Annotated in this window: 31 protein-coding genes (1 of these 31 running past the window's edge); 12 read left to right on the top strand and 19 right to left on the bottom strand. The window is 68.5% G+C overall.

The genetic code is table 11. The annotated features are described in order from the left end of the window. The 11 genes from QHF85_RS36450 to QHF85_RS36400 form a co-directional block, all read right to left on the bottom strand. A protein-coding gene (locus QHF85_RS36450) for a sigma 54-interacting transcriptional regulator (RefSeq protein WP_281332017.1) crosses the window boundary here: on the bottom strand, positions 1-4,021 show its 5' portion. The gene continues 191 nt to the left of window position 1, outside the view; 4,021 of the gene's 4,212 nt are visible here — the first part of the coding sequence; the start codon lies at positions 4,019-4,021; its stop codon lies beyond the left edge, outside the window. Between the two features lie 118 nt (positions 4,022-4,139). After that, complete coding sequence (locus QHF85_RS36445; protein ID WP_281332016.1) at positions 4,140-4,808, bottom strand: DUF3105 domain-containing protein; 669 nt, start codon at positions 4,806-4,808, stop codon at positions 4,140-4,142. A gap of 32 nt (positions 4,809-4,840) precedes the next feature. Then, entirely contained in the window at positions 4,841-5,695 is an 855-nt protein-coding gene (locus QHF85_RS36440) for a hypothetical protein (protein ID WP_281332015.1), read from the bottom strand. A gap of 269 nt (positions 5,696-5,964) precedes the next feature. After that, positions 5,965-6,219, bottom strand: coding sequence for a hypothetical protein (locus tag QHF85_RS36435; protein ID WP_281332014.1), 255 nt, complete (start codon positions 6,217-6,219; stop codon positions 5,965-5,967). Positions 6,220-6,393: 174 nt separating this feature from the next. Then, on the bottom strand, positions 6,394-7,806 hold the full coding sequence (locus QHF85_RS36430; protein WP_281332013.1) for a cytochrome c3 family protein: 1,413 nt from the start codon (positions 7,804-7,806) through the stop codon (positions 6,394-6,396). Beyond that, the gene (locus tag QHF85_RS36425; protein WP_281332012.1) at positions 7,803-9,449 is read right to left on the bottom strand and encodes a hypothetical protein; all 1,647 of its coding nucleotides are present in this window, start codon (positions 9,447-9,449) and stop codon (positions 7,803-7,805) included. The genes QHF85_RS36430 and QHF85_RS36425 overlap by 4 nt, the downstream gene beginning before the upstream one ends. Positions 9,450-9,652: 203 nt before the next feature. After that, complete coding sequence (locus QHF85_RS36420) at positions 9,653-10,432, bottom strand: HEAT repeat domain-containing protein (RefSeq protein ID WP_281332011.1); 780 nt, start codon at positions 10,430-10,432, stop codon at positions 9,653-9,655. A gap of 235 nt (positions 10,433-10,667) precedes the next feature. Further along, positions 10,668-11,600, bottom strand: coding sequence for a hypothetical protein (locus QHF85_RS36415; RefSeq protein ID WP_281332010.1), 933 nt, complete (start codon positions 11,598-11,600; stop codon positions 10,668-10,670). 63 nt (positions 11,601-11,663) lie between these two features. Further along, positions 11,664-12,632 (bottom strand): outer membrane beta-barrel domain-containing protein, encoded by a 969-nt coding sequence (locus tag QHF85_RS36410; RefSeq protein WP_281332009.1) that lies wholly within the window; start codon positions 12,630-12,632, stop codon positions 11,664-11,666. A 369-nt stretch (positions 12,633-13,001) separates the two neighbouring features. Then, positions 13,002-14,411: a signal recognition particle-docking protein FtsY gene (ftsY, locus tag QHF85_RS36405; protein ID WP_281332008.1), complete on the bottom strand. Its 1,410-nt coding sequence runs from the start codon at positions 14,409-14,411 to the stop codon at positions 13,002-13,004. Between the two features lie 128 nt (positions 14,412-14,539). Further along, positions 14,540-16,333 carry a carboxypeptidase regulatory-like domain-containing protein gene (locus tag QHF85_RS36400; RefSeq protein WP_281332007.1) on the bottom strand — a complete coding sequence of 598 codons (1,794 nt, stop codon included), beginning with the start codon at positions 16,331-16,333 and terminating at the stop codon, positions 14,540-14,542. Between the two features lie 224 nt (positions 16,334-16,557). On the opposite strand from QHF85_RS36400, the gene QHF85_RS36395 reads away from it, so the two are divergent. After that, a complete protein-coding gene (locus QHF85_RS36395) occupies positions 16,558-17,466 on the top strand; it encodes a HEAT repeat domain-containing protein (RefSeq protein ID WP_281332006.1) in 909 nt (302 codons plus the stop codon). Positions 17,467-17,556: 90 nt separating this feature from the next. Beyond that, positions 17,557-18,387 carry a HAMP domain-containing protein gene (locus QHF85_RS36390; protein WP_281332005.1) on the top strand — a complete coding sequence of 277 codons (831 nt, stop codon included), beginning with the start codon at positions 17,557-17,559 and terminating at the stop codon, positions 18,385-18,387. Positions 18,388-18,454: 67 nt separating this feature from the next. On the opposite strand, the gene QHF85_RS36385 is transcribed toward QHF85_RS36390, so the two are convergent. Both QHF85_RS36385 and QHF85_RS36380 read right to left on the bottom strand, forming a co-directional pair. After that, positions 18,455-18,895 (bottom strand): YraN family protein, encoded by a 441-nt coding sequence (locus QHF85_RS36385; RefSeq protein ID WP_281332004.1) that lies wholly within the window; start codon positions 18,893-18,895, stop codon positions 18,455-18,457. Between the two features lie 23 nt (positions 18,896-18,918). Beyond that, entirely contained in the window at positions 18,919-19,575 is a 657-nt protein-coding gene (locus tag QHF85_RS36380) for a hypothetical protein (RefSeq protein WP_281332003.1), read from the bottom strand. A 573-nt stretch (positions 19,576-20,148) separates the two neighbouring features. Between QHF85_RS36380 and QHF85_RS36375 the strand changes: the two genes are divergently transcribed. The 7 genes from QHF85_RS36375 (at position 20,149) to QHF85_RS36345 (ending at position 42,603) form a co-directional block, all read left to right on the top strand. Then, positions 20,149-21,819 (top strand): hypothetical protein, encoded by a 1,671-nt coding sequence (locus tag QHF85_RS36375; protein WP_281332002.1) that lies wholly within the window; start codon positions 20,149-20,151, stop codon positions 21,817-21,819. 99 nt (positions 21,820-21,918) lie between these two features. Continuing rightward, complete coding sequence (locus tag QHF85_RS36370; protein WP_281332001.1) at positions 21,919-25,761, top strand: tetratricopeptide repeat protein; 3,843 nt, start codon at positions 21,919-21,921, stop codon at positions 25,759-25,761. A gap of 11 nt (positions 25,762-25,772) precedes the next feature. Continuing rightward, positions 25,773-27,251: a hypothetical protein gene (locus QHF85_RS36365; RefSeq protein ID WP_281332000.1), complete on the top strand. Its 1,479-nt coding sequence runs from the start codon at positions 25,773-25,775 to the stop codon at positions 27,249-27,251. Positions 27,252-27,451: 200 nt separating this feature from the next. After that, positions 27,452-27,724 (top strand): hypothetical protein, encoded by a 273-nt coding sequence (locus QHF85_RS36360; RefSeq protein WP_272425043.1) that lies wholly within the window; start codon positions 27,452-27,454, stop codon positions 27,722-27,724. A 213-nt stretch (positions 27,725-27,937) separates the two neighbouring features. After that, positions 27,938-29,992 (top strand): AgmX/PglI C-terminal domain-containing protein, encoded by a 2,055-nt coding sequence (locus QHF85_RS36355; RefSeq protein WP_281331999.1) that lies wholly within the window; start codon positions 27,938-27,940, stop codon positions 29,990-29,992. 345 nt (positions 29,993-30,337) lie between these two features. Next, the gene (locus tag QHF85_RS36350) at positions 30,338-31,249 is read left to right on the top strand and encodes a tetratricopeptide repeat protein (RefSeq protein WP_281331998.1); all 912 of its coding nucleotides are present in this window, start codon (positions 30,338-30,340) and stop codon (positions 31,247-31,249) included. A gap of 68 nt (positions 31,250-31,317) precedes the next feature. Then, entirely contained in the window at positions 31,318-42,603 is an 11,286-nt protein-coding gene (locus QHF85_RS36345; protein WP_281331997.1) for a tetratricopeptide repeat protein, read from the top strand. Positions 42,604-42,825: 222 nt separating this feature from the next. Here the strand turns inward: QHF85_RS36345 and QHF85_RS36340 are convergent, their stop codons facing one another. Beyond that, positions 42,826-46,764, bottom strand: coding sequence for a serine/threonine-protein kinase (locus QHF85_RS36340; RefSeq protein ID WP_281331996.1), 3,939 nt, complete (start codon positions 46,762-46,764; stop codon positions 42,826-42,828). 226 nt (positions 46,765-46,990) lie between these two features. Between QHF85_RS36340 and QHF85_RS36335 the strand changes: the two genes are divergently transcribed. Together QHF85_RS36335 and QHF85_RS36330 are read left to right on the top strand one after the other, a co-directional pair. After that, the gene (locus tag QHF85_RS36335) at positions 46,991-48,517 is read left to right on the top strand and encodes a hypothetical protein (RefSeq protein WP_281331995.1); all 1,527 of its coding nucleotides are present in this window, start codon (positions 46,991-46,993) and stop codon (positions 48,515-48,517) included. A 1-nt stretch (position 48,518) separates the two neighbouring features. Further along, a complete protein-coding gene (locus QHF85_RS36330; protein ID WP_281331994.1) occupies positions 48,519-49,442 on the top strand; it encodes a hypothetical protein in 924 nt (307 codons plus the stop codon). Between the two features lie 30 nt (positions 49,443-49,472). Here QHF85_RS36330 and lpxB read toward each other — a convergent pair whose 3' ends face one another. The 5 genes from lpxB to QHF85_RS36305 all read right to left on the bottom strand — a co-directional run bounded on the left by lpxB (position 49,473) and on the right by QHF85_RS36305 (position 57,102). Then, positions 49,473-50,615 (bottom strand): lipid-A-disaccharide synthase, encoded by a 1,143-nt coding sequence (gene lpxB, locus QHF85_RS36325; protein WP_281331993.1) that lies wholly within the window; start codon positions 50,613-50,615, stop codon positions 49,473-49,475. After that, the gene (locus QHF85_RS36320; RefSeq protein ID WP_281331992.1) at positions 50,612-51,856 is read right to left on the bottom strand and encodes an HRDC domain-containing protein; all 1,245 of its coding nucleotides are present in this window, start codon (positions 51,854-51,856) and stop codon (positions 50,612-50,614) included. The genes lpxB and QHF85_RS36320 overlap by 4 nt, the downstream gene beginning before the upstream one ends. Next, the gene (locus QHF85_RS36315; protein ID WP_281331991.1) at positions 51,853-52,785 is read right to left on the bottom strand and encodes a matrixin family metalloprotease; all 933 of its coding nucleotides are present in this window, start codon (positions 52,783-52,785) and stop codon (positions 51,853-51,855) included. Before QHF85_RS36315 ends, QHF85_RS36320 begins: the two co-directional genes overlap by 4 nt. After that, positions 52,763-53,260, bottom strand: coding sequence for a hypothetical protein (locus QHF85_RS36310; RefSeq protein ID WP_281331990.1), 498 nt, complete (start codon positions 53,258-53,260; stop codon positions 52,763-52,765). Before QHF85_RS36310 ends, QHF85_RS36315 begins: the two co-directional genes overlap by 23 nt. Positions 53,261-53,559: 299 nt before the next feature. Then, the gene (locus QHF85_RS36305) at positions 53,560-57,102 is read right to left on the bottom strand and encodes a DUF3344 domain-containing protein (protein ID WP_281331989.1); all 3,543 of its coding nucleotides are present in this window, start codon (positions 57,100-57,102) and stop codon (positions 53,560-53,562) included. Between the two features lie 238 nt (positions 57,103-57,340). Between QHF85_RS36305 and QHF85_RS36300 the strand changes: the two genes are divergently transcribed. Beyond that, positions 57,341-57,671 (top strand): hypothetical protein (locus QHF85_RS36300; RefSeq protein ID WP_281331988.1); only part of this gene is annotated, 331 nt, incomplete at its 3' end.

The following is a 57,671-nucleotide window of genomic DNA, read 5'->3' as shown; positions in this document are numbered from 1 at the left end:
CGATGTCGGGCGAGAGGTGCTCGCGCTCGATGACGCCGTCGCAGAGCAAGAGCGCGCGGCGGACCTCGTTCTCGAGCTGGCGGATGTTGCCGGGCCAGGGGAACGCCATGAGCCGATCCATCGCCGCGCGCGTGACGCGCACCTCGGAGCGGTCGTACTTGGCGAGCAGGTGTTTCACGAGCAGCGGGACGTCGCTCGCGCGCTCGCGGAGCGGCGGGATGCGGATCGTGATGATGTTGAGGCGGTAGTAGAGATCCTCGCGGAACGTGCGCGCGCGGACCATGGCGTCGAGGTCGCGGTGGGTCGCCGCGACGATCCGCACGTCGACCTTGCGCGCGCGCTCGGTGCCGAGCGGTCGCACCATGCCGTCCTGGAGGACGCGCAGGAGCTTCGCCTGCATGCCGAGGCTCATCTCGCCGATCTCGTCGAGGAACAACGTGCCGCGATCGGCCGCTTCGAAGAGCCCGGAGCGTGGCCTGTCGGCGCCCGTGAACGCGCCGCGGACGTGGCCGAAGAGCGTCGACTCGAGCAGGCCCTCCGGGATCGCGCCGCAGTTCTCGCCCACGAACGGGCGGCCCGCGCGCGGGCCGTTGTCGTGGATCGCGCGCGCGACGAGCTCCTTGCCGCTGCCCGATTCGCCGTGGATGAGGACCGGGACGTCGGCGATCGTGACGCGATCCACGAGCCGCAGCATCGCGCGGACGGGCTCGCTGTCGCCGATGATGGAGTCGTACTCGAAGCGCGTCTCGCGCGTGCCGCGGGTCCGGTTGAGCTCGCGCTCGGCCACGTCGAGCGCAGCCTCCCGCTTCGCCAGCGTCTCCTCGAGCGCCGCGCTCGCCCGTCTCGCCTTGCGCGCGGCTCGCCGGAGGAGCGCCTGATCCCGCGCGTCCGCGATCGCCAGCGCCGCGAGCGTCGCCACCGTGCGTGTCCACGCGAGCTCGCGTGGGCCGAACGCGCCACGCCGCACGCGATCATCGAGGTAGACCACGCCGAGCGCCTCGCCGCGCGCGACGAGCGGCACGACGAGCACGCTCCGCAGCTTGAGCGCATGCACGCTGACGTGCACCGCGGGCAGCTCGCCCGCCGCGTCCACGGCGACGACGGGCTCGAGCGCCGCGAGCGCGCGCCGCGCGAGCGTCTGTGAGAGCGAGAGCTGCTCGTCGCGCAGATCGGCCCGCGCGAGGTTCCGCGCCGCGCGCGCGACGAGCCGACCGTCCGGCGCGCGTAGGAGGAGCAAGCCTCGCTCGACGCCCGTCCACAGCACGAGCGCGTCGACCACGCGATCGAGCAGCGAGCGCAGACGCTCGCGATCACTCAGGGAGACGATGAGCTGCTCGAGCTCCCGCGCCTGCTCCGCGCGCATGCCTTCCTGCGGGGCAGCCGCGGCCTGCGCGACCCACGGCAGCGCGCGGATCGACGGCGCGAGCTCCGGCGAGGCGCGCGAGAGCAGGTCCCGCGCGGCATCGCCGAGGGACGAGAGGAGCCGGACGGCGACGTCGCCCCGGCCGAGCCGCGCCGCGAGCGCGTACCCCGCTGCGATCGAGGGGCCTCGCGCCCAGACGGGCGCGCGTGCATCCGAGAGCGCCACGATCGCGCCGAGCACGTGCTCGGCGGTGCGCGCTTCGAGCTCGCCCGAAGCTGCGAGCAGCACCTCGGCGCGCGCGCGCCACCAGTCGAGCCGCGCGCCCGCGGTGAGGCTCGGCGTGTCCGCGAGCCGATCGATCTCGAAGCACGTCTCCAGATCGATCGCCGCTTCCGCGTGCCGCAAGAGCCGCGCGGAGGCGCGGAGCTTGTCGTCCCCGCCCGCGTCCGCGAGCAGCGCGCGGGCTTGCTCGGCGGCGCGCCGCCCTTCGGCTGCGCCGCGCGGCGACACGTCCGCGATGGCCCAGAGCGCGTACGCCTCCGCCCGCGTGTCGCGACCTTCCCGCGCGCGCGCGATCGCCTCCCGCGCGACACGTTCCGCCTCGTGCGCCACGCCCGCCGTCGCGTGTGCCGCCGCGCGCGCGAGGAGCGCGCGGGCCGCGAGCGCCGGCCTGCCGAGGTGCTCCCAGAGCAAGGCCGCGCGCCTCGCCGTCTTGATCGCGCCGCCGAGATCCCCGAGATCCACCGCGGCCGCCGCCTCGCCCGTCCGGTACGTCGCCTCCTCGACGACGGCTCCGGCCCGTGTCGCATGCTCGACCGCCGCGGCGAACGCGCTCCGCGTGCGCGCCGGATCACCCCCGTGCTCCACGTATCCGCGCAGCGCCGCGATCCGCGCGTGCTCCTCGGCGCGACGTGCGATCGCCTCGCCGCGCGTGATCGCGGCGAGCGCGCGCTCCGTATCGCCCCTCGTCGCCGCGACGAGCGCAGCGACCTCGTACGCGGGCACGATCGTCGCGCCTTGCACGAGCGCCTCGGCCTCCTCGTAGCGCCTTTCGTCGAACGCGATCCGCGCCTGGATCGCGCGTGCTTTCCCGTCGGGGTCCTCGCCCCGTCGATCCGCCTCCGCCGCGATCTCGCGCGCCGCGCCGAGCTCCCCTGCGCGTCGCAAGATCTCCGCTGCCAGCGCGTCCGCCCCTTTCGCGCGACGCTCCCGCGCTCGCAGCGCGAGGCTCCTGGCGCGCCCGAGCTCGCCCGACAACCGCAACGCGTCCGCGGCCGCCACGAGCAGCGACGCTGGCGCGTTCTCCCCACGCTCCACGCGCTCGATCGCCATGGGATCCGGCGGCACCGCGGCGATCGCGATCGACAGCCGCGCCACCTCCTCGATGTCGAACGGCGCCGACGTCGGACGCTCGAGCGTCGTCGTCGTGGGCGTTCGTCCGAGCGCGGCGCCTTCCACGTCCGCGAACGTCCAGGCCGCGGGCGGCAGCTTCCGCGCGAGATCCACGAGCGCCGCGGCGATCGACGCTTCTCCGATCTTCCCGAGCGGACCCGTCGGCCACGCCGTCGCCGGGCTCCCGACGAGCGACGTCATCCACCGCGCGATCCCCTCCGGGCCGAGAGGACCGATCTCGCCCGCGCCCGTGTCCTCGGTCGACGACGTCTCCGCGTCGGCGAGGGATCGCGCGCGGCGCGCCCAGGCCAGCGCGTCACCGAGCCACGGCGCCGTGCCCGCGCCTGCGGATGCGCGCGTCGCGAGCTCGTCGCGCCGCGCTGACAGATAGGCCGCACGCACGCGCCGCGCGTCGCGCTCTCCGCGCTCTTCGCGCTCGCGACCCGATCCTGCATCGCGCGCGGCGAGCGCGGCCCGCGCCGTCTCGGCGACCCACGACGCAGGCGGACGCGCGCCCGGGCTCGGCGAGAGCAGCGCCGCGCAGAGCAGCGCGATCGGCTCGGGGAGGCGCGCTGCGCGTGCGGCCTCGATCGGATGCTCGGACGCCGCCACCGCATCGTCCACGAGCTCCGCGAGCAGCGCTCCGAGCGCCACGAGATCCCGCGCGCGCGCGTCTCCGAGATCGGAATCTCCACGCGCCAGATAACGCGGCGTTCCTCCTTCGATCCGCGCCGTGTAGACCGGGCACGCGAGCCCGAGATCGATCACGTGCGCGCGTCCGCCCCAGCCGAGCAGCACGTTTTCCGGCTTGATGTCGCCGTGCGCGAGACCGACCTCGTGCAGATCCGACAGCGCCTCGCCTGCGTCGCGCGCCACCGCGAGCGCGAGCGTCGTTCGATCCACGCCCGCCTCGCGCGCCCGCTCCCGCAGCGTCGCGCCCTCGACCCAGCGCAGCGCCACGAACGCGAAGCGCTCGCCGCCTCGATCGTCGCCCGCCTCGATCGCGCGCGCGATGTCGCCATCGCGCACGAACCACCCGACGTCCACGAGCTCGGGCAGGCGTGGCGAGAGCGCGAGGATCGCGTGCCTCGCTTCTCGCGCGATCGCCTCGCGCGCCGCCGTGTCGCGCGCGATCTTCAGCGCCACGAGGGTCCCGTCGTGCCGCGCGCGCGCCCTCCACACCTCGCCGGCGCCGCCGCTGCCGGCCGGGGCGAGGAACTCGAAGCTTCGCTCCGTCAACTCCGATGACGATCCGTGCTCGTTCATCGGGAATCGAGTGTTCGACCTCTGCCTCGAAGTGTCAACGCTGGTGGCGTGCCCCCGAGCATCCGCCTCGAAGCGCCGCGGGGGCAGGGGAGGGCAGGGCGGGGCCGCGAACGGGCGCTCAGCTCCCGGAGCAAGTCACCGGGGACATCTCGATGTCGACGCCGTCGTAGCAGATCGCCTCGGGCCCCTTGCCGTACGCCTCTGCCACGAACGCCGCGAGCGACGCCGTGTCGATGCACGTCGCCGTGTACGTCGCGCCCCACGCGGCCGCGGCGATCGGCGTATCGAGATCCGCGTCCGGCGTCAGCACGAGCCGCGCCTTTGGCGTGGCTCCCACCGACAGGCACAGCGGATCCGCCGCGGCCTCGTCGAACACTTTTTCCAGCGCCGCCACGACCTCTGGGCACGCATCCTCGCAGCGATACGAGAGCACCACCGCGCCGTGCTCCATGTCGTGCACGTACATCTCGCGCGGCACGGGCGTCGTGTACTTCTTGAACGCCGCCCACTGGCCCCAGTGATCACCTCCGCTCGGTGGGTTCGTCTCGTACGAGACGTCCGTGCAGACCGCCAGGTGGCTCGCCGACGCGATGGGGATGTTCGTCGTCTTCACCACGCGGCACTCCGTCTCCCCGGGCAACGGAGGTGCGTCGGGCGTCAGCACCTCGGTTCGCTGCGGACCCGTTGGCCCTGGCGGCGGCGCTTCTTCGCCGCACCCCGCGATCCCGAGCGAGAGAAAGACAAGCGCGCAAGCGAGCGCGTCACGCGAAAGCATCTCGTGAGGCATGGCGTGAACCTACCACGCCGACTGCGGACGCTTCAGGGGCAGGCCGGCGTCTCGGCGCCCGTCACGATCCACGCGCTGAGCGCTTCCAGGCTCGACTGCGGGGCTGCGTAGAGGTCGTACGGGGGCATCGGCAAGCCCACCACGACCGACGCGCGCAGCCTGTCGATCTCGCCCGGAGCGAGCCCCTTTGCGGCGTCCATCCGCGCGTAGATCGGGCTCGCCAGCATCTTGTAGAGCAGGTAGCTGTTCCCCGCGTTGCCCGGGTCGACGTGCGGCATCGCCCGTCCGAAGCGGCGCGGCTTGAGCTCTGGCTCGTCGGCCTGCTCGCCTGTCTGCGTCTGGTTCGCGACGCGCCCGATCATCGCCGGGATCCGCTCCACGCCCGACAGATCGAGCCCCATCGCAGCCGCGCCGATCTCGAGCGGCCCGTGGCAGCCGCCGCAGCCGATCACGAGGCTCTTCGAGACGGGGCATTTGTCGATGCAGAGCTGATCGTCCACCGCGCACGACGCCACGCACGCGCTCGCCGTGCAGAAGAGCTCCTCGGACGCCGCGCGCCGCGCCGCATCGTCGAGCGACGGATCCACGGGCCCGCCCGCGGGATCCATCGCGGCCGTCGTGAACTGCAGGACCACGTTCGCCGCGAGCGGCGCGCCGTCGAACGCGCGCACGCCGAACGGCGACGCCTCCGTCGGCGCGAGCACCGTCAGCCAGTACTTGGTGTCTGGCACGAGCGCCGCCATCGCCGGCAGCCGGAACGTGATGCGCCGATGCACCGGGTCGTAGCTCGGCTCCAGGAACACCGGCAGCTTGCACTCCTGCAACGTCGGCACCGGATCGGAGCTCGGCTGCAGGCAGATCGCTTGCCGGATCGCCTCTCCCGGCATGAGGAACCGATCGAACGTGACGCGCACGCTCGTCGTCGAGAGCGCGACGCTTCCATCGACCGGCGCGGGCGCGCTCGGCGTCAGCGTCAGCGTCGTCGGCTGACCGCCGGCGTCGAGGCCGGACAGCTCGACTTCGACCAGGTGGACGGGGGGGGTATCGATGGCCTCGCGCTCGGGGCTGCCGACGTCACAACCGACGAGGGGCAGGGATGCGGCGAGAAAGGCGGCGCAGAGGGCGCGCGGGGCGAAGGAGTGGCCTGTCGGAAGGATCAGCTCTCGGCGTAGGTCGAGAGCTGCTCGCGGACCACCCTTTCGTTGATGCCGCTCTGAATGTGCTCCTTCAAACAGTCGGCCAGGGTGATCAGCAGGTCCTCGACCCCCTTCTCCTCGATGAGCTTCGCGAGCAACTGCCGCGCTTCCCGGCCGTCGTCCTCCCGGAGGAAGCCCCGCACCGTCTCCAGCGTGATTTCGCCCTGGAAGTCGAGGTAAAGATTGTCGAGCAGGTACTTGATCAGCTCCTTCACACCCGTTCTCCTTGAGGACGCGCGCGCCCGCCGCGGGGGAGGAAGCGCACCGTCGCTCTTCGCTATACCCGTCGCCAGAAGGGGTGTGCAAGGAATATGTCGGATGTTTCGGGAGCGCGGCTCCGTCCGCCTGCGCCCTGGCCTCCGGCGTCGTCCGCGACCGATGTTGGGCGCTCATTGGCACGCCCTCACGAACGGGTCGTTCGACTGGTGACACACGAGGCACGGACGCGGGTTTCTCGCGAAGGCCGCGCTGCACTTGTCACGGAAGCCGAGCGGGTGCGGGTTCACGCCGTGCCCGCCGGAGAGGCCCTTCGTCGCGTGGCACGTCGCGCAGTCACGCTCCGTGTGACAAGACACGCAGGCGTTCAGGTTCCGCATCGCCTCCCACGCGTGATGGTTCGGCCCGCGCGGCGCCGTCGTGAACTCTGCGGCGGGCGGATGGAAGCGGCGGCCCGTGAGGCGGTTGCCGCTGCCGGTGTCGCGCGCCACGCCGACGCGGCGGTGGCAGTCCGCGCAGAACGTCTGGGCCTGATGGCAGCTCGCGCAGCGCGGGTTGTCCTGACGAGCGGACTGCGCGTGGATCGAGAGCCAGTCGTTCGGGTGGACCTTGCGGGGACGGACGCGGCCGTCGTGGCAGTCCGTGCACTCGTTCGTCGTGTGGCAGCTCCCGCAGAAGGCGCTGTCGTTCGCCGCGACGCTCTTGTGCCGCTCGATGAAGTCGGGCGTGTGCGCGGCGTTGTGCATCCACTGCGGCGGCACGAGGTTGCCCGTCGTGAAGCTCGTGATCATGCGGCCGTCGTTGCGGGCCGTGTGGCACGTCGTGCACGCGCCCTTCGCCTGACCCTGCGCCGCGCCGCTCATGTTGTGGCACGTGAAGCAGCCGGCCATGCGCGGTAGCTGATCACGCGTCGCGAGCTCGAGCTCGCCCACCTGCCCGTGGCACTGGCCGCACTGGATGTTCCGGTCGAGGTGCTTCTTGTGCGTGAACACGAGGTTCGCGTTCGGCAGCACCATCGGCGCGACGGCGCCCTTGTCGCCTGCCTTGTCGCCGATGTGGCAGAAGACGCACTGCCCGTTCGCGTCCGTGCCCGCCTTGACGGCGTTCAGGTCCGAGTGATCGACGTCGTGACAGGCGTCGCACTGCTCGGCCTTCGGCATGAGCCGATCGGCGACCTTGTCGCTCGTGAACGCGGCCGCGTGGCACGACTTGCAGGTCTGCTTGAGATCCTTCGTGTGCTTCTTGTGGTTGAAGCGGATCGTGATCGTCTGCGGCGGGTAGATCTCTTCGCTCGGCACGGGGCTCGCCGCGCTGCCCGGAGGCATGAACGCGAGCGGCGTCTCCGCGTCGTTCGGCATCGGATAGAGCCCGCTCTTGTAGCCACCCGGGGGCGGCGCGGGCGGCGCGGCGGACTCCGCGGGGGGCGCGTCGTCGGCCGCCTGCGCGGAGGCGTCGGGGCCCACGAGTCCGAGCACGAGGGCCGACAAGCACGCCACGAAGGCGAGCCATCCCGGCAGCGGTCCGCCGCTCGACCTGCGCGTCTTGTGCGCGCTCTCTGCGCTTCGCTTGGAGGCGTTCATCATCATCCGCCGAGCCTCAAGTTGACGAGCGCCACGATGCGGAAGCGCTGCCCGACGAGCCGGTTCATGTCGTGCTCCCACTCGATCCGAAAGTCGGCTTGTTGCACGGGCCGCACGCCTGCGCCGAGCACATACCCAAACGACGTCGCGCCGCGATCGGGCCGCAGCGGGTCGTTCCAGTCGTAGACGGAGACGCGCCCACCCAGGCGATAACGCCCGCCGTCGAAGCGCTTCTCGCCCGAGAGATCGGCGCCTCCGGTGTGCCCGCGCGCGCCGGCTTGCACCATGCCGCGCAGCCCCACCTCGGCCGTGCTGAAGCGGTACCGACCCGACACGTTCGCGAGCGCGTCGATCGTCGTCGAGATCTCGCGGTTGTCGGGATCGCGCGTGAACGTCTTCGAGTTCGCCGGATCGATCTCTTGATCGCCACTGCAGAGCCCCGAGGCCTTGCACTGCTCGGTGCCGAACGTCTCGGGATCACCGTCGGCCATCCAGATCCGCACGCCGCCGTAGGCCGAGAAATCGAGCCGCTGCGTGGGTGCGACCCAGACACGCGCGGTTGCCGTCGTGATGGGGCTCTTCGTGAACCAGTTGAAGATCGAGTCCGCGTCGAACGTCGGCACGAAGTAGTCGATGTCCGCGCCGACGGTCGCGCGTTTGCCCAGGTACGCCTCGACGCCGCCGTAATACGAGCCGACGATCTGGTTGTAGAAGTCGTACGTGACGCCGCCCTTGATCGCGCCGAGGTCGCTCTTGTTGAGATCGATCGCGTACCCGAGCCGATCCTGCGACACGCGCAGACCCTTCGCCGTGCGATAGCCGCCCGTCGGATCGGGGAACTGCTGCGTCACCGACGTGCCCGTGTTGTAGACGCGTCGATACGAGAGCCGCCCGTGGATCCAGCTCGGCCCGTTGCTCTCGAGCGCGACGCCGAACGCGGGCGCTGGCTGCGTGTACTGGTACGAAGGGTAGTCCGTCACGCTCGGCTGATCGCCCGCGGTGCCGAAGCCCGCGTGGTTGCCACGCCAAACGCCTGGTCGCTCGTAGCGCGATGTCGACAGCGGTAGCCCGCCGCGCTGCTCGAGCCCGCCGTAGAGCTCGGCTTGCACGAAGTACGGCGTCGTCACGCGCGCGAGCGCGCCGTCGAACGACCACCAACCGAGCGAGTCGACGACGTACTGCCGGCCCGCGCGGAAGCCGATCCAGCCGTTCGCGAGGTTCCGGCCCTCGACGTACGCGTACATGAGATCGACCGGCGCCTGCTGCAGGCCCGGCACGAAGCGCACGCCGGGCCCCGCCTCGGTCTGATAGCTCGTCTCGCCGCCGCGATCGGCGTCGCCGAGGTGGCCGTTGATGCCGAAGTCGGCGTCGAGGCGAACCCGCAAGACGACCGAGAAGTCGGCTTTCCCGGGTCGGTGATCGCCCTGCAGGTTGTACACGCCGAGTGACAACGACTGCATGAGGCGACGCCGATCGAGGATCGTGTCGCCCCACGGGCTCGCGACCTGGTACGCCTGCGCGGCCGTGTCGCTCTGCACCTCGAAGTCGAGGGCGGATGCATCACGCGGATGCGCGGTCGTCGCCGTGGCAAGAGCGGCGAGCCCGGATGCAATCACGCGCAAAAGGCGCGTCGATCGATGTCCCCTCACGCCTGGGATGCTCGCTTTCCGTCGAGTGGTGCCGGGGAGCGTGCGCGTATCACGCGCGGCTGCCGCGAGGCGGTCGACACACCCCGAACGAGTCGGGGCAGCCGGGATCCTCTTTCAGCGTGGCCCGCGCTGTCAACACGGACGAGGGGAGACTCTTGTGCTCGATCGCGCCGGGGAGGCGCGCAATCCGCTACGCGTTCGGATCAGCCGAAGCGGAGCGAGCGCTTCACGATCTTGCCACCTTCGCCGACCGTGTAGCCGCCGGTGTCGCCGAGTGCGTCGGCGACGGCATCCCGGCGATCCTCGGGGATCGCCCACCCGCGAACGAGCAGGCCCTCGGCGACCTTGTTTTTCACGCGGACCGACTCTTCGTTCACGAGCATGTCGATGAGCGGCTTGACGCTCTCGGGCATCGCCTGAGCGAACGTCGTTTGCACCGCGTGGAACCGCACGGTCTCGTTGGCATCCTCGAAGAAGCGCTCCACCGCCGTTCGCACGTCCTCGTGCACGACTTCTTCGAGCGCCAGGATGATCTGGAGCTTCGGCTCGACGTTGCGCGCGTACTCGGTGTCGAAGCCCTCGAGCAGATCGAGCAGCTCCTCGCGATACGCGTCGTCGTCGAGCACGGCATCGAGCACCTTGAGCGGCCAGGTCAGCGCCTCGGCCTTCGTGCAGAACTCGATGACCGCGGGGACGACGTCCTTGCCTCCGGCGACGATGCCCCGGAACGCGAGGTCTTTCTCTTCGGCGTCCGTGATCGAAGGATCGATCGTGAAGTTGAAGCGCTTGAGGAGCGCGGAGGCCGCCTCCGGCGTCTTCATGTCGACGAGTGCCTGGATCGCCTCCAGGCGGTCGTAGGTCTGGGCGCGTTTGTCCGCGACGACCTTGGCCGGCCCAGCGATCTTCTTGTCGACGGCGGGCGCGTTGCCCGACGGAGGCGCGCTCTTCGCGCCCTTGCTACGGAGGAAGTCGAAAATGCCCACCTCTACCTCGCGCTCCGGCCCGGCAGGGGTGGGGCTGGAGCAGGCTTCGCATAGGCCCTCGCCAGGGACAAAGCAAGTGCAAGGCCCCGTTGACGAGCGCGCTGCCCCTGCCACCGGGGCTTCGAAAGCGAAACGCCCCGTGATGCTCGGGGCGTCGCGGAGCTCTTCGTCTCCGTCTCGGCCGCTCGCATCGCGGGGCGTGTCGTCGGCTGCGGTGCAGCCGGCTTCGTCTTCGTCAGTCGCTGTTCTTCACCTTCATCGGAAGGGAGAACATCAGGTTGACGGAGACCATGCTGTTCATGCGGAACTGACGGTCCTTGTTGTTGACCGCGGTGTCCGGGAAGGCCTCGTCGTTGCCCGAGCCTGCGTTGTCGAAGCCGGACGTGTTCCACGCGAAGGGAAGCGCCCTCCACTCCGCGCCGAAGCCGAAGAACGACGTCGGGTAGAAGTTCCAACCGACGCCGAACGTGGGCGCGATGGCGATGCGGCTCTCGAGCTCGAACGAGCTCTGCGCCGCGCAGGGGCGGTCGGCGAGCGCGTTGCCGTCATTGTCCTTGCCGCAGGGCGCGCGCTCTTGCACGCCGATGACGGCCGGACCGACGAAGAAGCTGATGTCGGTGTCGACGAAGAGCGACGCGAACAGCGCGAGCTTGCCGCGGAACGGAACGACCGTGATCTGCGGCGCCGCGACCCACTGCATGCGACCGAGCTGATCCTCGGCGAGGTTGCCGCGGGTCAGGTTGACGGCCGTCAGCTTGCAGGCCGTATCGGTCGCCGTGTTCGAGTCCGCGGGGCAGTTCCGCTCGTCGATCGCCTTCGACTGCAGCTCGTCGGTGAGCGACGTCGTCGTCTGGAGGCCGTAGCTGCCCCAGACGCCGAACCCGAGCCAGTCGGTCGGGTGGTACATCAGGCGCAGACCGGGCATGATCGTGCGCTGGTACTCGTCGAGCAGGGTGAAGGAGGCGCTCGGCGTTATTTCGAAGCGGCCGGCGCGATGCAGGCGCAACTTGCGCACGGCCGGGGCCCCCGCGAGGGGACCCGTGAGCTGAATCTCCTGCGCTTCGGCGCCTGCGCTCATGGCGAGCGCTGCACATCCCGTGAGCGCCGCGAGCATGCCCCTGCGGAGCAGGCGAGACGCGCAAAGGCTATTCACGAATCGACGCATCATGCATGTCCCCGTACTTGGCTGAATCGTCCCGGATGTTCCTTGCACGCCACACCGCCCCTCGGCTCACTTGGGCAGCCGGTACTCCCAGCTGAACGGCAGGAAGACCGAAAACCCGACCTGCGCCTGGACGTTGTTGGTGAAGCTCGTCTCGGGCGCGGTCCAGGTCGTCGGATCCTGTGCCCTCGGCTTGCCGTTGACGAGGCCCGACGCGATGCCCGGGTTCTCGAGCTCGTCGAAGAAGATGTAGTCGCTGAGCTCCGCCACGACCGCGAACCAGCGGTTGAAGAAGATGCGGAGCCCGCCACCGACGTGGAACGACAGCCGAGGCTTGAACTCGAACGTGCGGTTGTCGGGATCGACGACGGCGATCGGGCGCGTAGCGATCGCACCCACGCCGCCGAGCACGTAGAAGTCGTAGTGGAAGATGAAGTCGCCGAACCCGGCGAACTTGCCGTACGCAGGCACGTACGAGAAGTTCGCGTTCGCGTTCCAGGCGTACTCCGTGATCGGAATACCGACGCGCGCCGCGCGGCTCGTCTGGAAGTTGAAGTTCGAGGGGGAGTTCAGGGCAGCGTAGAAGTTGCCGTTGACTCCGACCGCGAGCACGTTCGTGATGTAGAAGTTGAGACCGAGCCCGGGCGCGGGGTGCGCGACGAACTGATCGTTCATCGTGATCCCGAAGTAGGGCGTGATCTCGAAGCGGAACCGGCGCAGCGCGTAGATCTGCTGCACCGCGTACATCTCAGCGTTGATGTCCCGCTTCGCGGCCTCATCCATGTTGATGCTCGGGCACGCCGACGGGTCGATCTTGCAGATGTCCCCGAGGCCTTCGCCCTCGCCGCCAGGAGTCTCGCCCTCACCCTCACCGGTGCCGGCGCCCTCGCCCTCGGTAGGGGCTTCAGCAGGCTTCTCGCCACCCTCCTCGTCGAGGTTGATCTCCTTCGGTTGATCCTTCTTCGGTTGCGCTGCCGCCGTCAACGGCATGGCCAGCAGCGCAGCCGCCACGAGGAGCCCCACGCGAACCTGGTTCATCGCCATCCCTTCCGCAGTCCGTGCGACGTGAGCATCGATCGGTCCGGTCCGTCCGTCTAGTCTAACTGCGCGACTTCATTCAAAAAAACGGTCTACCGACAAGCGGGACGGACTATATCACGCGTAAAATCTGGGAATCAACAACCAAAATCCGTTTCTCACTCGGATCGGGACCGGGCAGGACCGTCCCGACTGCTCGCGCAGCGACACGATCCACGCCCATCCCACCACGAAAGGCTCGCGTACGAGCGAGAAAATCAAACGATATCCATGATCTTTGCGCCGTCCGTCCGAAACGTGCGCGACGTGGCCCCGTCTCCGATTTCGGTCGGGACCCCGTCGCGCCCAGTTCGTGCTCGGCGCAGAGGTTCACGCCGCCGCGTCCGTTGACTCGTCTGCTTGACCGAGCAGCGCTTCGACAAACTCTTCGCCGTTGAAGTCACGCAGCTCGTCGGGACGCTCGCCGATGCCGATGTAACGCACCGGGAGCGCGTGCTCCGCGCAGATGCCGAGCACGACGCCGCCCTTCGCCGTGCCGTCGAGCTTCGTCAGTACGATGCCCGAGAGCGGCAGCGCCTCCTTGAACATCGCAGCCTGCTGCAGCGCGTTCTGCCCGTTCGTCGCGTCGAGCACGAGGAGCGTCTCGTGCGGAGCTCCGGGCAGCGCCTTGTCGATCGTGCGCGCGACCTTCTTGAGCTCGTCCATCAGGTTCGTCTTCGTGTGCAAGCGACCCGCCGTGTCGGCGAGCACGACGTCGGCGCCGATCTCCGCGGCCTTCTGGATCGCGTCGTAGATGACCGCGCCCGGGTTCGCGCCATCCTTGCCGCTCACGACCTCGCAGCCGACGCGCTTGCCCCACACGACGAGCTGCTGCACCGCGGCCGCGCGGAACGTGTCGCCCGCGGCGAGCACGACGGTCCTGCCCTCGGCCTTGAGCTTGGTCGCGAGCTTGCCGATCGTCGTCGTCTTGCCCGCGCCGTTGACGCCCACGAACATCACGACCGTGGGACGCGCGGGGAACTTGATGCCACCGCCGCTCCCACCGAGGAGCTCACGCGCACGGCGACGCAAGGCATCCCAGACCTGCTCGTCCTTGACGAGCTTCTTGTCCTTGATGCCCGCGCGGATCTCTTCGAGCAGCGACTCGGTCGTCTTCACGCCGACGTCGGAGGTGAGAAGCACCTCCTCGATCTGATCGACGAGCCCGGGATCGACCTCGCTGCGACCGACGAAGAGCGCCTTCAAGCGACCGAAGAAGCCCTCGGTCTCGCGCGCCTTCGTGAGGCCGCGGCGCAGCCCCTCGACATCCTTCTTGCGCGGAGCCGACGGCGCGGGAAGCTCGCGCGTCGCGATCGCCACGCGCTTGATCGCCTCCGCCTCCGCGGGCTTCGGCGCAGGCTCGGCCACCGGCGTGGGAGCTTGCACGGGCGCGGCCTCGGGCTGCTTGGCCTCGGGCTGCTTCGCGACGGTCGCGGGCTCGGGCTGCTTCTCCACGGCGGCCGGCGCAGGCTCGGCGACCGGCTTCTCCTCCTTCTTCTTGGCCTCCTTGGCCTCTTCGGCCGGCTTGGCCTTCACGGGAGCAGCCTGCTTCGGCTCCTCCTTCGCGGGTTTCCCCGCGGCCTTCACCGACTCTTCACGCTCGGGCGCCTTTTTCTCCGCGAGCTTCTTCGGCTCCGGCGGCGTCTCGAGCTTCTTGGGCGCTTCCGGCTTCCTGATGAACAGGAAGTAGACGGCCAGCGCCACGACCACGAGACCGATAGCGATGTAGAGGGGGTCCACGATGTGCGTTCTCCAGCGGTCCGCGAACTGGTTCGCGACTATATGGGACGGTACCCGTACGTCAACGTGTGTGCTCGGCGCGCGAGGGCAAAGGAGCGTACGGGTAGGAGTTCGGGGGGCGGTTCACGTCATGCCGCGGGCTTTCGGCCGCCCCGGGGTTCGTCGTTGAGGAGCGAGACCTCGACCCCCTCGTCGACGACGGAGGGGCCGTAGGCGGCTTGCTCGAGGGCTCGCGCCCAGGACTCGATTTCCGCGTTGTTCGCGCGGAAAGCCGCCCGCCGTACGTGTCCGGGGGTCGGCTCGGGTTGCATGTCGAAAGGCGCTCCGGTGCGGCGCGCCCACTTCACGAGCCGCTCGAGCAGCGTGCGGCGGCGCGTGATCAGGGCAACGCGCAACACGCCCGGCTGGGGGAGCGCCTGCTCGTACCGGCTGTGCTCGTCCGCTTCGATCACGAGGCGCGCATCGCTGCGATAGGGCACATCCAGCATGAAGGTTCCACGTTCGTCGGCGATCGCGCGCGCGACGACGCCATCGCCCTGGAACGCGGGCGCCACCACGGCGAGCCGCGCGCCTGCGATCGGGGTTCCCTCGTGCGCGTCGAGCACCGAGCCACGATAACCACCCTGTCCGGCCGACGCTCGCACGACCTCGACGCCCGCGCGTCCCGAGGGCACGGGATGCGCTTCGTCGTCCTCGTCCTTCTTCGGGGGCATGGGTGCGCGCCGCCAACCGAAGACGATCCACGCGGTCACCGCGAGTACCACGATCGCGATCAAGATCTGCCGCGCGATGCCAGGCCCCTTGACGTGCACGTCGACCTGGAGGTTCGCCCCGGCCTTGTAGAAGGGCGCGGCGGGCACGTACCGCAGCGTCAACGGCACGACGCCCGCGCGCTCGAGCGCGAACGAAGCGATGACGTGCGCCTTGCCTTCCTGCACCGCGCCCGCGCCTACGCTCTCGCTGCCGCGCAGCGCCTCGACCACGCCGCCTGTCACCGGGCCTCGCGACGTCGTCACATCCACGTCGACGCCGACGCCGTCCTCGGGATCGCCTGCGTCGACGGGGTGCGCGAGCGCGAGACGCACCTCGGCGCGCCTCACGATCGGCTGCGTGGTCGTCGCCTTCGCGAGCGTCGGCGTTCCATCGAAGCGCAGGCGCAGCTCGCCCGATCCGGGACCGGGGAACGACGCGCTCGGGATCTCGAAGCGCACACGCCCGTCGCCGCCCGTCTGCCCCTCGGCGATGCGCTCGCCACGCTCGTCCTCGAGTCGGATCGAAAGCCCCTCGCGCCGCGCGACGCTGGATCGCGATGAGCCGCTGCGATCGACGCGCAGCGATCCGGTGAGCAGGACGTTCTCGCGATCCAGATCGATCACGTCGGGCGCGGGTTCGAATCGGAGGATCGTGCGCGCGAGCGGCGCGTCGGCCGCGTCGAGGCGAACCACGCTCTCGGCAGGATCGCGCAGCTCGTCGCCATCGAAGCGGAGCTTGATCGACGCCTGACCGATCGGCGCGCCGGCGCGCACGCAGAACGCTCCGCGATCGTCGGTCTGCACCTCGTAGGCGTCCGTGCCGATCAGGCGAACGGAGCGGCGCGACCTTCGCGCCGTCGCGTCGCACGTCGAGGGCGTCGGCAGGTTGACGGCGGCACCTCCGTCCGTGATCGCGCGGAGGGTGAGCGTCGCGCCGGCCACGGCGGCGCCTGCGTCGTCGAGGAGCTCGCCTCGGACGATCGTGCCGGACGGCTCGACCGTTGCGGCTGCGCTGATCTGCGCGCCGCCTCGCACCTGGATGCGAATTCCGCTTCCGGATCCTCGTGTCTGCGCCGTGACGGGCGTCGAGACGAGCAGGAGGAGCAAGGCGACGAGCGTGCACAGCAGGCGCGACGAGGCTCTCGCCTTGGCACCTCGGCTGCGGGACATCCCCTTCCTATATGCGGGAACGCCCCGCGCGACCAGCGCTTCCGCCGATGTCATGGTCTGCCCCCGCGTTGAAGCGAGCTCGGGCGAGGCACGTCCAAGTCCTCACGGTTCCTCCGCGCGCGGCAGCGGCGGCGGATCTCGGAGGGCCGAGGTTACACCGGGTCTTACTGGGCGAAGCAGAGCGAGTCGTGCCGCTCTGCGTCGAGGTACGGGTGAGGTGCAGGATGAAGAAGACGGGTGATCGCGTGTTCGAGAACTCCACGACCTCCGACCCGGCGGAAGCGCGCTCCATTCGCACGCGGACCTCGTGTATCTTCGGAGCTCGAATGCGAAAGAGCGTCCCCGTCGTCGCGGCCCTCTCGTTGTTCGTGCTGACCCCCGAGGTCGTGCGAGCGGATCCTCGCACCGGTTATCTCGTCCAGCAGCTCAAGACGAGCGATGACTTCCGCGTGCGAACGCAGGCAGCGCTCGCGCTCGGCGCGTCGGGCGACGACGCCGCCGTCAAACCTCTCTGCGACGCGCTCGCGGACGGAAACGAGTCGGTGAAGGTCGCCGCCGCCGCCGCGCTCGGCAAGCTCGGCAAGCCCACGGGCCTGCCGTGTCTGCAGGCTGCGATCAAGAACGAGAAGGGCGCCTCGACGAAGACGCAGATGCAGAAATCGATCGACACGCTGAAGAGCGGCGGCGGCGTTCCCGCGCCTCCGCCGCCCGGCCCCGACACGAAGTACTACGTGGCGATCGAGATCTCGAACAAGACGAAGCGACCCGCGGCCGAGGTCGAGACGATCGTTCGCGCGGCGATGCAGACGAAGCTCCTCGGCAAGGCCGGTTATGCCGTGGCGCCGAAGGGCGAGACCGCTGCACAAGGCGGCAAGGTCGTCAACTCCAAAAAGTTGAAGGGCTTCTATCTCATCGCCAGCGTCGAACCGGCGGTCTACGAGAATGGAAACCTCACGCAGATCGTGCGCGTCAGCATGTGGACGTATCCGGGCAAAGCGCTGCAGGGCGAGTTCTCGCCGAAGCTCACGCAATCGGACACGCCCAAGACCGACGTGCAGAGCGAAAACGTGCTCATGAAGATGTGCGTGGAGAACGCCATCGACAGCTTCGCGAAGATCGTCGCGTCGATGTGATATCGCAGCGACGGGGGAGCGGATCCGGCGCGCCGCGACCTCACTTGGGCAACCACCACGCGCCATGGCAAGAGACGCGCAAGGTCCCCGATGAGCGAGGCTTCTGTCACCCCGCCCGCCGCCACGAGCGGCCGCCAGCAGCGCCGCATCCGCAACTTCCTCCTCGACAAGCGCTTTCAGCTCAAATACGCGGGTTTTCTCGCGGCCATCGCGCTCGTCGTCTCCCTCCTCCTCGGCGTGGTCCTCTGGTGGACGAGCAACAAGCTGATCGATCAGAGCCGGCAGGCCGTCGTGCAGCAGAAAGCGCTCGTCACGCAAGGACAGGAGACCGTCAAGCGCGGTCAGCTCGCGCTCGCCGAGCGGAAGAAGAACGACGAGCTCGTGAAGATGAACATCGCGAGGGCGTACGAGGATTCGCCCGAGCTCGCGAAGCAGTTCAACAAGGACGCGGAGAACGACGCCGCGAAGCTCAAGGACGAGCAAGCGAGCCTCGAGAGGGACGCGGACTCCTTGAAGCTGCAAGCCGCGGAGCTCGAGCGCCAGGCCGCCGCGGTGGAAGAGCAGCAGCGCAACTTGATTCTCGGCCTCGTGCTCGCGCTCGGCTTCCTCGTCGCGTGCATCTGGGTCGCAGGGATCGTCGTCACGCACAAGGTCGCGGGGCCCGTCTTCAAGATGAAGCGCATGTTTGGCCGCGTCGGCGAGGGGCAACTCGCCCTGCGCGAGCGCCTGCGCAAGGGCGACGAGATGCAGGACTTCTTCGAGTCGTTCGAGCAGATGCTCGGCAACCTCCGCGCGCAGAAGACGCGCGAGATCGAGCAGATCGACGCCGCGATCGCGCGCATGGAGGCGGACGCCTCGAGCGACGGCGTGGCCATGTTGAAGAAGCTGCGCGCCGAGATGCAGGCGCAGATCGACGGCTGACGTCCCACCCCTCGCGGCGTCGACGTGATGTCTTGGATCACGCGACGCCGCGCTTCACACACTCCGATCAGAACGCTGCTTTGATGTGCTCGACGCGCGGCTCGCCGTCGGGCGTGAACGCGACGGCGACGGCATCGAAGCGCATGCGCTCGATGCTCTCGTCGCGGACAAACCTCGATGTCCACAGCGTTTGTCCCGCAGCACGAAGGCGCGCGCGCTTTCGCGCGTCGATGCTGTCGAGCGCGCGCTGGTAACTTCGTGGACCGCGTGTACGCACCTCGACGACCGCGATCACGGCACCGTCGCGGACGAGCAGATCGATCTCGGCACGCCCCACGCGCACGTTGCGACCGAGGATCGTGCATCCCATGCGGACGAAGTGATCCGCGGCCGCGTCTTCGGCGCGCGCGCCTGCGCGATGACGCGCGTCGCGTGGCTGGATGACTCGAATGTCGGGGGAAGAAAATGCTTCAGGAGAGGCGGGCGGGGGACGAGGAGGACGCGTCACGGGCGCGCGCGTCGCGGCTCGTTTCAGCTATCGCTCGCTCCGCCGACGCCCTTGCACTGGGAGCTGTAGTGGCCCTTGACAGTGCCGCAGGCGCCCTCGGTGACGAACTTCGTGTCCTGCTTGATGCAGTACTTGCCGGTGAGCAGCGGATCGCCGAGGCCCACGTTGGGGCGGATCTGCTCGCACGAGTAGCCGGTCGGGCACTCGCAGAAGTTGAAGTTCGGATCCGGCGGCTCGCCGTCCGCCACGCCGCACCGGCACGAGCAGTACACGGCTTGCGCCGCGTCACGCTGCGAGTCGGCCGCGCACTGGCCGCAGACCTCGGCCTCGATCACCGTGTCGGTGCCGGGGACGCAGCAGGCCTTGTTGGCGTCTTCTGCGGGGGAGTTGGCGTCCTGGCAGCCGTTCGTGGCGGCGCCGCCGGCTCCGGGCTTCGTCTGCCCATAAGGGCAGCTCACGCGGCCCTGGAAGTGGTTCACGAGGCAGATACGGGTCTGGCACTGGAAGGAGCGCGACTCGATGTTCTCCTCGGTCACTTTGAAGCCGGCGAAGTCGGTTTTGTACTCGTCTTCGGGGGTGCAGGGATCCCCGACGCCGCCGCTTTGACAGGCGACCGGGAGGCCGCCCAGGGCGAGTACGCTGATCAGACCAAGCATGCCGGACAGGATCGAACGGGTCATCAGATCGTGCTCCTTGGGCCGGGGCGCCCTGCTCATGTGGGGCGCGCGAGCGCGATGCGTCGTCCGTGAGTCCATGTCGAGGACGCAGCGAACGGCGCCAGCAGCGAGGACGCTAATCGAAGGGGCGACGGACCGTCAACCTCTCGATGCACAACTCGACGGACTGCCGCCGGATTTCGTCCATGGGGGGTGTCGGTCCGGGCGCGACGGTGATCGACCCGCGACCCTGTCGAGTCCTTGGCGCGCCCCAAGGCACTCCCTGGAGAGGTGTCGGAAGCGGCACGTAGACCGCGCTGCGCCCGGAAACCGCCGCTTGACAAGCCAACCGTCATAATTTTACCATCCGCGGCCAGACGCAAGTATCCGCTGATTCTCATTGAAGTTTTTGGTCATTGCTCCCGGTCACGAAACGCGGGGAGCTGCGACTGCGAAGGGCCCCGTCCACTGCGGATCCAGCCGCTGACGAACGGTACCTGGGCCGGTTCGGGTCGCCTTCATCGACCTCAACCTCCGAACGACGAGGAACGACGAATGCGGAAAGGGCTGGCTACTCTCTGTCTTCTTGCTTCGGCCATGCTCGTGGCACCGACGGCCTTCGCCCAGCAGGGCAAAGCTGCGGCTGCTCCGGCGAAGGCTGGCGACGCCAAGAAGAACGACAAGAAGGCCGCTCCGAAGGAGATCGAGCTCGAGGACGAGGCCGACGGGCCCGTGACCGCGGGCCAGATGACCGAGGAAGCGGCGCAAGCGAAGCGGCTGTTCGACGCGGAGCGATGGAGCGAGTCCGCGCTCCTCCTGAAGCGCGTCGTCGACGGCGAGACGGGCGACGACGAGGGCAACAAACAGATCGCGCAGTACCACCTCGCGATCGCGCTCTATCGCCTGCAGTTCTATCAAGCGAGCTACGCGATCTTCTCCGAGATCGCGGACAAGACGAACCACCTCAAGTTCAACGAGACGCTGCTCTGGCTGTCGAAGCTCGCCACGCAGCTCCCCGAACCTGCGGACATCATCGAGCGCGTCGGTAAGTACAAGAGCGAGCAGGTCGCGCGGTTCAACAACCCGCAGCAGCGCGATCTCTACTGGCAGCTCAACTACCTGCTCGGTCGGTACAAGTACCGCAACCGCAACTACGAAGAGGCCATCGAGCTCTTCGGCAAGGTCGACGCGAAGAGCAAGTACTACGTTCAGGCCCAGTTCTTCACGGGCATCTCGAACGTGCAGCTCCGCAAGTCGGTGCCCGCGGTCAAGTCGTTCCAGCAGATCGTGCGCGCGCTCGACGAGGGCGTGGAGGGCGTCGAGGACGAGAGCCGCATGCGCGATCTCGCGTTCCTCTCGATGGCCCGCACGTACTACTCGGCGTCGGTCCGCCTCGACGACAACAGCGTTCCGAAGATCGACGGCAACAAGCTCAGCGCGGCCGTCAAGTACTGGAACCGCGTCGACGTCGGCAGCGAGTACTGGCTCGACGCGCTCTTCGAGCAGTCGTGGGCGTACTTCATGGCCGGCGATTACCCGCACGCGCTCGGCAACATGCACACGATCGAGTCGCCGTACTTCCCGAACGCCTTCTATCCGGAGGCGGACATCCTGAAGGCAGTCATCTCGTTCACGATCTGCCAGTACCAGGATGCGACGACGATCGTGGCGCGCATGCGGAAGCGCTACGAGCCGATCAAGAAGGAGCTCGAGGCGATCCTCAACCGGTTCAAGGGTGAGGACGCGGAGACGAAGTTCTTCGACTTCTTGAAGGACGTTCGCGCGGGCAAGGCGGCGCTCTCGCCGACGGTCAAGCCGATCGTCGAGAACGCGCTCTCGGATCGCCAGCTGCTCCGCAACCTCGAGTACGTGCGCGTCCTCGACGAGGAGGACGCTCGCTACAAGAAGGCGCCGGCCGCGTTCCGCACGTCGCCCGTGGGCGGCGACGTCACGGACGCGCTCTCGCTCGCGCGTGATCTCGCGGTGCGCAACGCCGGCACGCTCGCGCGGGAGCGCTACCAGCGTTACCTCGACGAGCTCAACGAGCACCTCCGCGACGCCTCGAAGATCCTCATCGACATCACGGCTGCCGAGCGAAACAAGCTCGATCAAGAGGTCGTGAGCGGCCAGCTCACGAAGGAAGAAGCGCTCGTGTTCGGCGTCGTCAAGCCGGACGACGAGCACGTTCTGTGGCCGTTCAACGGCGAGTACTGGCGTGACGAGCTCGGGTTCTACCGGCAGGTCGTCACGTCGAAGTGCGGCAAGTAGCGGGAGGCCCGAGGGGGCGGCGCCCTATCGCGCCGCCCCGGGGGGATTGCGGCAAAGCCGCCTCCGGGTTGCGAGTTATCAGTTGAGGAGATGACGACGATGAAGCAGTCCAACGTGAGTGCGCTGCGACGGCTCCGTTTCGTGACGGGCGCAGCAGCACTTTTCACCGCCGCCGTCGCGACGGGCCCGGCGTCGGCCGCCGATGAATGCATCACGCAACAAGCCAAGGACTCGCTGGCGCAGTGCCCCGGCGGGTCGCTGAAGCAGAGCGCCGGCAAGAAGCCGGCGATGAGCTTCAAGTCGGCGCCGCAGGGCGTTCAGCTGAAGAAGCGGGACGACCAGCTCAAGCCGACGAACCCGACGGCGTCGATGAACGCCGCGCAGCGCGACGAGCGTCGCAACCGGCTGGCGGCGCGCTCGCGCCAGCTGCTCATCACCGAGATCCAGGGCCTCGAGAGCCTCTTCTCGAACACCCCGAAGAACGCGCCCGATCGCCCGAAGCTGATGCGGCGCCTGGCCGAGGGGTACGTCGAGCTCGAGTCGGCCGCGTTCCGCGACAAGACCGAGCAGAGCATCAACGCCGACGAGGCGAAGCGTAAGAACCCCAAGGCGGAGAAGGGGTTCCGTGACGAGGCGGCGAAGGCCGACAAGATCCTCGTCGCCGCGCGGCAGCAGGCGATCAAGTACTACACGCTGCTGAAGAACGGCTACCCGAAGTGGTGCCAGAGCTCGAACGCGCAGGATCCGACGAAGAGCACGGGCTGCACGGACGAGGTGCTCTACTACCTCGCGTACGAGTACGAGCAGGCCAACCAGCTCGATCAAGCGCGCAAGGTCTACTTCGAGCTCATCCAGAACTGGCCGCAGTCGAAGTTCATCCCGAACGCGTACCTCGCGTTCGGCGAGCTCTTCTTCAACGAAGCGCAGGGTGATCCCTCCAAGTGGCAGCTCGCGGAGCAGTCGTACCAGGAGGTCACGAAGTACCCGGCGCCGGACAACAAGGTCTGGGGCTACGCGCACTACAAGCTCGGCTACGTGTACTGGAACCAGGGCGAGTTCCCGAAGGCGCTCTCCGAGTTCAAGAAGACCATCGAGTACGGCATGCAGTACCAGCAGCTGCCGAACGCGAAGGAGCTCGCGAACTCTGCGCGGCGCGACATCATCCCGGTGTACGCGCTCGCGGCGGCGCCGAAGGCCGCGCACGACTTCTTCAAGCCGCTCTCGGGCGACACGGGCGTCAACAACGAGAAGACGCTCAAGATGCTCGACGACCTCGGCCAGAACTATCTCGACACCGGCCACTACAAGGAAGGCATCGAGCTCTACAAGGACCTCATGGTCCGCGATCGTGGCCCGAAGTTCTGCAAGTACCAGGGCCACATCACCGAGGCGACGCTCGCCATGAAGTCCGGCAACAAGGACTCGATCAAGGCCGAGCTCGACTCGATGCTCGAGGTGCACAACAAGTTCATCAGCGAGGGGCACCCCGATGACATGAAGCTCAAGTGCTCGAACTCCACCGCGGGTCTTCTCACGGAGACCGCGATGGCGTGGCACCTCGAGGCTGTCGGATCGGGCGGCGTGCGCGGCACCGGTGACAAGAAGACGATGACGCTCGCGACGGCGCTCTACGAGCGCGTCGTGCAGAACTTCAAGCAGGAGCAGTTCGCGCGCTTCGAGTTCCCGCGCATCGTCAAGGAAGACTGGCCGAACATCTTCAAGATCAAGTACGCGATGGCCGACCTCGCGTACTTCAACAAGGACTGGGCCAAGTGCGGTCCGGCCTTCGACTCGGTCGTCGCGGAGGATCCGAGCGGCCCGCTCGCGCCGGAAGCCGCGTTTGCCGCGGTGCTCTGCTACCAGAACATCTACACCGAGCTGCACAAAGACGGCTCGGAGAGGAAGGGCACGGGCCAGCTCCCGAGCGCTGCAGACGGTGGCAAGAAGGGCGACAAGAAGGCCGACAAGGCCAAGTGGGCCCCGAAGGATCTGACCGACAACCAGAAGGGCATGCTGACCGCGTTCAACCGGTACATCTGCTACATCAAGCCGCCGGAGAACGACAAGGAAGCCCAGGAGAACTACGTCGAGGTCAAGTACGCGCGCGCCCGCACGTACTTCGAGGCGCAGCACTGGGAGGAGGCGGCGTACGCGTTCCGCGACGTCGCGGTGAACCACCCCGACAAGGACGTGGGCATCTACGCGACGCAGCTCTACCTCGAGTCGCTGAACATCCTCGGCTCGAACTCCGATCCTGCGCGGCCGTCTTGCTACGACAACATGGCGGAGGACGTGCCCAAGTTCCTCGACCTGTACTGCAAGGGCGGCAAGGAGAAGGAGAACGCCGAGCAGTGCGGGATCCTGACCCGCATCCAGCGCGACATCGAGCGTCTGCGCGCGCAGAAGCTCATCGAGTCGGCGGACGCCGGTGGCCAGGGCGTCGACACGATCAAGATGTACGAGCGCGGCGCCCAGGCCTACATGGAGCTGTGGAAGAAGTACGGCGAGTCGGCGTGCGAGAAGAAGGAAGCCTCCTGCGAGAAGAGCGAGGAGATCCTCTACAACGCGGCCCGCGCGTTCCAGGCCGCGCGCCTCATCGCGAAGTCGATCACGGCGCGTCAGATCCTGCTGAACCCGAAGTACAACCTCGACAAGACCGAGCTCGCGAAGAAGTCGATCTACGAGATCGGCGGTAACTACCAGGCGATCGCGGTCTACGACGAGGCGGCCAACTGGTACGAGCGTTTCTCGCGCGAGAACCCGAAGATGGAGAAGGCGGCCGAGGCGCTTCAGGACGCCGTCGTGCTCCGTCTCGGTCTTGGCCAGGAGGATCAGGCGATCAAGGACGCCGATCTCTTCAACAAGAACTACGGGTCGCAGAAGCCGGCCGAGGCCGCGAAGATCGCGTTCGCCATCGGCTCGCACTACATCGACAAGGAAGACTGGGACGGCGCGCGTCGGCGGCTCAGCTCGGCCATGGGCCAGATCGATCGCAATGCGACGTTCGACGTCCAGATCCAGGCGCACGCGCTGCTCGGGCGGGTCTTCACGAAGATCAACAACCCGTCGAGCGCGACGCCCGAGTACAACAAGGTCCGCGGTTACTGGAAGGATCCGGCGGCCGCGCTGAAGAAGCTCGACTCGATCGGCGGCAGCGAGGAAGAGAAGATCCGTCGTCTCGGCAAGTCGCTGACGGCCGTCGGCGAAGCGCTCTTCTTCTTCGCGGAGCTGAAGAAGAAGGAAGTCGATAAGATCCAGTTCCCCATCTACAAGGGCTCTGGTCAGCGCGACGACGTCATGAAGCACATCCAGACCAAGGTCATGGACTGGATCAAGAAGAAGCGGCCGGCCATCGAGGAAGCGTCGAACGAGTACGTCAAGATCGTCAACCTCGAGCCGCTGCCTCCGCCGCGCTGGGTCATCGCCGCCGGTTCGCGCGTCGGTAGCATGTGGAGCAAGTTCGTCGCCGAGTTCCGCGCCGCGCCCATCCCGAAGGAGTGGAAGGGCAACGGAATGGTCCCGGGTACGGACCTCAGCTACGCCGAGCTCCGCGGCGAGTACTACGCGAAGCTCGACGAGGCGAGCGAGCCGCAGAAGCAGTCGGCGAAGGCTGCGTTCAAGAAGTGCCTCGATTACTCGGTCAAGTATCAGTACTTCGACGAGTACTCGCGTACCTGCGAGGTGTGGCTGTCGAAGAACTACGGCGCCGAGTACCACCTCATCGACGAGTTCCGTGGTTCGCCGTCGCGGGTGAACTCGGGCCTCAGCGATCGCGCGCAGCCGGTGAACCTCGACGGAACGGCGTTCGCGCCTGCGAGTGATGCGCCTGCAGCCGAGAGCAAGCCCGCGGCGCCGGCGACGGGTGACAAGCCCGCCGATCCGAAGCCGGGCACTTCACCCGAGAAGGCCGCCATCGAGGGCGCCACCACCAAGAAGAACTAAGGGAGCGAGCCATGAAGAGGTTTTCGATTCTTGTGGCGACGGCTGCCCTCACCGCCGCGGTTGGTTGCGGCGGCGGGGGAGGGGGTACGGGCGGCAAGCCCGCGGTGGATCCCAAGACCGGCGCGGCGATCGTCGACAGCAAGGGCAACGCGGTCTCCGTCGCTGCGGCGAACAAGTACAAGGACGGTCTCGAGGCCTTCAACAAGCACGACAAGGCCCGTGACTGGACCGAGGCCAGCTGCCAGGAGACGGCGGCGATCTTCCTCGACGCCGCCGACGAGCAGAGCGGCAAGACGCTGGTCGAGGCGATCTACAACGCGGGCGTCTCGTATCAGCGCTGCAAGCAGGACGGGAAAGCGAAGGAGTATTTCAAGAAGGCGCTCGACGCGGATCCGAAGTTCCACCGCGCGCGGGTGCAGCTCGCGATCTACTCCTTCGCCGAGTCGCAGGAGAAGGCTCTCGATCAGACGATCAACGAGCTTTATCAGGCGGCGGTCGTCGATGCGCGGTTCCAGAACGTCGAGGGCCTCGTCCAGCTCGGCATGTTGCACATGAAGCGCAACAATCCGCAGGCGGACAAGGACGGTCGTGCGGACTTGCAGAACGCGAAGCGCTACGCGCAGAGCGCGCTGGCCGTCGACGACGGGTATCTGCCGGCGTTCAATCTGCTCGCGCTGATCTACATGGAGTCGGCGAAGCAGAAGGCGGGTCGTTCTTCCAAGAAGGGCGTCGCGACGAACGTCAGCAAGGAGAAGAAGATCGACACGCAGGCGTTGGATCTCGCGGCTCTGGTCTGCTCGCAGGCCATCCGCAAGAACCCGAACTACGCGCCGATCCACAACACGGCCGGCATGATCCAGGTCGAGCTCAGCAACCTGAACGGCGCGGTGAGCGCGTTCAACACGGCGCGCAAGCTCGACCCGACCTTCTACGAGGCGCAGATGAACTTCGCCGCCGTGAACCTGAGCTTCCGCGGGTTCGCGCAGGCGGAGGAGGCGTATCGCGCCGCGCTGAAGATGCGGCCGAACGATTACGACGCGCACCTCGGGCTCGCGCTCGCGCTTCGTGGTCAGATCGACGATACGAACTTCGACAAGATGGTCGCAGCGGCCGCCGCCGAGCTGGCGGAGGCGAAGAAGATCTCGCCGGATCGTGCAGAGACCTACTACAACGACGCGATTCTCACGCAGGAGTACAAGGCGAAGTCGGGCGGCAAGGACGCCGAGCCGATGCTCCTCGCGGCGAAGCAGCTCTTCGGCGAGTTCATCGCCAAGGCTGGGAGCGCGCCCGAGTATGCGGATGCGGTGAAGCGCTCGAAGGAGCGCATGGAAGAGATCCAGCAGATCATCGACTTCAACAAGCAGACCGAGGCGGAGCGCAAGGCGTCCGAGGCGGAGGCGAAGACCCGCGCCGCCGAAGCGGAGGCCAAGGGCACCGAGGAGGGCGGCGAGGCGAAGCCGCCCGAGGGTGGCGCGCCGGCGCCGCAGTGAGGGAGAGGCCCGCGGTGCCCAGGATGGCGCCGCGGGCCTTTTTTTGATCCTTCGGGAACCTTGGGTCGTTCGGGTTGTCTTTTTGGGCCAGGTCGAGAGAGTCTCGAACGAAACCTGGCTCGGATCCCGTTGACCACGTCCCTTCGGGGACGGTACGATGTGACTGAAAATACGGCGAAGACTTGCGAGGAGGCTTGAAGATGAAGAGGTCAACGCGTTTGGGTGCTGCGCTGGTCGCTGGTGTCGGCGTTCTTCTCGTGACGTCGTTCGCGTTTGCCCAGGGCAAGGCCGGCGGCGCAGGCAAGAAGGACGAGGGGTACGGATACGAGTTCACCGACGATCCCCTCAACGCTGGTGGCTTCGGGCCGAACGACGCGACGATCCGCGTTCGTCCTGGTCCGGTTCGCACGACCCTGATCCGTCCGCGCACGTCGTTCGTGCCGGAGATGTTGAAGTCGGTCGAGAATCTCTGAGAAGGCTCGGGGGCTCGTGCGGGGGGCTCGTGCTGCGGCTTCGAACGGACGCGGGGAACGCGATCGCGAGGGCCGCAGCGATGAATCCAAGGGCTGTATCGCCTTTCTGGGAAGGCGCACGGGCCCCTGAGTAATATTCGATGCCCCGAACCCGGGGTTTCAGGTCGCCTCGGGCGACGGCGGGACGCAACAGGCAGGGAAGGCTGGCTCACGATGGAAGGCAAGCAGAAGGTCGCGCTCACGTTCGCGCTCTACCAGAATGAAGCGCTCGTGCGTCGAGAGACGGTGACGCAGGACATCGTCAAGGTTGGAAAGGACCCGAAGAGCCATCTGCGCGTCGACGACGAGCTGGCCTCGCGCATGCACGCCGTCATCGAGGTGGCGTCGCCCGAGGACATCACGCTGATCGACCTCGGCAACGAGCCGGGGACGCTCGTGAACGGCGCCCGGGTGAACAAGGTCAAGATCAAGGCGAACGATCAGCTGCAGATCGGCGGCACGAAGATCGTGCTCGAGCAGGCCGAGCCCGTGGCGGTCGCGGGCGGCGCGGCGAAGGCGCCCGGCAACCCGTTTGGCGCGGCTCCGGCGGCGAACCCGTTTGGCGCGGCTCCCGCGGCGAATCCCTTCGCGGCGGCCGGCGGCAACCCGTTCGCGGGCGCTCCCGCGGCGGCGGCGAGCCCGTTCGGCGGCGGCGACCCGTTCGGCATGAGCAACCCCTTCGCGCAGCCGAAGCCGCCTTCGCACGATGAAGTGCCGCACGACGCGCCCGAGGGCTCGTACACGTACCAGCTCGTCAAGAGCGGCCCGGACGTCCCGAACGAGGAGGTCGAGACGCCCTCCGCATCCGTCGAGGTGATGGTCATGTGGGATCAGATGATCCTGCACGTCTCGCACCTGACGCCTCCGCGCTCGTTCTACGTGGGCGAGGAGGAGAGCAAGAACTTCAAGTGCGATTACTTCGTGCCCCAAGAGAAGATCGGCACGACGCGCGCGCCGGTGGTGCTCGCGGATCGTGGCGGGTCGGTCTCGGTGGTGCTCCTGCCCCGCGCGAAGGGCACGATCGAGCTCGCGGGTCAGCCGAAGATGACGGTGCAGCAGGCGATCGACAGCGGCAAGACGCAGCCGTGCTCGGAGCTCTCGGGCGCGTTCCAGATCGCGCTGCCGCCGGGCTCGAAGGCGCGCATCGACGTCGACGGCCTGATCTTCCAGGTGTCGACCGTGAACGCCGGCCGCGTGGTCGCGGGGCACGTGCAGCTCGACACGCAGAACTATCTCTACCACGGCCTCTCGATGGCCGTTCACCTCGGGCTCCTCGCGGCGATGGCGTTCTTCATGCCGCCGCTCGGCGCCACGGACGAGGACGGGATCTCGGACGATCAAAAGTTCATGATCCAGCAGTTCCTCAACGCGGCCGCCGAAAAGGAGATGGAGGAGAAGGAGACCGAGCAGGTCGCCGACAACGCCGCCGACAACAAGGAAGGCGGCACGGGCACGCGCGCGAAGGGTGAAGAGGGTTCCATGGGTAACCCGAACACCAAGGCGTCGGGCAACCGGTACGGCGTGCAAGGTCCGCAAGACAACGCCGATCCGCACATCGCGCGACAGGCCGCGCTGCGTGACGCGGCGGAGTTCGGCATGATCGGTCTGCTCAACGCGGGCGCCGGTGGTGATCCGAACGCGCCGACGGCGCCCTGGGGCCGCGACGACTCGCTCGGCAACGACGCTCTGTCGGCGCGCGGCAACATGTGGGGCGACAACATCGGCGACTCGTTCGGCGCGGGCGGCCTCGGTTTGTCCGGTATCGGCGAGGGCGGCGGTGGCCGCGGCGAGGGTATCGGTCTCGGTTCGATCGGCACGATCGGTCACGGCGCGGGCACCGGCACGGGCCAGGGCTTCGGCTCCGGTCATGGCCGGCTCTCGGGGTCGCACCGGACGAAGCCGCCGCAGGTGCGCATGGGCGCCACGAGCGTGAGCGGTCGTCTCCCGCCCGAGGTCATCCAGCGTATCGTGCGTCAGAACTTCGGTCGCTTCCGCCTCTGCTACGAGAACGGCCTGCGGAACAACCCGAACCTCCAGGGCCGCGTGGCGGTGCGCTTCGTCATCGGCCGTGACGGCGCGGTGTCGAACGTGGGCAACGGCGGCTCGGACATGCCGGATGGCGGCGTGGTGTCGTGCGTGGTCCGCGCGTTCTACGGTCTGTCCTTCCCGCAGCCGGAAGGCGGCATCGTGACGGTCGTGTACCCGATCATGTTCAGCCCCGGCGGCTGACGTCGATCGGAGTCTTTGGCGATGCCCCGCGGGTCACGAGCTCGCGGGGCATCGTGTTTTTGTCGACGAGCATCAACGCTCGCGGGGGAGCGTCTCGGCCTCCCGAGTGCGCCCGGACGCTTGGGGCGTTCGGAGATGGGCACAATCCAACTGGACTTTCGGCGCGCCATCCGCCTATTCTCGGCGCGCAAGAGAACGTCTCGTCCTGTGCCTGGGCGGCAATTTGGGCTGCAAGTTCGAGGACTTATGTGCGTGCTTGGTGCGGGTGGGGCCGCCATGGCCCCTCCGCGCACGGGCGGCGCGAGGAGCGGCGGAGCCCGCTCCGAGAGAAAGGTGAGCGAAGCAATGAAGCTTGGCGCAATGGTGATGGCGTCCTGTCTCGTGGTCTCGAGCATGCTCGGGCTGGGGTGCAGCCGGAACCGGCAGGAAGCCGTGATCCTCGCAAACCAGGCGGACAAAGAGGTTGCGCTGAACCCGGAAGGCGCTGCCACGAAGTACGAGCAGGCGACCAAGCTAGATCCGACAAACCATCGGATCTTTTACAAGCTGTCGATGGCCTACAAAAAGAAGGAGGAGTGGGACAAGACCGCTTCGACCTTGAGCCGCGCCACGCAGCTTGCGCCGAAGTTCGCGAACTACTGGTTCGAGCGCGCGTACGCGCTCGAGATGCAGGCGAAGAAGAAGACGATCTCGTACGACGAGGCGAAGGAGCCTTACCAGAAGTGCATCGAGAACGATCCGAACTTCGCTGACTGCTACCACCAGCTCGGCAACGTGTTTCTCTGGACCGACGACGAGCAGAAGGCGCTCGAGAACTACACCAAGGCGGTCGAGCACAATCCGACCGAGATCCGTTACTATACGGCGCTCGCGGATCTCTACATCCGCCTTGGATACACGAAGGAGGCCGAGCAGGTGCTCAAGGAAGCGAAGAACTTCGCGAAGCCCGGCGACAAGACCCTCTTCGGCGTGCACGTGCTGCTCTCGCAGGTTCACCAGGATCGCGGGTCGCTCCCGGAGATGGTGACGGAGCTCGAGGCAGCGAAGGCGGTCGCGGGCAACGAGGGCCCGGAGTCGGTGCAGATTCTCTTCAGCTTGGGCAGCACTTACGCGCAGCTCAGCCCGCCGAGGACGCAGGAAGCCGTCCAGATGCTCAAGGGCTTCACGGCCCGAGCGTGCAAGGGCGCGAAGGCGGCGAGCTTCAAGACCGAGTGCGAGACCGCGCAGACGCTGGTCACGCGGCTCGGTGGCAACTAGTCGGGGGCGCGGTTCGTCGACGTCGTTTGCAAGGCCTTTTGTAGGTCAGGTCAGGGGCCGAGGAATCCATGGATCTTGCGCAGCGTCTGAAGCATCTCGAGTCGGTTCGTGAATGGCAGGGGCTCGCCGAAGAGCTCGAGAAGGGGCTCGCCAGCGAGGGGGATGCCACGGCGAAGGCCGGCTACCACCTGCGTCTGGGGCGGCTCCTCGAGGAAAAATTCCTCCAGGGCGTCAAGGCGCTCAAGCATCTGCAGGACGCCTTCAAGCTGAATTCGACGCTCACCGAGGCGCTTCGCCTCGCGCGGCTCGTGTACTGGGACCTTGGCAAGATCAACATGGTCCAGAGGCTCCTCGAGCTCGAGCTGAAGGGGCTCGGGGACGGCCCCGAAGCGACCGCGCTGCTCGTCGAGCTCGGTGACGTGTACTGCGACATCGGCGACAACGAGAAGGCCGTGTCGACGTACGCGCGCGCGCTTGGCGCGTCCGGGGGCACGAGCGAGGAGGCGCGCGCCGGCCTCGCCGACGCGCAGGTCGAGCTGGAAGGCTGGGAGGCGCACGTCGCCGAGCTCCTCCAGCGCGCGAACGACGCGTCGCTCGATGGGGCTGCGCGGGCGCGCCTGTTCCTGCGCGCCGCGCGGCTCGCGCGTCGCTTCGCGCCGGCGGAGGTCGACGACCTGCTCGCAAAGGCGTACGAGGCAAACCCGCTCGATCGGCAGGTGGCCGCGCTCTACGAGGGGATCCTCGTCGAGGAGGAGCGTTCGCAGGTGCTCGTGGACGCGCAGCGCCGCGTGCTCGACGCGATGCACGGCCGTGCTCGCGCCGAGTCGGCACTCCGGTTCGGCACGCGCTGGGCGACGCGCCATCAGAACGCGGAGCTCGGCGCCAAGCTGCTCGAGGAGGCGCTCGCGCACGATCCCGAGGCCGAGGGCGCGTTCACGTACCTGCGTGATCTTTGGGGCGCAAAGGAAGGCGACTGGGAGCGCGTCGCGACGCTCGCCGAGAAGATCGCTTCGGACGGCGGCAACGGCTCGTCGTTCATGCTCGCGCAGGCCGGCCAGATCATCTGGCAGAAGCTCGGCAACGTGATGCGCGCGCGGCCCTGGTTCGAGAAGCTCTCGCAGGTCGCGCCGCAGCACCCCACGCTGCTCGCGTTCGAGACGCAGATCGGCGAGCGCCTTGGAGCCGCGACGTCGGTGCCTGCGGCGTCGGTGCCTGCCGTGTCCGAGCCCGCGGTGTCGGTGCCTGCCATGTCCGAGCCCGCGCCGGCGTCTGCTGCGCCCGAGGTGGAGACGGAAGTGTCCACCGAGGTCGTCGAGGAGGAGGACTCCGTCGACTGGGCGAAGATCGAAGAGCTCAAGGCCAAGGCCCAGAAGCAGGAGCAGGCCAAGCGCTTCAACGAGTACGTCAAGACGCTCGTCGAGCTCGCGGAGGCGGTGCCCGATGCGTCGGACAAGATCTCGTACTACCTGCAGGCCGCAGAGCTCTACACGGGCAAGTTCTCGAACGCGGCCGAGGCCGTGAAGTGCTTCGAAGCGATCCTCGTCATCGACGGCGAGAGCGCGCAGGCGATCGAGTACCTGCAGCAGAGCTACGAGAAGCGTCGCGACTGGGAGAAGCTCATCGGGCTGAACCGGCGCAAGGCGCAGATGATGCCGCCGGGGGCGTCGCGCGCCGAGAAGTTCCTCGAGATCGCGAAGCTCGCCACCGAGCGCGTCAAGAAGCCCGAGGTCTGCGTCGAGCTCTGGGACGAGGTCCTCGCCGACGATCCGGAGAACGTCGAGGCGCTGAACGCGCTGTCGGGCCTCCACGACCGCTCGAAGGACTGGGACAAACTCGCCGTCGTGCTGCAGAAGCAGGTCGAGATCACGGCCGACTTCAAGACGAAGGAGGCGCTGCTCGGCAAGCTCGGCGCCCTCTACGGCGAGCGCCTGAACAACGACGACGCCGCGATCGAGGCGTGGGAGCAGCTGCTCACGCTGAATCCGAACGAGCGCAAGGCCCAGGATGCGCTGAAGAAGCTCTACCTGAAGGTCGCTCGCTGGGAGGACCTGCAGAGGTTCTACGAAGAGCAGGGCAAGTGGGACGAGTTCATCCGCGTTCTCGAGTCGCAGGAGGCGAAGGAGACCGAGGACAAGAACAAGATCAGCTTGCTCATGAAGACGGCCCAGCTCTGGCTGGATCAGAAGGGCAAGCCCGATCGGGCGATGAAGGCCTACGAGAAGGTCTGGACGATCGACGCCGGGTACCTCCCGGCGGCCGAGGCCCTGATCCCGCTCTACACGCAGGCCAACAACGCGAAGGGGCTCGCGACCGCGATCGAGGTCAAGCTCGCGAACGATCAGGACGCCGACACGAAGCTCGCGCTCTACCGTGAGGTCGCGGGCCTCTACGAGGCGAAGCTCAAGGAGCCGCAGAAGGCGTTCGAGCGGTTCCTGTCCGCGTTCGAGCTCGCGCCGGGCGACGAGCAGTGCGTCGAGGACGTGGAGCGCGTCGCGGGCACGACGGGGAGCTGGGACAGCCTCATCGCGTCGTACGGCAAGACGATCGCGCGCGCGGACGAGGACGCGGATCGGGATCTCGGGATCGCGCTGCGGCTCCGGCTCGGTCGTGTGCTCGTCGACGAGGTCAAGCGCGTGGACGACGCGCTCGCGCAGTTCCGCGCCGTGTACGACACGGACAGCGAGAATGCGGAGGCGATCTCGGCGCTCGAGCGTCTCTATCGCGACACGGGTCGGTTCACGGAGCTCCTCGAGATCTACAAGCGCAAGCTCGAGCTCGCGCAGGACACCGAGGAGACGAAGAGCATCCGCTACGCGATCGCGCAGCTCTACGTGAACGAGATCAAGGAGCCCGCGAGCGCGATCACGACGTACAACGAGGTCCTCCAGGACGATCCGGCCGACGCGCCGGCGCTCGAGGCGCTCGATACGCTCTATCGCGAGCAGGAGCAGTGGGAGAGCTACGTCGACGTGCTCCGTCGTCGCATCGAGCTGAACCTCGGCGACGCGATCACGGTCGACCTCAAGTACCGGCTCGGCTCGACGCTCGAGAAGCTCGGGGACGCGCACGGCGCGCTCGAGAACTACCGCGAGATCCTGGTCCTCGATCCGGCGAACGACGGCGCGCGCATCGCGCTCGAGAAGCTGCTCGAGAACGAGGAGCTTCGCGCCGAGGCGGCCGGGATCCTGCAGGAGATCTACGAGACGCGTGGTGACTGGGAGAAGCTCATCCAGTCCCTCGAGATCCTGGCGGCCGCGGAGGCGGACGTCGGGACGCGCGTGAACCTCCTGCGCAAGGTCGCGCGTACGGCGGCCGAGCACCTGACGGATCTCGCGCGGGCGTTCGAGGCGCAGAGCCGCGCCTTGAAGGACGATCCGTCGAACGGCGAGACGCGCGGCGAGCTCGAGCAGCTCGCGGCGCAGGCCGGCTCGTGGGACAAACTCTTCGCGGTCTTCAGCGAGATCGCGGGGGGCCTGAGCGACGAGCGACTCGCGCGCGAGTACTGGATGCGGCTCGCGGGCATCTCGGAGAAGCTCGGCAAGATCGAGGACGCGGCGAACGGCTACAAGCGCGTGCTCGAGATCGATCCGGCGGACGGCGAGGCGCTCGCCGCGATGGACGCGCTCTATCGCCGCACCGAGCGGTGGCAGGATCTCATCGAGGTCTTCCGCCGTCGGATCGCGCTCGCGCCGGAGTTCACGGATCGCGAGGCGCTTTTTGCGCAGATGGCCGAGGTCTACGAGGAGAAGCTCTCGCAGCCCGGCGACGCGATCGCGGCCTACCAGGAGGTGCTGCGCGAGGATCCGACGAGCCACGTGGCGCTCACGGCCCTCGACGGCCTCTTCTCGCGGCAGAGCATGTGGGAGGACCTCGCGGACAACCTGGAGCAGCAGCTCCGGTACGCCACCGAGGACGAGCAGCAGATCCGGCTCATGCTCCGCCTCGCGGCGCTGCGCGAGAAGATGAACCTGGTCGAGACGGCGATCGAGGGCTACCGCCAGGTCCTCGAGCGCGAGCCTGCGAGCGAGGAGGCGCTCGGCGCGCTCGAGCGGCTCGGCAAGCTGCCCGAGCACGAGGTGGCGATCGCCGAGATCCTCGAGCCGCTCTACAGGGCGTCGGGCGATTACATGAAGCTCATCGGCGTGCACGAGGTGCAGGTCCGACGGAGCGACGACGTGAGCCGCAAGGTGGAGCTGCTCCACCAGATCGCGACGCTCTACGAGGAAGCCGGCGGTGATCTGAACTCGGCCTTCGACACGTACGCGCGCGCGCTCGGGCACGACCCGGCGCTCGACACGACGCAGCAGGGCCTGGATCGGCTGGCGCGTGCGACGGAAAGGTTCGTCGACCTCGCGCGTGTGCTGGAGCAGCTCGCGGAGCAGCAGCAGGAGCCTGAGCTCTCGAGCCAGCTCTACACGATGAGCGCGCGCGTCTACGAGGTCGACATCAAAGACATCGAGAGCGCGATCAAGCACTACCGCAAGGTGCTCACGATCGACGTGCACAACCTCGGTGCCGCTGAGGCTCTGGAGAACCTCTTCAGGGTCGCGGATCGCTTCGAGGAGCTGTCGCAGATCCTGCAGCAGAAAGCCGACATCCTCGACGAGCTCGGCGAGAAGAAGAGCGCGCTCTTCCAGGCGGCGTCGATCGAGGAGGAGATCCTCCAGCGGCATGACCAGGCGATCGCCGTGTACGGCAAGATCCTGGATCTCGATGCGGAGGATCTCGGCGCGATCGATCAGCTCATCAAGCTCTACCTCGGTTTGTCGCGGTGGGCCGACCTGCTCGCGGTGTACACGAAGAAGGTCGATCTCGTCGGCGATCCCGAGGAGAAGAAGAGCATCTACTACCAGATGGGCGCGGTCTACGAGAGCGAGCTCAAGGACGTGAAGGCGTCCATCGACACGTACCAGCGCGTGCTCGAGCTCGATCCGGACGATCAGCAGGCGCTCGGTCGGCTCGACGTGCTCTACCAGCAGGCGGAGAACTGGCACGAGTTGCTCCCCTTGCTCGAGCACCTCTCCCGCATCTCGGCCGATCCGGCGGAGCAGATCAGCTACAACTACCGAATCGCCGAGCTCTACGAGAAGCGACTCGGCGACGTGCAGCGCGCGATCGAGCTCTACCGGGATCTGCTCCAGGTAATGCCCGATCACGAGCCGACGCTCATCGCCCTCGAGGGCATCAAGAGCAGCGGCGTGACGGCGGCGCTCGAAGCGGCCCTCGTGCTCGAGCCGATCTACGACACGGCGCAGCAGTGGGAGAAGCTGATCAGCGTCCTCGAGGTCCAGGTCGCGAAGGCGGACGATCCGTACGCCAAGGTGGATCTGCTCCACCGCATCGCGCGGCTGCACGAGGAGATGCTCGGCAACCACCAGGCGGCCTTCGACACGTACGCGCGCGCGGTGACGTTCGACATCGCGAACCAGGACTCGCTCGGCAACATCGAGCGACTCGCGATGTACGTGACGCGGTGGAAGGACGTCGCAGCGCTCTACGATCAGGAGCTCAACAAGCTCGGTGAGCAGCCGGATCAGTTCGTCGAGCTCGGGCTCCGCCTCGCGGGGATCTTCGAGACGCAGCTCGAGGACGTCGACAGCGCGGTGGCGCGCTACCGGCGCGTGCTCGAGGTCGACGCGGAGAACTGGACGGCGATCTCCTCGCTCGACCGGCTCTTCACGATGACCGAGCGCTGGACCGATCTCGTGCCCGTGCTCGCGCGCGAGGCCGAGTCGTCGCCGAACCCGGAGGACTCGCTCGAGTTCAAGTACCGGCTCGGCCAGGTCCACCAGCTCCGCCTGAACGACCTCGGGGCGGCGATCGGCGTCTACCGCGAGATCCTGAACGCGGCGCCCGATCACATGGCGACGCTGGAGGCCCTCGAAGGGCTCTTCGCGGCGGGCGTGAAGCAGCTCGAGATCGGCGAGATCCTGGAGCCGCTTTACCAGTCGTCCGGCGACTTCGAGAAGCTCGTGGGCGTCCTCGAGGCACAGCTCACGCACCTCACGGAGCCTGCGGATCGGCTCGCCATGTACTACCGCATGGCGGAGATCCACGAGGAGCGGCTCGTGGCGCTCGACGGCGCGCTCGGCGTGTACGTCCGCGCGCTCAAGGAGTACCCGGCGGACGAGAAGACGCTCGAAGAGGTCGAGCGGCTCGGCGGCTCGACGGACGGCGGCTGGAACACGCTCGGCGACGCGTACGCCGACGTGCTCGGCCTGCACTCCGACAAGGCCGTGCAGACGAACATCGGCACGCGGCTCGCGCGTGTGTTCGAGGAAGAGCTGCGCGACATCGAGAAGGCGGAGCAGACGTACCGCTACGTGCTCGGCGTCGATCCGCTCGATCCGAAGGCGCTCGCCGAGCTCGATCGGATCTACACGGGGCTCGAGCAGTACGCCGACCTCGCGGGGATCCTGGAGCAGCGGGTCAAGGTGCCGATGGAGCCGTACGAGGTCATCGACCTCTACGCGCGCCTGGGCCAGGTGTACGAGGAGCAGCTCGGGCAGGTGGACGACGCGATCCGCGCCTTCCGCAAGCTCTTCGACGAGCTCGAGCCGAACAAGGAAGAGGCGATCTACGCGCTCGAGCGCCTGTACGGCAGCAAGGGCTCGTGGACCGAGTTGATGGGCGTCTACGAGCGCGAGCTCCAGATCACGGCGAACGAGGGCGACGTGCGCGCGAAGATGGCGCGGCTGCTCTCGGAACCGGAGATGCTCAACAACATCCCGGCCGCGATCGACATGTGGAAGCAGGTCCTCGACATCAAGGGCGAGGACACGGAGGCGCTCTTCGCGCTCGCGAACCTGTACGAGCGCGAGCAGCGGTGGGCGGAGCTCTGCGAGGTTCTCGAGCGGCAGTTCGACGTCGAGCCGACCGACGAGGCGCGCGTGGCCGTGCTGCTCCGTCGCGCGAAGCTCTACAACGATCAGCTCACGCGCGATGACCTCGCGCTCGACGACTACAACCGCGCGCTCGACATCGAGTACGCGAACGTCGAGGCGCTCTACGCGATCGCGGACATCTGGCGGAAGCGCAACGATCCGAACGAGCTCGTGAGCATCCTCCACCAGACGGTGGATCGCGCGGGTTCGGTGCTGCCGGCCGAGAACGTGGTGGCCCTCTACCGCGAGCTCGGGACGACGTACCAGACCGTGCTCGTCCAGCCGTACGACGCGATCGACGCGTGGCGGAAGCTGCTCGCGGTCGACCCGCGCGACTTCGAGGCCATGGCGGCGCTCGAGAACCTGCTCCGCGCCGAGGAGCGCTGGGTCGAGGTGATCGACGTCAAGATGGGTCGCGCGGCCGCGTACGAGGACGGCGCGGAGAAGATCCGCGAGTACCTCGAGGTCGCCGACATCTGGGAGCACCAGGTCCAGGACAAGGACAAGGGCACGCCGGCGTACGAGAAGGTCCTCGAGATCGAGCCGACGCACGATCGGGCCTACCTCGCGCTCGAGGAGCTGCACGGCGCGGCGCACCGGGCCGAGCCGCTCATCGAGCTCTACCTCGCGCGCCTCGACTCGCGCGAGGACACGGACGAGAAGACGGACATCCTCCGCAAGGTCGCGCGCGTGTTCGAGACCGAGCTCGAGGACCGGATGCAGGCGTTCGACGCGCTGCTGACGGCGTTCGAGCTCGACTTCGACAACATGGACACGGTCCGTTACCTCGAGCGCATGGCGCAGGCGACGAACCGCTGGCCGGAGCTCGTGCAGACGGTCAACGGCTGGCTGCAGGGGCTGAACCCGGATCGGGATCCGCTGCGCACGATCCGGCTCTGCCTGCACCTCGCGAAGTGGTACGCGGAGGACCTCGGGCACCCCGAGTACTCGCAGCCGTACTACGGCAAGGTGCTGCAGATCGACCCGAACAACGTCGACGTGCTGCGCCAGATGGCGAACTTCCACAAGAAGGGCGGCCAGTGGCAGCAGCAGGGCCAGATGCTCACGCGGGCGCTCGAGATCGCCGTCAAGGACACCGATCGCAAGGAGATCCTGACGGAGCTCGGCGAGGTGCTCGAGAAGAACGCGGGCGACGTGGAGCAGGGGCTCTCGTTCTACAAGCGTGCGCTCGACGTGGACGCGTATCACCTGCCGGCCCTCGAGGCGCTCGACCGCATCTACACGGATCGCGGCCTGCTCCCCGAGCTCGTCGACGTCCTCACCCGCAAGGGCAAGGCGCAGACGGAGGGCTCGCAGATCGCGGCCACGAAGCTGCGTTGCGCGGGCCTGTACGAGAAAGATCTCGGCCAGATCGAGAAGGCGGGTCAGGTCTTCCGCGAGGTGCTCGAGGTGGACGCGGCCAACCTGCTCGCGATGCGCGGCCTCGAGCGCGTCTACAACCAGACGCACCAGTGGCCGGATCTCGTGGGCGTGCTCGAGATGCAGCTCGACGTGGTCACGACGGAGCGCGAGCGCATCGACGTGCTGCTCAAGATCGCGAAGATCCAGGAGGAGCAGTTCCTCAAGCCGGATCTCGCGGCGGCGAGGCTCGAGCAGGTCGTGGACATCGATCCGCACCACGAGGCGGCGCTCGACTCGCTCGAGCGTTGCTATCGCCGGCTGCGGCAGTGGCACGACCTCATCAGCACCTACGATCGCCACATCAACGCGACGATCGATCGGCAGAAGAAGATCGAGCTCTGGTCGGCGACGGCGAAGGTGTACGCCGAGGAGGTCCAGGACTTCGACCGCGCGATCGACGCGTGGCTGAACATCACGGACCTCGACGACAAGCACATCCCGGCGCTCGAGGCGCTCGCGAAGCTCTACGAGAAGCAGGAGGATACGTCGCGCGCCATCGACTACATGACGCGCGTCGCCGACCTGACCCCGGACGGCAAGCAGCGCGTCGAGATGTATTACCGGATCGGTAAGCAGCTCGACGAGAAGCAGGGCGATCGGATCGCCGCGCGCGATCGCTTCGAGATGGCGCTCGATCTCGATCCGGCGCACGTGCCGACCCTCGCCGCGCTGCGCGTCATCGCCATCGACTCCGAGGATTGGGACACCGCTGCGCGGTATCTCGAGCAGGAGCAGATGAACACCGAGGCGCCGCGCCAGCGCGCCAAGCTCCTCGTGGAGCTCGGCAGGCTGCGCGACGACCGCATCGGTGAGCACGACCTCGCGGTGCAAGCCTACGAGCTCGCGCTGCAGAGCGACGGCGACAACGAGGACGCGGCGATGCCGTTGCTCACGGAGTACGTGAGCAATGAGAAGTGGGCGAAGGCGGAGCCGCTCGCGGAGCTGCTCGTTCGCAAGTCGGGCAAGCGCGAGAAGCCCGAGCAGCATCGCCTGCAGAACACCTTCGGCAAGGTGCTCGTCGCGGTCGGAAAGAACGAGCAGGCGCTCAAGGCGTACCAGGCGGCCTACGCGATCGACATGACCGATCGCGAGACCATCGAGGGCCTCGCCGACGTGTGCTTCCGCTTGGGTGACTGGGCCGGCGCGCTGACGAACTACCAGAAGGTCCTGGGGACGACGGACGAGGCCGAGACCGAAGCGCGGGCGAACGTCTACTACAAGCTCGGCCTCATCAAGCAGAACCAGGGCCAGGCGAAGCAGGCGATCAACAACTTCGAGAAGGCCCTCGGCGTGGAGCCGGCCCATCGGCCGACGCTCGACGCGCTCGTCGCCGTCTACGACGGGCTGAAGGACTGGAAGCAGGTCGCGCACTACAAGCGCCAGATCCTCGACAACATCATCGACGGCGCCGAGCGCTTCAGGTTGCTCGGTGAGATCGCCGATACGTGGGAGAAGGATCAGAACCCGACGAAGTCCGTCGAGGCGCTCGAAGAGGCGCTCGATCTGGAGCCGCAGAACCACGTTCTGCTGCACCGGATGCTCACGCTGTACCAGAAGGTCGGTCAGTGGGAGCAGATGGTGGACACGCTCCAGCGCATCGCGGACCTCGAGACGCAGCCTGGTCGCAAGTCGCGCTACTTCTTCACGATGGCGCAGATCTATCGCGACAAGCTCGAGGATCTCGGGCGCGCGGTGGACCTGTTCAACGACGCGCTGGATCTCGATCCGGCGTTCCTCGACGCGTTCGAGCGCATCAACAAGATCCTCACGTCGCAGAGGGACTGGAAGCAGCTCGAGCGCGCCTACCGGAAGATGCTGCACCGCGTGGCGGGCAAGGGGAACATCGACCTCGAGTTCACCCTCTGGCACGCCCTCGGCCTCATCTACCGCGACCGGCTCGAGGACGTGAACGCGGCGGTCGAGACGTTCAAGATCGCCTCGCGCCTGAAGCCGGAGGACACGCAGGAGCACCAGATCCTGGCGCAGCTCTACACGGGCCTCGGGAACACGGAGGACGCGATCACCGAGTACCAGTCGCTCGTGAAGATCGACGCGACGAACGCCGACTCGTACCACGAGCTCTACCGGCTCTACGTGGAGCAGAAGTCGTACGATCCGGCGTGGTGCACGGCGGCGGCGCTCGCGTTCATTCGCAAGGCCGACGAGGACGAGCAGCGCTTCTTCGAGGACTACCGTCCGCAGGGGATGCTGCAGGTCAAGAACCGGCTCGACAACGAGCAGTGGCTCCGGAACCTCTTCCACGAGGAGGAGAACCTCTACATCGGCAAGATCTTCGAGATGATCGCCTCTGCGGCGCTCAAGGCGAAGATCGCGACGCTGGAGGCGAAGAAGGAGAAGCCGGTCCTCGATCCGCGGTTCCGCCAGGATCCGGCCACGTCGACCGTCACGTTCGCTCGTACGTTCGGCTGGGCTTCGCAGGTCCTCGGGATTCCGTGCCCGGCGCTGTATGTGCGCAGCGACGTGCCGGGTGCTCTCGTCGCCGTTCCGGCCGAGCCGCCGTCGTCGGTTGCGGGTCAAACGGTCTTGACGGGGTTCTCGCCGCAGGAGCTGACGTTCATCATCGGCAAGCACCTCGCGATGTATCGCGGCGAGCACTACATCAAGACGCTGTTCCCGACGGTCACTGAGCTGACGGTGCTCCTCTTCGCGGCGATCAAGCTCGTCCAGCCGGACGCGCCTTCGCCAGCGGACATCGACAAGCAGGTGCTGGCGACGGCGCAGACGATTCGCCAGTTCATGCAGCCGATGCAGATCGAAGGTCTGCGGATGGTCGTGAAGAAGTTCGTGGCGGATGGCGCGAAGGCGAACCTGAAGCGGTGGTCGCAGTGCGTGGACATCACGGCGAACCGCGCGGGGTACCTGCTCTGCGGCGACCTCGAGATCGCGAAGAAGATCATCGCGGCCGAGCCGCAGCAGCCGGGTGATCTGCCGCCGCAGGAGAAGCTGAAGGAGCTGCTCCTGTTCTCGGTGTCGGATCAGTACTTCGCGCTGCGGCAGACGCTGGGCATCGCGATCGGCGGCGAGTAACCCTCACCGCGTCGACAAAAACGAGCCGCCCTCCTCGAAAGGGGAGGGCGGTTTCGTTTGTGCACCAAACATCTGCCTTTGCATCGACCGCATCGCGGTCGATGCACCCTCGGTCCAGGCCGCGCCTGGTCCGGGTCGAGGGGCGGACAGCCCCTCGTCGGGTCCGGGGTGAAACCCCGGCGCTACGCCCTGGAGTGAAACCCCGGCGCTACCCCCTGGAGCTCAACTCTCGGACGGCGGCAGAGCGAGAACCTGCTCGATCGGCTTCGTCACGCAGCCGTAGGCTTCGGCGGCGGCGAGCAGGCCTGCGTTGTGGGGGAGGTTCACGAGGAAGGCGCGCGCGTAGGGGGTGCCTTCGAGGCCCTTCAGACGACGCTCGAGATGCGGGACGGCGCGCTGGATCGCGTCGCGCGCGGTCTTCAGGTCGCCGATGTCGACGTGCGCGTCGTGCAGCGTCAGGTAGATCGACGCCTCGTTGAGCAGGCTCGGGGCGCCGGATTCGACGAGGCCCGCGGCTTCGCGGGCGAGCTCGATCGCTTGGTCGGAGTTGCCGAAGCGACGCTCGGCTTCGGCCCAGAAGCCGAGTGCGACGGGCAGGACGTCTCGGTTTTGGGAGGCGCGGTAGGCTTCGGTTGCGGTCTTGAGCAGCGAGCGCGCGCGCGGGATGTTGCCTGCGCCGTCGGTGCGGAGCAGCTCGCAGCCGCGGTAGAAGAGCGTGCCGAGCGTCACGCGATCCTTGTGGAACCAGGCGACGGTTGCCTCGTCTGCGCTTGCGCGGGGCTCGGTGAGGGCTGCGTCGAGGCGACTCTCGGGGCCGAATGTTGCGGCCCAGCAGAGCAGGTTCATCTGCGCGTTGCGCACGGTGCCGGGGCTGCCGATGGCCGAGGCCTTCGCGAGGCCTGCTTCGAGCTGGTGCAGGGCTTCTTGGCGCGCTCCGATCGTCGTCAGGGCGAAGCCGACGTTCGTGATGAGCATGGCTTCGCGCTCTTGCAGGCCTGCACTCTTGGCGGCGCGGGCTGCGTTGCGCCGGGCGTCGAGTGCTGCGCCGAGTTGCCCTTGCGTTTGCCGTACGACGGCGAGGGCTTGCCAGGCGTCGACGGCGGCCCAGTCGATCGAGCGGCGCTCGGTGAGGTCGAGCAGCACGCGCGTCTCGCGTTCGGCGAAATCGAGCTGGCCTGCGTAGGCGTAGAGGTTCGCGAGGGATGCCGAACAACGCGCCTCCTCCTCGACGACCCCGAGCTTTGCGGCGCGGTCACGACACTGGATGAGGCGGGCTTCGACGTCGAAGCCGGCGCCGAGCACGTAGTCGTATCGGACGCGGGCGCCGAGGGAGCGGATCTCGCTCTCCTCGTCGAAGACGTTTTCGGCCATCGCGTCGATGGCCTCCTTGCGCTCGGAGGATTTTGCGTCGAGACGGCTGTGGGCCTCGTCGAGCAGCACTGCGCGTCCGAAGGCGGTGGGTTTGTCCGTTGCGAACATGAGTGCTCGTTCGGCCATCTTCACGGCCTCCCCGAGCGAGTTCGTGGCGAGGGCGCGACGCGCGGCGATCTCCCAGTAGACGGCGGCCTTCTCTTGCTGCGCGCCGAGGTCGAAGTGCTGCGCGACGGTCGCGGCGTCCTCGCCCATGTTGGCGAGCCACTCGGCTGCGGCGGCGTGGATCTGCTTGCGGAGCTCCTCGTTTGCCGAGGCGTAGGCGACGTCGCGGACGAGGGCGTGCTTGAAGAGGAACTCGCGCGTGCCGGCGAAGCGGCTCGCGCCGTGCTCGACCAGGAGCTCTGCGGCGATGAGCTTTTTCAGGGCGCCGTCCGCGTCCGCGACGCCGACGGCGCTGATGCCGGAGTCCCACACGCTCAGGCCGAGGACGCTCATGCGCACGACGGCCTCGCGCGTCGCGTCGTCGAGGGCGTCGAGGCTGACCTGGATTGCGGCCTCGATCGTGGCGGCCGTGGTGACGTCCTTGCCTGCGGCGATGACGCGCGCGAGCTCCTCGGCGAAGAGCGGCGAGCCTGCGGCTTGCTCGGCGACGCGGTTCAGCACGGCCTCGTCGGCGCCTTCGCCGATGATGGCGCGGGCGATCTCGCGCGTGGCCTTCTTCGACATCGGGCGCAGGTCGATGCGCACGTGATCTCGGCCGACGAAGCGCTGGCCTTGATCGCGCCAGAAGCCCGGTCGCATGACCATCATCACGAACAGCGGCAGGTTCGTGGCGCGGCCAAGCAGGTGCTCGATCCAGGAGATGCTCTCGGGGTCGGACCATTGCGCATCCTCGAAGAGCAAGACGCAGGTCCCGGCGGAGGCGGCGCCGAGGGCGAGCTCGGTCATCGAGAGGTAGAGCGAGTCGCGGGCGCCGCGTGGATCGAGGCCGTCGTCGAAGGGCTGGTTCGCGAGCAGGCGCGAGAGCAGGGTGCTGTCGCCGCTGCGGAGCTTGCGCACGCGCAGGGCTTGCTCGACTTGCTCGAGGCTCGCGCCTTTCGGCAGGCCGAGCATGGCGCGGAGGGCGTCGGTGGCGACGCCGAGGGCCTGCGCGCGACCGAAGGACTCGCAACGCACGCGGACGAGCAGCGGGGGCTCGTCGCGCGTCGTGATGCGGTTGACGAACTCGCGGCCGAGGCGGCTCTTGCCGATGCCGGGCGGGCCCGAGATCGTGACGATGATGGGCGTGCGATCGTCGACGCAGCGCTCGTACTGCGCGAGCGCGTTGATGAGCTCGGCCTCGCGTCCGATGAACTGCTCGGTCTTGCGTCCCTCGGGCTTGGCGCGCGCGCCGACCTTGAAATGGCCGCCGGGGACGGGGTCGAACTGGAAGAAGCCTTTGTCGAGATCCTTCGTGGTGCTGTCGCAGAGCAGGTTCGCCTCGCCCGCTTTCCGGGCGAGGGCGCTCGCGCGATCGACGACGTCGCCCGCGGACTTGACGCGATCGAGCCGGGTGCGGCCCGTCGAGACGCCGACGCACGCGCCGAGCTCGGCGAGCCAGCGGCCGAGATCGAGGGCGTTCGTGGCCTCGTCGCCGTGCGACTGGCGCATGCCGAGGTGCGCGACGATCGAGTCGGTGCCGAGAGGCAGGGCGTCGGCGCCGCGCTCGCGCAGCCGTTCGAGGAGCTGCAGGCGCTGTTCCTTGCGAGAGCCGACCTGGAGCGCGACGAGCGTCGTGACGAGCCGCGTGTTCATGGGCGGCGGCTCGGTCGAGGTGGAGAGCGCGCGCGCGACCTCGGGGACGGAGGGATCACGGCAGAGCGCGTCGAGCTCGAGCGCGACTTCGCGCGACGACGTGGGACGGTTCTCGCGCTCGGACATGAGCATGCGCGCGACGAGCTCTTCGAGGGCCTCGGGCACGTCGAGGAGCAGCTCGCTCAAGCGAGGCGCGGGCGTCGTGGCGAGCAGCGCGATCGTGGCGATCGAGTTCGAGCCGATGTGCGGGGGTCTTCCGGTGAGCAGCTCGAAGAGCGTCGCGCCGAGCGAGTAGATGTCGCTGCGCGCGTCGGCGATGGCGTCGCCGCGGGCCTGCTCGGGGGCCATGTACGCGGGGGTGCCGACGAAGATGTCGTTGCCGGTCAGGCGCATGTCGCGCGAGGTGGCGACGCCGAAATCGACGAGCTTCGAGGTGAGCTGCTCGGGGGCGGGCTCGCCGTCGTCGCGGGTCCTGCGCGTCGTGCGCGTGGAGACGGGGGGCGAGTCCGGATCGGGGAAGCGGCTCGAGAGGACGAAGATGTTCGAGGGCTTGATGTCGCGGTGGACGACGCCTGCGTCGTGGGCGGCGGCGAGCGCGAAGGCGACCTGACGCGCGATGTCGAGGGCCTGGCGCATCGTGAGGGCGGCGCGGAGCTGGCGCGTGAGCAGGTCCTCGCCTTCGAGCCACTCCATGGCGATGAAGGGCGTGCCTTCGTCGAACTTGCGGCCGAGCGCGGCGGTGTAACTCGAGTCGAGGGCGCCGTAGGCCACGACCTGAACGATCCCCGGATGATCGAGCTCGCTCAGGATCTTGCCCTCTTGCAGGAGGCGGGTGCGCTCGCCGGGATCCGACTCGCCTGCGGCGATGATCTTCAGGGCGACGCGCCGCTGGGAGACCGTGTCGAACGCGCGGAACACGATGCCGACGGCGCCGCGTCCGACCTCGCGCTCGACCTGAAATCGCCCGGCGATGAGCTGCTGGGTGCGTGCCATGCCTTGCTCGGGACTCCCTATCGCCGATTGCCGGCCGAGGGTCTACACAGGCCCGTGGTACGCGGGCCCGCCCAAGGGTACACAATCGTCGCACGAGCCAAAAGGCGGCAGGTGCACCCTTCCGCGCGCTCGCTTGACGGTCTCGGGCCGAGACCCTAGCCTCTCGGCCACGCGTCCGCCGGTTCGTGTGAACCCGCGAGCGCAGGAGACGCAGAGGAGCTAGCGCATGCTCGAGCGGGTCGCGGTCCACCAGACGAGGCTCCGCACACCGGGTCTCGGCCTGGACGCGCGCGGCGTGGCGCTCGGCGCCAAGGGCGTGGTCCTCCTGCCCTCGATCGATCGGCTCGTCGCGTTCCTGGCGCTCTATACGAGGCAGGGCTCGCTCGCCGACATCCTCCGGTCGCTCGCGATCGAGGTCGTGCGCTCGAAGCTCGGCGCGCGCGAGGTGACGCTCACGTTCGCGGCGGAGACGAGCGATCGCATGGATCGGATCGCCGAGATCGCCCGCCTCGCCGGCGGATACACGTTCACCGGGACGAGCCGTCACTTCGTCCAGTACCGCGACGCGGCCGCGCCCTTCGGCTACGACGTGGCGCAGATCAGCGCGGGCGACGCGACGCTCTGGCTCTACCACAACACGTTTTCGCAGAGCTACGAGACGGAGCGGAAGGTCGACGTCCGCTCGCTCGTGCTGCGCCTCGAGCCGCACGCGGATCCCTCGACGGGGCGCGAGCCCGGGGCGCGCTGGCTCGCCGCGGAGGCGGGGCTCGGGCCGGCGCTGATCCACTACTTCGTGCGTTCGGGCGTCACGGCCGAGGTTGGCGTCGCCGAGTGGCCGCCGGCGTCGAGCTTCGATGATGGGCCGGTCGTCCGGTACCTCTTCCGCGTGCCCGAGCTGCCGGAGCGCATGATCCCGCTGCTCACGCGGACGCCTGGCGTGTCGATGTTCGTGCCGGCCGCGCCGGGGACAGCGGTGGAGGTGGGCTTCCGGCACCCCGTGAACCTGCGCGCGTGCCCCGTCTTCGCGGAGACGGGCCTCGTCCTTTTTCGCGGTCACGGGCTCGATCCGCTGGAGATCCCGAAGCTGCCTGCGCTCGGTGACGTGCGCGCCTTCGCCCGCATGGAGATGCGCAAGGACGTGGCCGCCGCGCGCGCGAGCGCGCAGCCGACGACCTCGGTCTCGGTCGCGCTCCGGCTCGTGCCCACGCTCGATCCCTGGCGTCACGTGACGGCGACCTGGGTCGAGGCCGAGGACCTGCCGGTGCTGCGCCGCATCGCCTACGCGCTCGGGCCGGAGAGCCTGCGCGCGGCGCGCGTCGCGTTCACCGAGCGGGGCGCGATCGTCCGCCATCCGACGGGCATCGAAGGCATCCCCGTGGGGCAGTTCTTCCGCGAGGTGCACAAGCAGCTCTACGTGCCGGCGGGGTACGACGTGGTGCCCGCGGTCGCGCCCGACGTGCTCTACCGCTCGCTCGGCGCGCCGCCGGGGCAGGTGCTCTTCATCGGCCGCGACGGCACCGTGCTCGGCGTGCCCGAGGAAGGGTTCGTCTCGCTCGAAGCGGCCGTGCTCGAAGCGCAGGCGTGGCTGCCGCTCGCGGCCGATCGCTTCGCGGACGCGCTCTCGTCGGCGCTCGCCACGGAGCTGCCCGAGGTGACGCTCGGCGGCGTGGGGCTCCGGCCGCTGCGGGACGTCGCGGCGGGTGATGATGGCGCTCTCCCCGCGCTCCCCGGGGGCGCGGGCGGCGGAGGCTAGCTTGGCGAGCGACGACGAACGGTTCGAGGAGCTCGTCGCGGGGACCGTCGCGCCCCTCGTCCTCGGCGGAAAATTGCGCCTCGCGCGACCGTTTGGGCAGCTCGGGACGACGCTCGGGGAGGGGAGGCACATCGTCGACGCGGACCTGCGTTCGCGGATCGACGTGGCGCGGGTGAGGCGCGCGCGTCTCATCGCGCCGGTCGATACGCTCCCCGATCTCGACGTGCACGAGTGGGCCCTCGCCGCGGCGCTCAACGACCTCTTGCAGGTGACGAACCACGAGCTCGGCGGGCTCTTCACGAAGGGGCGTTACATGCGCCTCTTGCGGAGCGTGTTCGAGTTGTGCGGCGAAGTTCCGGCCCCGCGCGACGTGGGCGCGGCGCTCGCGCGTCATGCGACGTTCGCCCGCGTGATGGAGCTCAACCGCGCGGATACGTCGGTGCGATGGTGGACGGGCTCGGCGAGCTTCCGCGGCGTGCCTCCGCCGAAGCGGCTGCTGATGTGGCAAAACCTGCGGCGCGTGCACGTGGAGACGCAGCGGGTGCCGCTGCACGAGATGTGCGACGGTCTGCCGCCTTCGGTCGCCGAGGGCTACCAGAGCGTGCTCTCGGTGTGGCTCTCGCGCTCGCCGCTCACGGACCTCGGCTCCATCACGCGCGCGGCGCCGGCCTTCGCATGGTCGCCCGCGACGATCGCGCTCGTCGCGGTCCCCGCGGGGCGGATGCTCGCGTTCCGGGTGCTCGCGCGGCAGCGGGGCGAGCAGGTGAGCGCCGCGCTGGAGAAGGCGCGCGCGGGGCTCGACGGTGGGCTCGAGGCGCATCGAGCGGTGGTGGAAGAGTTTTCCCGGGAGATCGTGAGCGCCTTCGAGGCGATGCGGGCGAAGCCGGGGAAGCGGGGGGCGTCGGCGTCGTCGTCATCCCCCTAGCGGCACACGGGACCGTTTGGGCTCAAAAGATCAGAGCCACGGATCCAGCAGGGCCGCGACGCGCGCGCCGAACGGACCCGGGGAAGGGGGCGTGAGCCGCGCTTCGAGCTCGCGGGCGTCGGCCTTGTTCCGCGCACGTTGCTCGTCGTTCGCCATCGAAGCGGCGGCCGAGGCGAGCGAGCGGGCCGTGCACGCGTCCTGGAGCAGCTCGGGGTAGGCGCGGCGGCCGAGCAGGACGTTCGGCAGGCCGATGTGCGGCGTTCGCACGAGGCGACGCGCGAGGGCGTAGGTGAGGGGATCGACGCGGTAGCCGATGACCGTGGGCAGCCCGGCGAGCGCGGCCTCCAGGCATGCCGTGCCCGAGGCGCAGAGCGCGAGATCGAAGGCCCCGAGCAGCGGGGAGGCGCCATGCTCCGCGTCGGCTTCGGTGATCCCGATACCGGCGCGGCGAGCGGCCCGTTCGAGCTCGGCCCGCGCGCGCGCGTCGAGCCAAGGGGCCACGAGCACGCGCGCTTCGTCCACGTCGCCGCGCGCCGTGAGCATCGCGGCGGCCTCGCAGAAGAGTGGCGCGAGGCGGGTGATCTCGCCGGCGCGGCTGCCCGGGAGCACGGCGACGGCGCGCCCGCTACCGAGCCCGAGCCGCGCGCGCGCGACCTCGCGGGGTAGGCGCGGCGTATCGGCCGACGGATGCCCCACGAACCGAGCGTCGTACCCCGCGTTGCGCCAGAGCGGCTCCTCGAACGGCAGGACGACGGCGAGGCGGTCGACGGCGTCGTGGAGCGCGCGGATCCGCCCAGCGCGCCAGGCCCAGACCTGCGGTGCGACGGCCCAGAGCACGCGTGTCCCGCGGCGCCGCAGCGCCCGCCCGAGCCGCGCGTTGAGCTCCGTGAAGTTCACGAGCAACGCCGCGCGCGGCGGATCCTGGCGGATGCGGCCGAGCAGCGCGCCGAGCGATCGGCCGAGCGCAGGCGCCTTGCGGAGCACGTCGAGCGTGCCCATCGCGGCGACGTCCGACGTATCCGCGAGCGTCTCCATGCCCCGCGCCCTGCATCCGCGCCCCCCGATGCCGAACGCGCGCACGGCCGGCCCGAGCGCGCGCAGCACCTCGGCCGCGATGCGATCGCCCGAGGCCTCGCCCGCGACGACGAGCAGCGGAGCGACGGCTCCGTTCACGGCTCCTCGCGCTGCGCGCTCCCCCGTGCCTGCGCGGGGGCCTCGCCCGGCGCCGTGAGCAGCGACGAAAGGCGCTTGCCATACCGCTCGACCCGCTTCGCGCCGAGGCCAGGAATCTGGGCGATCCGCGCGAGCGTCGCCGCGGCGTCCTCTCCCGCCGACGAAAGCAGGATGCTCGCGAGATCCTGCGCGCAATGCCCCGGCAGCACGGCCTGCTCGTCGACGCCGCGGCGCTTCGCCTCGGCGCGCCGGAACGAGCTGATCTTCGCCTCGATTTCCCGACGCCGCGCGATCTCCTTCCGATCGATCGGCGCGACCTCGAAGAGCGCTTGCTCCTCGGGCGGCACGTCTCCTTCGGCGGCGCCGCGCGCGATCGCGTCGAGCCACTTCGCCGCGTGCCTCCCCGCGCGACCCGAGAGCGCGCCGGGCACGCGGCCGAGCTCCGGGACCGAGGTCGGACGCCTCTGGGCGAGCTCGATCAAGATCTCGTTCGTGACGATCTTGAACGGCGGCACGTCGGCGGCCTCGGCGATCGCCTCGCGCGCGGCGACGAGGTTCCTGAGCGCGGCGCGGCCCGGCCGATCGAGCTTCTGCGCACCCTTGACCCGCACGTAGGAGGGGCGCGTCTCCCGCGGAGGCGCGAGCGCGGCGCGGAGCTTGTACGTGCACTCCTCCTCGATCTCGGCCTCGATGTCGATCGCCGCCGCCTTCGCGGCGAGCGCGCGATCGAGCCGCAGGAGGTAGGCGACGTCGTCGCCGAGGTAACGCCGCTCCGCTGGCGAGACCGGCCTTCGCGACCAGTCGTGTTGCTGAAAGCGTTTGTCGAGCACGACCCCGAGCTCTGCCGCGAGCACCGATGCGAGCCCCGTCGCCTTCTGCCCGAGCAGCCGCGCTGTGACCGAGGTGTCGCGCACGCGCGCGAGCGGCGCGCCGGCCTCGGCGAGCATGCGCGCGTCGAACGTGAGATCGTGCAGCACCTTGGTGGGCCCCTCGGGGCCGAGGAGCCGTTCGAGCGCGGCCGCGCTCGTCACGAGCGTGTCGACGATCAGGACGACCGTCGATTCGCTCTCCTCCCAGGCGATCTGCGCGGCGCACAGGCGAGGGCGGTAGACGAAGAGGCCGTTCGCCTCCACGTCCACCGCGATCGCCTTGGCCTGCATGGCGCGCTCGATCGCGCCCCCGAGCGCGCGTGCCTCCTCGACCCAGAGGACCTCGTACGGCGGCGCTTCCTGGCTCGTCATGGACGCGCGCGTTCGGCTCGCCGCTTCGCCGCGAGGCCGAGGGCGAGGGCGAGGGCCGCGAGGGCGCTCGCGCCCGCGGAGCGCGGCGACCCCGGGGCCGTCGCGCAACAGCTCCCGTCTTCGGTCACGATCGGCGGCGGCGAGCACTGCGACTCGAACCCGCGCCGCGGCGTGGGATCGCAGGACGCGGGGATCGGATCGCCGGGCGGGTAGGCCGCGCAGATGCCCTCGATGTCGTCGTTCGAGAGCGATCGCAGGTTGATCGTGCCCGGCATGTAGTCGGCGAACATCGTCGCCGTCCCGTCCGCGGAGTGCGACATGCCGAGGAAGTGGCCCGTCTCGTGGGTCGCGATCGAGGGCAGGTCGTAGAGGACGTTGTCGGTCCCGGTCGTGAACTCGACGTTCGCCCCGTTGAGCTCCATGTCGGCGTCGTAGATCTCGCCGGTGTCGACGTTGTACGTGACCGTGGTCAGCGCGAGCGTGCTCCCCGCGCCGGCGTGCGGCCACACGTCGTCGTGGAAGAGGATGATGTTCGCGTTGCCGGCCTTCTTGTTGTACTCGTGGGCGTGGCACGCCACGGGGCCGAGGTCGACGACCTTGATGCGCGGATGCTTGCCCTCGCCGCAGTCGGCGTCGGTCCACTGCTTGAAGGCATCCACGAAGATCTGCGTCGCGTCGTCGACGTCGATCTGCACCGACGCGTCCTTCTGCATGGAGAAGCTGACGCACGGGCTCTTCCAGAAGAGCTCGACGCCGCAGTCGGTCGGGCGCACGGGCGTGCATCGCGCGCCCGTCCCGACGCCCTTGCAGCTCGTCGTGCGGCAGTAGGCCGAGGCCTCTGGCGCGAGCAGCGTCGCCGCCGCGACGAGCGCGAGCCCGACCGCGATCGGAGCGAACCGTCCCCGGTTACTTGCGTTCACGCGGTGCACGCTTCACCTCCTCGATGGCCACGAGCGCACGCGAAAGCGTCGCCCCCACGAGCACCTCACGCGCGCCGATGCTGGGCCCGGTCCGCGGCAGGATCGTCCCTGCGTCCGGGCTCGGCGCGAGCTTCGGCAAACCCCCCTCCGTCGTGATCACGGGGTAATGCCCCTGCGCCATCGCCGTCACCACGACGGCGGTCGGCGTTTTGTGCAGAAACAAAAGCGAGCGCTCTCCGGGGTGGATCACGGCCTCGCCCGAGACCCACTGCCCGACGTCGCCCACGACGCCGCCGAGCGTCCGCACCCACACCTGCGTGCCCGGCTCACCGACCACGGAGCGTTCCACGTCGAGGCGTGTGTAGGTGACGATCCGCCGGCCATTCGGCGTGTCTTCCCACATGCTCTGTCGTTCCGACGCCTTCGCGACGACGACGTACGACGAGCTCGTCACGAGCTCATCGAGCGAGATGACCACCGACACCGCTGCCTGAGCTTCGCTCGGGCCGGTGTGGGGCGAGTGTGGCGACACCAACAGCGCCGCCGGCAACGCGAGCGACAGCGCAAGCAGGGAGGCACGAACGCGCATGCAGCGGAGGATACCACCATCGCCGCGATGACGCTCCACGTGGGGACGACGCGCGCGCACGTCGATCTCGTGCCGTCAGGACATGCGAGGTTCGCCCCCTGCAAAAACGAAGCGCCGCGGCCCTCGAAAGGACCGCGGCGCCTCATCGATCTCCGGCGCGGCCTTCCGCGCTCGAAGAGCTCTCTACCTGTCGATCAGCTCCGCCGACGGCGGCGAAGGAGCGCCGTTCCTGCCGCGAGCGCGAGCAGGAAGCCCACGCCCGGCGATGCATCGTTTCCGGGCCGCGTGGCGCAGAAGCCGTTGCCCGTCAGGATGATGCCGTCCACGACGTCGTCGGCCGAATCGAGCGGATTGCTCTCGCCCGTGTCGACCACGCCGTTCTTGTTCTTGTCCTCGTCGCCGTCGTTGATGCCGCCGCCGTCCGTGTCCGCTTTGAGCGGATCGGTCTTCGTGGCGCCCTTGTCCCCGTCGGGGATGCAGGTCTCGGCCGTCGCGTCCGTGGCCGGGTTCGAGCAGTCGAGGCCGAGCTCGGTGCCGTCGAAGAGGCCGTCGTTGTCGCTGTCCGGATCGAGCGCGTTGATCTTGCCGTCGCGGTCGGTGTCCTCGCCGGGGCTCGGCTCCTGACCGTCGGGCACGCCGTCGTCGTCCGAGTCCGCGTCGTTCGGATCGGTCCCGAGATCGGCCTCCTCGTCGTCCGTCAGACCGTCGTTGTCCGAGTCCGTGGGCGGCACGATGTTGTCGTCCGTCGCATCGTTCGGATCACGCTCGTTCTCGTCGACCACGCCGTCCTTGTCCGTGTCCTCGTCGCCGTCGGAGACGCCGCCGTCGTCCGTGTCGGGATCGACCGGCGAGGTCGTCGTGGCGCCGTTGTCGCCATCGGGGACGCAGTTGTTCGCCGCCGGGTTCGTGGCCGGATTCGAGCAATCCTTGCCCATCTCCGTGCCGTCCTTCAGCCCGTCGCCGTCGCTGTCCGGATCGAGCGCGTTGATCGTGCCGTCGCCGTCGGTGTCGTCCGTCGGGTTGGGCTCGAGGCCGTCGATCACGCCGTCGTCGTCGGAGTCCGCGTCGTTCGGGTCCGTGCCGATCTCGTTCTCGTAGTCGTCCGTCAGCCCGTCGCCGTCGGTGTCCGGCTTCGTGGTGTCGTCCGCCCCGTTGTTCGGATCGAGCTCGCCCGGATCCACGGCGCCGTTGCGGTTCTCGTCCTCGGAGCCGTCGATCACGCCGCCGTCGTCCGTGTCCGCGTCGAGCGGCGAGGTCTTCGTGGTCGGATCCGCATCGGGGATGCAGTTCTTCGCGTTCGGATCCGTCGCCGCGTTCGAGCAGTCCTTGCCGCTCTCGGTGCCGTCGAAGAGGCCGTCGTTGTCGCTGTCCGGATCGAGCCCGTTGATGAGGCCGTCGCCGTCCGTGTCCGCGCTCGGGTTCGGCTCCTCGCCGTCGAGGAGGCCGTCGTCGTCCGAGTCTGCGTCCATCGGGTTCGTCCCGATCTGCTCCTCGAGATCGTCGCTCAGGCCGTCGCCGTCGGTGTCGACCGGCGCGTTCGAATCGTCGGCCGGATCGTTCGGATCACGCTCGCCGGCGTCGATCTTGCCGTTCAGGTTCGTGTCCTCGTCGCCGTCGGAGACGCCGCCGTTGTCCGTGTCCGCATCGAGCGGATCCGTGGTCGTGGCGCCCATGTCCGCGTCGGGGCGGCAGCTCTGCGCGGCGTTGTTCGTCGCCGGGTTCGCGCAGTCCTTGCCGAGCTCGGTGCCGTCGAAGAGGCCGTCGTCGTCGCTGTCCGGATCGAGCGCGTTGATGAGGCCGTCGCCGTCCGTGTCGTCGGTGCCCTGCGGCTCGTCGCCGTCGAGCACGCCGTCGTCGTCCGAGTCCGCGTCGTTCGGATCCGTGCCCGTCTGGGTCTCGGTGTCGTCGGGGATGCCGTCGTTGTCGGAGTCGAGACAGCCTTCGTCGACGACGCCGTCGCAGTTGTTGTCGATGCCGTCGCACATCTCCGCGCCCGTGGGCACGCAGACGCACATGTTCGACATGACATCGCAGGTCGGCGTGGCGCCGCTACAGTGCGCGTCCGTGACGCACTCGACGCAGGTGTTCGGCGTCGCCGCGACGTTGCAGACCGGCGTGGGCGCCATGCAGTTCGCGTCCGACTCGCACTGATCGATCACGATCGGCGTCGGCGGCTCGCCGCTCGTCGGCCCGTTGCCGTCGGTCGGCGTGTCTTGCGCCGGCGCGCCCTGCTCGCCCGCGGCGGTGATGATCGCCTGGTTGTTGATCGTGCCCGATGCGTCTGGGTTCACGGTGACCCGGAACTTCACGGTCGTCGTGTCGTTGACGAGCATCGTCCCGCCATTCGCGCCGTTCGCGCCCGCGCCGAGCCGCACGAGCACCGTGTTCGTGCCTGCGACGTACTCGCCCTGATCGTCGGCCGCCGTGTCGGTCTTCGTGCCCATGTTCGGCCCGGCGATGACCTCGATCGAGCCCGGGACATACGTCACGCCCATCGGGATCACGTCCGTCAGCACGGTGTTGACCGCCGTGTCGTTGCCGGTGTTCGTCACGACAACCGTGTACTCGACCGTGTCGCCCGGCAGGAGCGCGCCGCCGTTGAGATCGACGGCCGTCTTGAGCGACGTCGAGAAGTCGGGCTTGAACGTGGGGATCGACGTCACGAACGCAGCGAGCCAGTACTGGTCCTGGCTGCTCGTCCCCGCGATCGGCGCGGACGTCTGGCCGGCCGTGAGCTTGCTCGTGATGTCCACGATGTCCATGTCCATGCCCGCAAAGCTGCCGGCCGTGCCGGTGAGCTGGGGCAGATCACCGACGACGGTGACGGGGAGCCCGAGGTCCGACCGCGTGCGGTTGAAGAAGTTGTCCGCTTGGTTCTGCGCGTTCGAGAGCGGCGGGGCGGCGCCGAACGAGAACGAGTCGCCCGTGAGCGCCGTGTCGCCTTCGAACGCGACGACACCGAGGCGAGCGTTCGCGAACGCCGGGGGGACGAGGAAGCCCGAGAGCGTCACGTTTTGCGGGTTGCCGTTGCCCACGATGTCCCAGCCGTCGAAGATGGCCAGGTTGCGCGGCGGATCCGAGGCGCGCTCGTAGAGCACGATCATGTACCAGCCCGCGAACGTCGTCTCATCGGCCGTGTTGCCGATCGGGTTCTCGACGTCGACGCCCGAGACGCGATACGCGCCCGACCCTTGCGCCTGCACGATCGACGTGATGTCGGCGACGCTCTGGTAGGTGGGGTTGTTGTTGTTGACGTTCGTCGTGTAGCTCTGGATCGACGTCACGTCTTCGCTGAAGCCGCCCGGCCGGTCGATCGTGGCCGTGACGTCGGCGCCTGTGACGGTGCGCGTCGCAGCCCAGTACAGGTAGGCGTGCGTGACCGTCGCGCCTGCCGGAAGCGTGAGGACCGCGGTGCTGCGCGCGTTCGCGACCGTGATGCCCGTGTTCGCCTCGGCCTGCCCGTCCATCGGCGAGTCCGAGCGCCACAGGATGTCGACGCCGCTGTCGCCCGCGGCGTTGCCGCACTGCGCGAGCGCCGGAACGCTGCCCACCAGGGGCGCGGGCGGCGGATTGCCCGCGATGTTTTGGCAGTCGTAGGCGAGCGTGTTGCCGATGAGGAGGAAGTCACCCTTCTGATCGACCTGCACGCGCAGGTTCGGCGCGGCAGCCACATCGCGGGCCGAGATCCCGAGCGCTGTCACGCTCGCGAGGCCCGCCAAAAGCCAATGTCGTCTCATGTTCGATGTCCCTTGTCGCAGTCCAATCGGTGTTCCAACGGAATGCTCGACGGCCTGAACGACCGTCCTTGTACGAGGTGGCGCAGCCTCGGGAGCCTCACGCCACACAGACCGCGGCGCGCACCTCACAGGGACGAGCCGAGGTCGTGAAGGAAGGGTCGCGGAGGCCCTTTCGAGCCTCCGGACCGCGGGTGATACGGAGCGCCCGCTTTCGCGAGCACCCCGCTTCCGTCACTTCTTGGTGGGAGCCGGTGCGACCTTCTTCGGCGCGGGGGCCGCAGGCGCGGGAGCAGCGCCCTTCGGGGCCGCAGGCGCGGGAGCAGCGCCCTTCGGCGCGGCAGGCGCGGGAGCGGCGCCCTTCGGCGCGGCAGGCGCGGGAGCGGCGCCCTTCGGCGCAGCGCCCTTCGGCGCGGCGGGCGGCGGCGCGGGCGGCGCGGCGGACTCCGCGGGGGGCGCGTCGTCGGCCGCCTGCGCGGAGGCGTCGGGCAAGCTCTCGCCGGAGCAGGCCGAGGCGCTGCGGGACGGGTATGCGTTCCTGCGCAAGCTCGGCGGCCGCATCCGCATCGTGC

This window comes from Polyangium sp. 6x1 (assembly GCF_029946515.1).
Classification (GTDB): Bacteria; Myxococcota_A; Polyangia; order Polyangiales; family Polyangiaceae; genus Polyangium.
This window is presented reverse-complemented; position numbering and strand designations above follow the sequence as displayed.

Coding starts and splice junctions, on each gene's coding strand:
- QHF85_RS36305 (WP_281331989.1), bottom strand. CDS start 57,102: ATGAGACGACATTGGCTTTTGGCGGGCCTCGCGAGCGTGACAGCGCTC.
- QHF85_RS36390 (WP_281332005.1), top strand. CDS start 17,557: ATGAGCGAGGCTTCTGTCACCCCGCCCGCCGCCACGAGCGGCCGCCAG.
- QHF85_RS36355 (WP_281331999.1), top strand. CDS start 27,938: ATGGAAGGCAAGCAGAAGGTCGCGCTCACGTTCGCGCTCTACCAGAAT.
- QHF85_RS36395 (WP_281332006.1), top strand. CDS start 16,558: ATGAAGAAGACGGGTGATCGCGTGTTCGAGAACTCCACGACCTCCGAC.
- QHF85_RS36335 (WP_281331995.1), top strand. CDS start 46,991: ATGCTCGAGCGGGTCGCGGTCCACCAGACGAGGCTCCGCACACCGGGT.
- QHF85_RS36400 (WP_281332007.1), bottom strand. CDS start 16,333: ATGTCCCGCAGCCGAGGTGCCAAGGCGAGAGCCTCGTCGCGCCTGCTG.
- QHF85_RS36320 (WP_281331992.1), bottom strand. CDS start 51,856: ATGACGAGCCAGGAAGCGCCGCCGTACGAGGTCCTCTGGGTCGAGGAG.
- QHF85_RS36360 (WP_272425043.1), top strand. CDS start 27,452: ATGAAGAGGTCAACGCGTTTGGGTGCTGCGCTGGTCGCTGGTGTCGGC.
- QHF85_RS36340 (WP_281331996.1), bottom strand. CDS start 46,764: ATGGCACGCACCCAGCAGCTCATCGCCGGGCGATTTCAGGTCGAGCGC.
- QHF85_RS36370 (WP_281332001.1), top strand. CDS start 21,919: ATGAAGCAGTCCAACGTGAGTGCGCTGCGACGGCTCCGTTTCGTGACG.
- QHF85_RS36365 (WP_281332000.1), top strand. CDS start 25,773: ATGAAGAGGTTTTCGATTCTTGTGGCGACGGCTGCCCTCACCGCCGCG.
- QHF85_RS36415 (WP_281332010.1), bottom strand. CDS start 11,600: ATGATGCGTCGATTCGTGAATAGCCTTTGCGCGTCTCGCCTGCTCCGC.
- QHF85_RS36410 (WP_281332009.1), bottom strand. CDS start 12,632: ATGAACCAGGTTCGCGTGGGGCTCCTCGTGGCGGCTGCGCTGCTGGCC.
- QHF85_RS36345 (WP_281331997.1), top strand. CDS start 31,318: ATGGATCTTGCGCAGCGTCTGAAGCATCTCGAGTCGGTTCGTGAATGG.
- QHF85_RS36350 (WP_281331998.1), top strand. CDS start 30,338: ATGAAGCTTGGCGCAATGGTGATGGCGTCCTGTCTCGTGGTCTCGAGC.
- QHF85_RS36375 (WP_281332002.1), top strand. CDS start 20,149: ATGCTCGTGGCACCGACGGCCTTCGCCCAGCAGGGCAAAGCTGCGGCT.
- QHF85_RS36430 (WP_281332013.1), bottom strand. CDS start 7,806: ATGATGATGAACGCCTCCAAGCGAAGCGCAGAGAGCGCGCACAAGACG.
- QHF85_RS36380 (WP_281332003.1), bottom strand. CDS start 19,575: ATGACCCGTTCGATCCTGTCCGGCATGCTTGGTCTGATCAGCGTACTC.
- QHF85_RS36440 (WP_281332015.1), bottom strand. CDS start 5,695: ATGCCGGGAGAGGCGATCCGGCAAGCGATCTGCCTGCAGCCGAGCTCC.
- QHF85_RS36445 (WP_281332016.1), bottom strand. CDS start 4,808: ATGCCTCACGAGATGCTTTCGCGTGACGCGCTCGCTTGCGCGCTTGTC.